At 61.6% G+C, this 54,171-nt stretch carries 64 protein-coding genes and 1 tRNA gene (1 of these 65 running past the window's edge); 22 read left to right on the top strand and 43 right to left on the bottom strand.

Features of this window, described 5'->3' with window-relative positions:
- Positions 1-483, bottom strand: the 5' end (the start) of a protein-coding gene (locus tag OEZ49_RS10055) for a PLP-dependent cysteine synthase family protein (protein WP_263388176.1). It extends 582 nt beyond the left edge of the window; only the first 483 of its 1,065 coding nucleotides appear in the window; the start codon lies at positions 481-483; its stop codon lies beyond the left edge, outside the window.
- Positions 484-766: 283 nt separating this feature from the next.
- Positions 767-1,579, bottom strand: a complete 813-nt coding sequence (gene cysE / locus OEZ49_RS10050; protein WP_164132596.1) for a serine O-acetyltransferase — start codon at positions 1,577-1,579, stop codon at positions 767-769.
- Positions 1,580-1,663: 84 nt separating this feature from the next.
- Here cysE and OEZ49_RS10045 point away from each other — a divergent pair, with 84 nt between their 5' ends.
- Positions 1,664-2,002 carry a TraR/DksA family transcriptional regulator gene (locus OEZ49_RS10045; protein WP_263388175.1) on the top strand — a complete coding sequence of 113 codons (339 nt, stop codon included), beginning with the start codon at positions 1,664-1,666 and terminating at the stop codon, positions 2,000-2,002.
- Here OEZ49_RS10045 and OEZ49_RS10040 read toward each other — a convergent pair.
- From OEZ49_RS10040 to OEZ49_RS09955, 18 genes are all read right to left on the bottom strand, one after another.
- Entirely contained in the window at positions 1,983-2,279 is a 297-nt protein-coding gene (locus tag OEZ49_RS10040) for a DUF7742 family protein (RefSeq protein WP_263388174.1), read from the bottom strand. The genes OEZ49_RS10045 and OEZ49_RS10040 overlap by 20 nt on opposite strands.
- Before the next feature lie 3 nt (positions 2,280-2,282).
- Positions 2,283-6,209 (bottom strand): baseplate multidomain protein megatron, encoded by a 3,927-nt coding sequence (locus tag OEZ49_RS10035; protein WP_263388173.1) that lies wholly within the window; start codon positions 6,207-6,209, stop codon positions 2,283-2,285.
- A complete protein-coding gene (locus tag OEZ49_RS10030; RefSeq protein ID WP_263388172.1) occupies positions 6,209-6,655 on the bottom strand; it encodes a C40 family peptidase in 447 nt (148 codons plus the stop codon). The genes OEZ49_RS10035 and OEZ49_RS10030 overlap by 1 nt, the downstream gene beginning before the upstream one ends.
- Entirely contained in the window at positions 6,652-7,539 is an 888-nt protein-coding gene (locus OEZ49_RS10025; protein ID WP_263388171.1) for a DUF2163 domain-containing protein, read from the bottom strand. Before OEZ49_RS10025 ends, OEZ49_RS10030 begins: the two co-directional genes overlap by 4 nt.
- Positions 7,539-8,171 (bottom strand): DUF2460 domain-containing protein, encoded by a 633-nt coding sequence (locus tag OEZ49_RS10020; RefSeq protein ID WP_263388170.1) that lies wholly within the window; start codon positions 8,169-8,171, stop codon positions 7,539-7,541. The genes OEZ49_RS10025 and OEZ49_RS10020 overlap by 1 nt, the downstream gene beginning before the upstream one ends.
- 15 nt (positions 8,172-8,186) lie before the next feature.
- Positions 8,187-8,849: a phage tail tape measure protein gene (locus OEZ49_RS10015; protein ID WP_164132603.1), complete on the bottom strand. Its 663-nt coding sequence runs from the start codon at positions 8,847-8,849 to the stop codon at positions 8,187-8,189.
- Positions 8,836-9,045 carry a rcc01693 family protein gene (locus OEZ49_RS10010; protein ID WP_164132604.1) on the bottom strand — a complete coding sequence of 70 codons (210 nt, stop codon included), beginning with the start codon at positions 9,043-9,045 and terminating at the stop codon, positions 8,836-8,838. Before OEZ49_RS10010 ends, OEZ49_RS10015 begins: the two co-directional genes overlap by 14 nt.
- A complete protein-coding gene (locus tag OEZ49_RS10005) occupies positions 9,042-9,362 on the bottom strand; it encodes a gene transfer agent family protein (RefSeq protein WP_263388169.1) in 321 nt (106 codons plus the stop codon). Before OEZ49_RS10005 ends, OEZ49_RS10010 begins: the two co-directional genes overlap by 4 nt.
- A gap of 2 nt (positions 9,363-9,364) precedes the next feature.
- Complete coding sequence (locus OEZ49_RS10000) at positions 9,365-9,778, bottom strand: phage major tail protein, TP901-1 family (RefSeq protein ID WP_263388168.1); 414 nt, start codon at positions 9,776-9,778, stop codon at positions 9,365-9,367.
- A gap of 24 nt (positions 9,779-9,802) precedes the next feature.
- Complete coding sequence (locus tag OEZ49_RS09995) at positions 9,803-10,216, bottom strand: DUF3168 domain-containing protein (RefSeq protein WP_263388167.1); 414 nt, start codon at positions 10,214-10,216, stop codon at positions 9,803-9,805.
- On the bottom strand, positions 10,213-10,551 hold the full coding sequence (locus tag OEZ49_RS09990) for a phage head closure protein (RefSeq protein ID WP_263388166.1): 339 nt from the start codon (positions 10,549-10,551) through the stop codon (positions 10,213-10,215). The genes OEZ49_RS09995 and OEZ49_RS09990 overlap by 4 nt, the downstream gene beginning before the upstream one ends.
- On the bottom strand, positions 10,548-11,147 hold the full coding sequence (locus tag OEZ49_RS09985) for a head-tail connector protein (protein ID WP_263388165.1): 600 nt from the start codon (positions 11,145-11,147) through the stop codon (positions 10,548-10,550). The genes OEZ49_RS09990 and OEZ49_RS09985 overlap by 4 nt, the downstream gene beginning before the upstream one ends.
- Positions 11,148-11,313: 166 nt before the next feature.
- Positions 11,314-12,492, bottom strand: a complete 1,179-nt coding sequence (locus tag OEZ49_RS09980; protein WP_263388164.1) for a phage major capsid protein — start codon at positions 12,490-12,492, stop codon at positions 11,314-11,316.
- A gap of 33 nt (positions 12,493-12,525) precedes the next feature.
- On the bottom strand, positions 12,526-13,083 hold the full coding sequence (locus OEZ49_RS09975; protein ID WP_263388163.1) for an HK97 family phage prohead protease: 558 nt from the start codon (positions 13,081-13,083) through the stop codon (positions 12,526-12,528).
- Between the two features lie 28 nt (positions 13,084-13,111).
- Positions 13,112-13,336, bottom strand: a complete 225-nt coding sequence (locus tag OEZ49_RS09970) for a GTA head formation protein, RCAP_rcc01685 family (protein WP_263388162.1) — start codon at positions 13,334-13,336, stop codon at positions 13,112-13,114.
- Entirely contained in the window at positions 13,329-14,501 is a 1,173-nt protein-coding gene (locus tag OEZ49_RS09965; protein WP_263388161.1) for a phage portal protein, read from the bottom strand. The genes OEZ49_RS09970 and OEZ49_RS09965 overlap by 8 nt, the downstream gene beginning before the upstream one ends.
- A gap of 130 nt (positions 14,502-14,631) precedes the next feature.
- Positions 14,632-16,002 (bottom strand): DNA-packaging protein, encoded by a 1,371-nt coding sequence (locus OEZ49_RS09960; RefSeq protein ID WP_450103985.1) that lies wholly within the window; start codon positions 16,000-16,002, stop codon positions 14,632-14,634.
- Positions 15,911-16,255, bottom strand: coding sequence for a hypothetical protein (locus tag OEZ49_RS09955; RefSeq protein ID WP_263388159.1), 345 nt, complete (start codon positions 16,253-16,255; stop codon positions 15,911-15,913). Before OEZ49_RS09955 ends, OEZ49_RS09960 begins: the two co-directional genes overlap by 92 nt.
- A 264-nt stretch (positions 16,256-16,519) precedes the next feature.
- On the opposite strand from OEZ49_RS09955, the gene OEZ49_RS09950 reads away from it, so the two are divergent.
- Complete coding sequence (locus OEZ49_RS09950) at positions 16,520-16,906, top strand: metallopeptidase family protein (RefSeq protein ID WP_263388158.1); 387 nt, start codon at positions 16,520-16,522, stop codon at positions 16,904-16,906.
- Positions 16,907-17,011: 105 nt separating this feature from the next.
- On the opposite strand, the gene mltG is transcribed toward OEZ49_RS09950, so the two are convergent.
- The 8 genes from mltG to fabD form a co-directional block, all read right to left on the bottom strand.
- A complete protein-coding gene (gene mltG / locus OEZ49_RS09945) occupies positions 17,012-18,166 on the bottom strand; it encodes an endolytic transglycosylase MltG (RefSeq protein WP_263388157.1) in 1,155 nt (384 codons plus the stop codon).
- Complete coding sequence (gene fabF, locus OEZ49_RS09940; RefSeq protein ID WP_263388156.1) at positions 18,166-19,431, bottom strand: beta-ketoacyl-ACP synthase II; 1,266 nt, start codon at positions 19,429-19,431, stop codon at positions 18,166-18,168. The genes mltG and fabF overlap by 1 nt, the downstream gene beginning before the upstream one ends.
- 85 nt (positions 19,432-19,516) lie before the next feature.
- Positions 19,517-20,464 (bottom strand): arginase family protein, encoded by a 948-nt coding sequence (locus tag OEZ49_RS09935; RefSeq protein ID WP_263388154.1) that lies wholly within the window; start codon positions 20,462-20,464, stop codon positions 19,517-19,519.
- 59 nt (positions 20,465-20,523) lie between these two features.
- Positions 20,524-21,267, bottom strand: a complete 744-nt coding sequence (locus OEZ49_RS09930) for a 1-(5-phosphoribosyl)-5-[(5-phosphoribosylamino)methylideneamino]imidazole-4-carboxamide isomerase (protein ID WP_263388153.1) — start codon at positions 21,265-21,267, stop codon at positions 20,524-20,526.
- A 107-nt stretch (positions 21,268-21,374) separates the two neighbouring features.
- A complete protein-coding gene (locus OEZ49_RS09925; protein ID WP_263388152.1) occupies positions 21,375-21,914 on the bottom strand; it encodes a GNAT family N-acetyltransferase in 540 nt (179 codons plus the stop codon).
- Positions 21,915-22,054: 140 nt separating this feature from the next.
- On the bottom strand, positions 22,055-22,288 hold the full coding sequence (locus OEZ49_RS09920; protein WP_028091986.1) for an acyl carrier protein: 234 nt from the start codon (positions 22,286-22,288) through the stop codon (positions 22,055-22,057).
- Positions 22,289-22,500: 212 nt separating this feature from the next.
- Entirely contained in the window at positions 22,501-23,238 is a 738-nt protein-coding gene (gene fabG, locus OEZ49_RS09915; protein WP_263388151.1) for a 3-oxoacyl-[acyl-carrier-protein] reductase, read from the bottom strand.
- A gap of 57 nt (positions 23,239-23,295) precedes the next feature.
- Positions 23,296-24,234 carry an ACP S-malonyltransferase gene (fabD, locus tag OEZ49_RS09910; RefSeq protein WP_263388150.1) on the bottom strand — a complete coding sequence of 313 codons (939 nt, stop codon included), beginning with the start codon at positions 24,232-24,234 and terminating at the stop codon, positions 23,296-23,298.
- A 158-nt stretch (positions 24,235-24,392) separates the two neighbouring features.
- Here fabD and OEZ49_RS09905 point away from each other — a divergent pair, with 158 nt between their 5' ends.
- Complete coding sequence (locus OEZ49_RS09905; protein WP_263388149.1) at positions 24,393-25,616, top strand: cytochrome b/b6 domain-containing protein; 1,224 nt, start codon at positions 24,393-24,395, stop codon at positions 25,614-25,616.
- 69 nt (positions 25,617-25,685) lie between these two features.
- Here OEZ49_RS09905 and OEZ49_RS09900 read toward each other — a convergent pair whose 3' ends face one another.
- On the bottom strand, positions 25,686-26,273 hold the full coding sequence (locus OEZ49_RS09900) for a YceI family protein (protein ID WP_263388148.1): 588 nt from the start codon (positions 26,271-26,273) through the stop codon (positions 25,686-25,688).
- A 135-nt stretch (positions 26,274-26,408) separates the two neighbouring features.
- The gene (locus tag OEZ49_RS09895; protein WP_263388147.1) at positions 26,409-26,855 is read right to left on the bottom strand and encodes a hypothetical protein; all 447 of its coding nucleotides are present in this window, start codon (positions 26,853-26,855) and stop codon (positions 26,409-26,411) included.
- Positions 26,856-27,213: 358 nt separating this feature from the next.
- Between OEZ49_RS09895 and rpsF the strand changes: the two genes are divergently transcribed.
- The 7 genes from rpsF (at position 27,214) to OEZ49_RS09860 (ending at position 31,598) form a co-directional block, all read left to right on the top strand.
- Positions 27,214-27,570, top strand: a complete 357-nt coding sequence (gene rpsF / locus OEZ49_RS09890) for a 30S ribosomal protein S6 (protein ID WP_093029285.1) — start codon at positions 27,214-27,216, stop codon at positions 27,568-27,570.
- 23 nt (positions 27,571-27,593) lie between these two features.
- Positions 27,594-27,821, top strand: a complete 228-nt coding sequence (gene rpsR, locus OEZ49_RS09885; protein WP_008328567.1) for a 30S ribosomal protein S18 — start codon at positions 27,594-27,596, stop codon at positions 27,819-27,821.
- 12 nt (positions 27,822-27,833) lie between these two features.
- Positions 27,834-28,430 carry a 50S ribosomal protein L9 gene (rplI, locus tag OEZ49_RS09880; RefSeq protein WP_263388146.1) on the top strand — a complete coding sequence of 199 codons (597 nt, stop codon included), beginning with the start codon at positions 27,834-27,836 and terminating at the stop codon, positions 28,428-28,430.
- Between the two features lie 190 nt (positions 28,431-28,620).
- Positions 28,621-29,094: a lytic transglycosylase domain-containing protein gene (locus OEZ49_RS09875; protein ID WP_263388145.1), complete on the top strand. Its 474-nt coding sequence runs from the start codon at positions 28,621-28,623 to the stop codon at positions 29,092-29,094.
- Between the two features lie 384 nt (positions 29,095-29,478).
- Positions 29,479-29,883: a helix-turn-helix domain-containing protein gene (locus OEZ49_RS09870; RefSeq protein WP_263388144.1), complete on the top strand. Its 405-nt coding sequence runs from the start codon at positions 29,479-29,481 to the stop codon at positions 29,881-29,883.
- 39 nt (positions 29,884-29,922) lie between these two features.
- Complete coding sequence (locus tag OEZ49_RS09865) at positions 29,923-30,624, top strand: LuxR family transcriptional regulator (RefSeq protein ID WP_263388143.1); 702 nt, start codon at positions 29,923-29,925, stop codon at positions 30,622-30,624.
- 107 nt (positions 30,625-30,731) lie between these two features.
- The gene (locus OEZ49_RS09860; protein ID WP_263388142.1) at positions 30,732-31,598 is read left to right on the top strand and encodes an acyl-homoserine-lactone synthase; all 867 of its coding nucleotides are present in this window, start codon (positions 30,732-30,734) and stop codon (positions 31,596-31,598) included.
- An 84-nt stretch (positions 31,599-31,682) separates the two neighbouring features.
- On the opposite strand, the gene tig is transcribed toward OEZ49_RS09860, so the two are convergent.
- The 4 genes from tig to OEZ49_RS09840 all read right to left on the bottom strand — a co-directional run bounded on the left by tig (position 31,683) and on the right by OEZ49_RS09840 (position 36,163).
- Positions 31,683-33,014, bottom strand: a complete 1,332-nt coding sequence (tig, locus tag OEZ49_RS09855) for a trigger factor (protein WP_263388180.1) — start codon at positions 33,012-33,014, stop codon at positions 31,683-31,685.
- Between the two features lie 188 nt (positions 33,015-33,202).
- Positions 33,203-34,324: a porin gene (locus OEZ49_RS09850; RefSeq protein WP_263388141.1), complete on the bottom strand. Its 1,122-nt coding sequence runs from the start codon at positions 34,322-34,324 to the stop codon at positions 33,203-33,205.
- Between the two features lie 320 nt (positions 34,325-34,644).
- Positions 34,645-35,739, bottom strand: a complete 1,095-nt coding sequence (locus OEZ49_RS09845) for a porin (RefSeq protein ID WP_263388140.1) — start codon at positions 35,737-35,739, stop codon at positions 34,645-34,647.
- Positions 35,740-36,079: 340 nt separating this feature from the next.
- Positions 36,080-36,163 (bottom strand) — tRNA-Leu (locus OEZ49_RS09840).
- 208 nt (positions 36,164-36,371) lie between these two features.
- Between OEZ49_RS09840 and OEZ49_RS09835 the strand changes: the two genes are divergently transcribed.
- Positions 36,372-36,881 carry a Hint domain-containing protein gene (locus OEZ49_RS09835; RefSeq protein ID WP_263388139.1) on the top strand — a complete coding sequence of 170 codons (510 nt, stop codon included), beginning with the start codon at positions 36,372-36,374 and terminating at the stop codon, positions 36,879-36,881.
- On the opposite strand, the gene OEZ49_RS23170 is transcribed toward OEZ49_RS09835, so the two are convergent.
- Together OEZ49_RS23170 and OEZ49_RS23165 are read right to left on the bottom strand one after the other, a co-directional pair.
- A complete protein-coding gene (locus OEZ49_RS23170) occupies positions 36,878-37,753 on the bottom strand; it encodes an NAD(P)H-hydrate dehydratase (RefSeq protein ID WP_450103984.1) in 876 nt (291 codons plus the stop codon). The two genes, OEZ49_RS09835 and OEZ49_RS23170, sit on opposite strands and share 4 nt — an antisense overlap.
- A 130-nt stretch (positions 37,754-37,883) precedes the next feature.
- Entirely contained in the window at positions 37,884-38,651 is a 768-nt protein-coding gene (locus tag OEZ49_RS23165; RefSeq protein ID WP_450103983.1) for an NAD(P)H-hydrate epimerase, read from the bottom strand.
- A gap of 169 nt (positions 38,652-38,820) precedes the next feature.
- Here OEZ49_RS23165 and OEZ49_RS09820 point away from each other — a divergent pair, with 169 nt between their 5' ends.
- Positions 38,821-39,159, top strand: a complete 339-nt coding sequence (locus tag OEZ49_RS09820; RefSeq protein ID WP_263388138.1) for a P-II family nitrogen regulator — start codon at positions 38,821-38,823, stop codon at positions 39,157-39,159.
- Between the two features lie 32 nt (positions 39,160-39,191).
- Entirely contained in the window at positions 39,192-40,598 is a 1,407-nt protein-coding gene (glnA, locus tag OEZ49_RS09815) for a type I glutamate--ammonia ligase (protein ID WP_263388137.1), read from the top strand.
- 113 nt (positions 40,599-40,711) lie between these two features.
- On the opposite strand, the gene OEZ49_RS09810 is transcribed toward glnA, so the two are convergent.
- Entirely contained in the window at positions 40,712-41,950 is a 1,239-nt protein-coding gene (locus tag OEZ49_RS09810) for an adenylate/guanylate cyclase domain-containing protein (protein ID WP_263388136.1), read from the bottom strand.
- A gap of 104 nt (positions 41,951-42,054) precedes the next feature.
- Positions 42,055-42,318 carry a DUF4242 domain-containing protein gene (locus OEZ49_RS09805; RefSeq protein WP_263388135.1) on the bottom strand — a complete coding sequence of 88 codons (264 nt, stop codon included), beginning with the start codon at positions 42,316-42,318 and terminating at the stop codon, positions 42,055-42,057.
- A gap of 203 nt (positions 42,319-42,521) precedes the next feature.
- Here OEZ49_RS09805 and OEZ49_RS09800 point away from each other — a divergent pair, with 203 nt between their 5' ends.
- The 4 genes from OEZ49_RS09800 (at position 42,522) to OEZ49_RS09785 (ending at position 46,038) form a co-directional block, all read left to right on the top strand.
- Positions 42,522-43,100 carry a hypothetical protein gene (locus OEZ49_RS09800; protein WP_263388134.1) on the top strand — a complete coding sequence of 193 codons (579 nt, stop codon included), beginning with the start codon at positions 42,522-42,524 and terminating at the stop codon, positions 43,098-43,100.
- A gap of 162 nt (positions 43,101-43,262) precedes the next feature.
- A complete protein-coding gene (locus OEZ49_RS09795) occupies positions 43,263-44,099 on the top strand; it encodes an amino acid ABC transporter substrate-binding protein (RefSeq protein ID WP_263388133.1) in 837 nt (278 codons plus the stop codon).
- 29 nt (positions 44,100-44,128) lie between these two features.
- Positions 44,129-44,920, top strand: coding sequence for a lytic transglycosylase domain-containing protein (locus OEZ49_RS09790; RefSeq protein ID WP_397545658.1), 792 nt, complete (start codon positions 44,129-44,131; stop codon positions 44,918-44,920).
- 206 nt (positions 44,921-45,126) lie between these two features.
- Positions 45,127-46,038, top strand: a complete 912-nt coding sequence (locus tag OEZ49_RS09785; RefSeq protein ID WP_263388131.1) for a hypothetical protein — start codon at positions 45,127-45,129, stop codon at positions 46,036-46,038.
- A 53-nt stretch (positions 46,039-46,091) separates the two neighbouring features.
- Here the strand turns inward: OEZ49_RS09785 and OEZ49_RS09780 are convergent, their stop codons facing one another.
- Entirely contained in the window at positions 46,092-46,715 is a 624-nt protein-coding gene (locus OEZ49_RS09780) for a heme-dependent oxidative N-demethylase family protein (protein WP_317853166.1), read from the bottom strand.
- 247 nt (positions 46,716-46,962) lie between these two features.
- Between OEZ49_RS09780 and dddP the strand changes: the two genes are divergently transcribed.
- Together dddP and OEZ49_RS09770 are read left to right on the top strand one after the other, a co-directional pair.
- On the top strand, positions 46,963-48,306 hold the full coding sequence (dddP, locus tag OEZ49_RS09775; protein WP_263388130.1) for a dimethylsulfonioproprionate lyase DddP: 1,344 nt from the start codon (positions 46,963-46,965) through the stop codon (positions 48,304-48,306).
- A 185-nt stretch (positions 48,307-48,491) separates the two neighbouring features.
- Positions 48,492-49,712 (top strand): bifunctional alpha/beta hydrolase/OsmC family protein, encoded by a 1,221-nt coding sequence (locus OEZ49_RS09770; RefSeq protein WP_263388129.1) that lies wholly within the window; start codon positions 48,492-48,494, stop codon positions 49,710-49,712.
- Positions 49,713-49,718: 6 nt separating this feature from the next.
- Here the strand turns inward: OEZ49_RS09770 and OEZ49_RS09765 are convergent, their stop codons facing one another.
- The 4 genes from OEZ49_RS09765 to OEZ49_RS09750 all read right to left on the bottom strand — a co-directional run bounded on the left by OEZ49_RS09765 (position 49,719) and on the right by OEZ49_RS09750 (position 51,780).
- A complete protein-coding gene (locus OEZ49_RS09765) occupies positions 49,719-50,009 on the bottom strand; it encodes a hypothetical protein (protein ID WP_263388128.1) in 291 nt (96 codons plus the stop codon).
- Positions 50,010-50,021: 12 nt separating this feature from the next.
- Positions 50,022-50,579: a hypothetical protein gene (locus tag OEZ49_RS09760; protein WP_263388127.1), complete on the bottom strand. Its 558-nt coding sequence runs from the start codon at positions 50,577-50,579 to the stop codon at positions 50,022-50,024.
- A 114-nt stretch (positions 50,580-50,693) separates the two neighbouring features.
- A complete protein-coding gene (locus OEZ49_RS09755; protein WP_164132655.1) occupies positions 50,694-51,281 on the bottom strand; it encodes a biotin transporter BioY in 588 nt (195 codons plus the stop codon).
- A gap of 76 nt (positions 51,282-51,357) precedes the next feature.
- Complete coding sequence (locus OEZ49_RS09750) at positions 51,358-51,780, bottom strand: DUF6314 family protein (protein ID WP_263388126.1); 423 nt, start codon at positions 51,778-51,780, stop codon at positions 51,358-51,360.
- A gap of 141 nt (positions 51,781-51,921) precedes the next feature.
- Between OEZ49_RS09750 and purB the strand changes: the two genes are divergently transcribed.
- The 3 genes from purB to OEZ49_RS09735 all read left to right on the top strand — a co-directional run bounded on the left by purB (position 51,922) and on the right by OEZ49_RS09735 (position 54,153).
- Positions 51,922-53,226, top strand: a complete 1,305-nt coding sequence (gene purB / locus OEZ49_RS09745) for an adenylosuccinate lyase (protein WP_263388125.1) — start codon at positions 51,922-51,924, stop codon at positions 53,224-53,226.
- Positions 53,227-53,340: 114 nt separating this feature from the next.
- Positions 53,341-53,505, top strand: a complete 165-nt coding sequence (locus tag OEZ49_RS09740; RefSeq protein ID WP_164132658.1) for an adenylosuccinate lyase — start codon at positions 53,341-53,343, stop codon at positions 53,503-53,505.
- Between the two features lie 93 nt (positions 53,506-53,598).
- Entirely contained in the window at positions 53,599-54,153 is a 555-nt protein-coding gene (locus OEZ49_RS09735; RefSeq protein ID WP_263388124.1) for a tetratricopeptide repeat protein, read from the top strand.
- Positions 54,154-54,171: the final 18 nt, after the last annotated feature.

The following is a 54,171-nucleotide window of genomic DNA, read 5'->3' as shown; positions in this document are numbered from 1 at the left end:
CGCGTGGATATCGGCGTTGTCCTTGGTCTCGAACTGATGCGCCAGGAACCAGCCGTTTGCCTCGGCCAGTTCCTTGGCTTTCACCACCATGCCCACCGCCTTGTCCTCCTTGCGGGTCAGCACCACCTTGGCGCCCAGCATCCGCATCAGACGCCGCCGTTCGACCGAGAAGCCGTCATGCATGGTGATGACCAGCGGATAGCCCTTGGCGGCACAAACCATGGCCAGCCCGATGCCGGTATTGCCGCTGGTCGCCTCGACCACTGTCTGGCCCGGTTGCAACCGACCCTCGCGCTCTGCGGCCTCGATGATGTTCAGCGCCAGCCGGTCCTTGACCGAACCGGCCGGATTGAACGCCTCGAATTTCACGTACATCGTGACATGTTCGGGCGCGATCGTGTTCAACCGGATCACAGGCGTATTGCCCACCGTTTCCAGGATCGAGCCATAAAGCCGCCCGCGGCCCGTAGTGGTGAAAATCATCGTTTGCCCCCCTTAGTCAAACTGCAGAAAGTCTCGTTGTTGCACGGGATAATGCGCCCCGTAAGACGGGACCGCAAGGTGGCCCGTGTGCGAAAGGATCAGCCGCTGCCCGTTTCGGCGCAGAACTGGAACCTTGGGCTTCCGCAGCTCGCCATCTAGGATCAATAGTCACCGGCAAGCCTCTATGAAAAAACATTTTCCTCTAATTGAGTAGAAACAAGAAAGGGGTGCTTTGCACCCCTTTCTTGTTTACACCGAAAATGAATGCAGCGGTACAGGCGCCTCAGTCCGACCCGTTCGGAAACCGCTGATCCATGTTGACCGAGGGCTGGTCGCAACCCGCCTCGCCCACGATCTTGGCCGGAATGCCCGCGACTGTCTTGCAGGGGGGAACCTCGCTCAGCACCACGGAACCGGCGGCGATGCGGCTGCAATGGCCGACCTTGATGTTGCCCAGTACCTTGGCCCCTGCCCCGATCAGCACACCATCGCCGATCTTGGGGTGGCGGTCCTCTTCTTCCTTGCCCGTCCCACCCAGCGTCACCGAATGCAGCATCGAGACATTGTCGCCCACCACGGCGGTCTCGCCGATCACAATCGAATGGGCGTGGTCGATCATGATGCCCTTGCCGATCCGGGCCGCCGGGTGAATGTCGACGCCAAAGATTTCGGACACCCGCATCTGAAAGAAATAGGCCAGGTCATAGCGTTTGCGCGTCCACAACCAATGCGCCACGCGATAGGCCTGCATCGCCTGATACCCTTTGAAATACAGGATCGGCTGTAACAACCGGTGGCAAGCCGGGTCGCGCTCGTAAACCGCCATCAGGTCGGCGCGCGCGGCCTCGATCAGTTCGGGCGCGCTGTCATAAGCATCATCGACGATCTCGCGCAGCACCACCATCGACATCTCGTTTGAGCAGAGCTTGGCCGCGATGCGATAGGACAGCGCCTTTTCCAGGTTCCTGTGGTGCAGAATACAGGCATGGACCAGCCCGCCCATCAACGGTTCCTTGTCCACGGCCTCCAGTGCTTCGGCTGTGATCCGGTCCCAGACCGGGTCGACGGGGGCGAGTTTGGTGCGTGTTTCCATCATGGCCTGTCATCCTTTGCTGCGCCTAATCTAGCGAGATAGGATGGATTTGGCCAACCGCAATGCGTGATCGAAGGAACAACAAAAATGAATAGCCAGGATCTGTCTGTCTTTCGCAAGCTCATTGCCCAGCGCATCGCCGAGCTGGACGAGGGCTCGGATGCAGGCCGAGACGCCCGGTCCGTGGTGGAACTGGACCAGCAGACCGTGGGCAGGCTCAGCCGGATGGACGCTTTGCAGAACCAAGCGATGGCCAAGGCCCAGCAAAGCCGCCGCGATATCGAAAAACGCCGCCTGCACCTGGCCTTGCGGCGGATGGACGAGGGCGAATACGGCTATTGCGACACCTGTGGCGAGGATCTGCCACAAGGACGGTTGCGCATCGACCCTGCGGCCACATTATGCGTCAGTTGCTCTCGCGGCTAAGCGCCCGGGCAATCAGCACCCGCAGTACCGTTTCAAAACACAGGCAGTAATCCGGGTCGTCAAATCCCGGCTCGTCGGCCAGAAGGCGTTTACGCGCGGCCGACATCAGCGACCCGTTGCCAAACAGCGGGTGCATCCGTCCGGTTCTCTGAACATGTCGGTCGGCAACCTCCGCTTCGGCGATCATGCGCCAGCACAGCACCTCGCGGCCAAGGGCGGGCGCGTTCAGCAGAACGCGCGCCGCCGCGCAGACATCGCCATGCAGGACCGGCCGCATGGATTACGTCACCGTGATGGTCCGAAAAGCGCCGGGCCCGAACCGCGCCGAGATCTGCGCCACCGAAACGTCAAAGGGCCGCACCGCGCCATCGGCACCCTGCTGCGCTGCGGGATAGGTCCACTCCGGCAGGGTGATCGTTTGATCCCGTAAAACGGTGCCGTCCTTGCTGACACGCACGAGGTAGGATTCGCTTTCCTCGCCCAACGGGACCTCTGGCATCGTCCAATCGTCGCCGTCGATCCGCGTGCGGCGGATCCAGCGCGCCGTCAGATTGCCTCCCGTCTCACTCACCCGCAGATGCGCCGGGGCGTAAGGCCGCAGACCGATCCCGTCAAAGGCTTCGACCAGATGCGTGTAAGACGGATCGTCATATCCCCGCCTCGCCGGTCCGATCCGGTAATGGCGCGCGACCCGGCGTTGCGAACTGCTCAACCCGACCTGCACTACCCGAGGGTCGATCAGCACGAACATGGAACCCGCAGGCCAGACATCGGGCATCACCCCATCGGTCCCCGCCTGCCCCCGCAGCCGGTTCCGCAGCAGATAGGTATCCGGCGCGATCAGTTCGACATCGCGGAACTGGAACAGCTCCCAATTACCCGAGGACCCGTCGCCGATCGCCGCCAGATTCTTGCCACTCAGGATCGCCTCAAGCGGGCGCGTTTCCAGGGCTCCGGCGACCAGCTTTACCTGCACCGCCGCTCCCCGGTCCCATAACCCAACAGCCGCCCGTTGCATCGGCGATTCCGTCATCCCGATCACTGCGCGCGCGGCCAGGATCTCGTCCAGTTCATAGCCTTCGTCGGAATCCGAGGAATAGAGCGCCACGGTGCCCGGCCAGGGTTGCGCCGTCACCGCGATATGGGGCGCGTGCGGCACCTCGTCCCCGCTCAACAGCGGCAGGTCCAGAAACACCGGCAGGACCGGCACCGGTGGCACAAACTCCTGCGATACAGGCCGGTCTTCGGCCATATCCGACGGCAGATACACATTCGGCTCGATCCGAACCGCCTCGACCAGCTGCAACTCGGCCTGTTCGATCCGATCCAGCCGGAACAGACTGCCGGTTTCACCATCGGCGGCGGGCAGGCTCACGATATCTCCCGCGCCCAGCGCCATGCGCGATGGCGGCAAAGCGAAACGAACCACCTCCCGCGCCACCCGCGCCTCTGCCAGCCAGCGTTCCACCGTCTGCCGCCCCTCGGCCCGGGTCATCGCCAGCGGCATCTCGCTCGACGAGACCGCATGCGTCGCCGCATCGGGCAGCACCGCCTCTTCCGAGACCACATCGTGGTTGGCATCCGCCTGCACGAACCGGAGCCGCACCCGGCCGCTCATCTCGACCTCGGCATCGCGCCGATAGGCGCGGTCCCCCTCGATCTCGTCATGTACGGCCAGCAGTTCGGGGTCCAATACCACCGGCTCCAGCCCGTCGCGCAGACGGAACACCAGGGTCCCGTCCCGCTCGATGGCATCGAACCCGTAACGCAGCATCAGCGGTTGCAGCGCCGCCCGCGCGTCACTCACCTGATCCACCACATAGCCGCGCACGATCCCCCACAACCGGCTGACGTCGATCTCGGCCAGCCCTGCTCGACCACAGATCTCGCGTACCACTGCTGCCAGCGTCCGGTTGCCGCTGCGCCCGTTCAGCCAATGACCCCGGGCATAGTTCGTCCCGTCGGACCACAGGTCACGATTGTTCGGAAAGGCCGGAAACGGTCGCGCATCCCAGGCCCAGACATAGGCATTGTCCAGATCGATCATCGGGCCGCCATATTCCTCGGACACCGGATTGGCCGCCGGATCGCCCCAATACCCCAGAACTGCCCTCAGATACTGGATCTGGATCAGATCATCGCGCGCGCCGTTCGAATGCTTCGGCAGGCTCGATTCCGAGGATTTTGGATCGACGAACTTGTTGGGTTGATTGGTCCCCTTGTCCACCGCCGCGCAGCCCAGTTCGGTGAACCAGACTGGTTTCGACTGCGGCACCCAATCGGTGGGCACCGCCTGCCGGACACCGCCGATCCGCTCGTGATGACTGTTCAACCACCAGTTGCGAATATCCTTGTAACGCCAGACCCAGGGCTCGCCATGCGCCTGGTCGGTGATAGGCGTGCGGATCTGCGCCGCTTCCGCCTCGGGCGAGTGATAGTACCAATGGTACCCTTCCCCGCCTTCGACATTGCTGCGCAGATAACTCTGCTCGTAGATCGCCGCAGCCCCAGCCGACGCGTCGGCATGACCCGGCGCATCGCGCCAGTCGGACAAAGGCATGTAATTGTCGATCCCGACAAAGTCGATATTGGCATCCGCCCACAACGGGTCCAGGTGGAAATACCGGTCGCCGCTGCCGTCCTGCGGCTGATATCCGAAATACTCGCTCCAGTCGGCTGCATAGCCAATCTTGGTCTCTGTCCCCAAAATGGACCGTACCTCGGCCGCCAGCGCCCGCAGCGCTGTAACCGCCGGAAAACCAGCCGCACCGCGGATCTGTGTCAGCCCGCGCATCTCGGACCCGATACAAAAGGACGCAACCCCGCCCGCCGCCGCACAGAGCGCGGCATAATGCAGAATGAACCGCCGCATTCCCCAGTCCCCCTCCGAGCCGGTATAGGTAACAACCCCTTCGCCAACGGTGAAATCGGCAGCACTCGCCACGCCGAAAAACGCCGCCACCTCCGCATCGGCCCCGGCACTCTGGTCCGGCGAGCCGGGCTGACCCGGCGCCACGCTCAACGTGATCCGCCCGCGCCACGGCAGGTGCGCCTGCCCCTCACCCCCGATCCAGGGGTCGGGTAAGGCATTGCTCTCCAGCTGATCCATCAGGATGAACGGGTAAAACATCACCCGTTGACCGCTGTCATTCATGTGCCGGATCGCTTCGACTACCGCCGCATCCGCCGGTGTGCCGCCATAAATCGGCCTGTCCGCCTCCCGCGCGATCTCCTCCGCAGTTGCGCGTGTCATGCCAGATACCCGCCAGGGCATATTGGCCCCGTCGATCTCCTTACGCTCGACCTTGGGCTTAATCTCGCAGGAACCGCAGCGAAGATCGTCCCCAAACCACGACACCACCAGCGACGTTGCCCCGGTTCCCGGCAACTCGTCCCACAAGGCCTCCATCGAAGTGACAAAGTCGGTCTGTCCCGAGGGCGAATTCGTGTTGGCCGCCCAATAGCTGCCCGGCCCGTTGGAGTAATTCACCTGGGTCGTGGCCAGCGAATACTCGCCAGTCCCGGGGATAAGCGCGACCCCCCGCACCAGTTGCGCCAGGCTCTGGTCGTGATCGGCGCTACCCGGCTGTTCCCCGCGCACCACCTCAAAGGAAAACTGCGGTACCCGGTTGCCGAACCGGTCCAGCGCCAGGTTTTCGAACACCACATAGGCGGTGCCGCGATAGGCGGGCACCATATCCGCCCCCTCGATCACCTCCAGCAGCGGATCGGGCAGCTGGTCCTCGGTGCCGCGATAGACGCGCATGTCCAGCTCGGCGGGCGCGATCTCCTCGCCATCCGCCCAGATCCGCCGCACGCCCGCGATCTCGCCCTCGCACAGCGCCACCGCCAGCGAGACCGAGTAACTGTAGGTCGTCGTCTTGGGCTGCGAACGCCCCCCCTTGCCGCCACCGCTGACCGAGGTGGTCTCGACAAAATCCGAAGCCCAGATCACCTGACCGCCCACCCGCATCCGGCCATGAACCTGGGCAACCGGGTTGCCCTCGCCTGAATTGGTCAAGCGGAAGCGGTCCACCTTGCCGGTCTCCACCGCCGATGCCCCGGATCCCAGCAGACGCTGGTCGATCACCCGCCCCAGCGTGGCCCCCACGGCCCGCCCCAGAACAACCGAGGACAGGCCCGCGACGGTCCCGCCAATCGAGCCGCCGATGGCCGCGCCCGCAGCCGAAAGAAGTATCGTCGCCATCAGCACACCTCCAAGGGAAATTCGAACCGGGCCACCACGCGCCGCATCCATGGCGCGCTGAGCGGGCTTTCCACCACACCATGCCCGCTATAGGCGTGGATGAACCGGGGACAGGTCCCCGTCGCCGAGACGATGCCCAAATGCTTCGCTACGCTGCCCGCCCGCATCCGGAACAACAGCACCTCACCCAGCGCCATGTCAGCTCCCGCAACCTCGCGCAGATGCCGCCGCGCCGCCGCCCACAGGCGCTCTTCGCCCTGCGGCTCGGACCAGTCCATGGAGTAGGCCGGCACCGCCTCGGGCTCTCCCCCGTTCAGCTCGCGCCAGACGCCCCGGATCAGGCCCAGGCAATCGCTGCCCGCGCCTCGGACCGAACATTGATGACGGTAAGGCGTGCCCAACCAGTGCCGGGCCACGCCCACGATCCTGCCCCCATGAGTACTCATCGCAGGCTCCCGCCAGTATTGGCGCTGGTCCGTTTCGGCGTCGCGATCACCCAATCCTCGCGCGGGAGATCGGGGAATCCTTGGAAATTCAACAGATTGTTGAACTTCAGCCGACAGGTCTCCATCCTCTTGTCACAGCCTGCGCCCAAGCGCACCGCGTCGCCCGCCCGGATGCCGCCCCGCATCGGCTCCCACAGCTCGATCTCGCGCCGCCCGTCGACGAACCGGTCGCTCTTGATCAGCGCCCACAGACCCTTTGCCGACCCGTCCAGAACGTCGACCCGCCCCCGCTGAAACCAGCCCGGCTCGAACCCGTCGAGCGAGGGCCAGCAAAACAGGCGCGCCCCTTCCATCTCGCCCACCACCAGATCGGTGGTGTAACCCGGCGTGGCCAGATCGAACCGACACCGGACATCGCCCAGCACTGCGGTACAGGGCTTCTGATAGACCCGCCCCAGAGGTTGGTTCAGCACATCCGTCAACCCGCGCAACTCGGCATGGAACGCCCCGCCGCCCCGGCGCAGCTCGCCGATCGAGCCGCGAAACTGCAACCAGCGCTGCTCGGGCTCCGCCCAGTTCACCAGCCAGGACAGTACCTCGGCACCGTCGAACCGGCCCGCCTCGATATCCTCCTCGCACACCGCCGCATCGCTGAGCGCGCCCAGCGCCTCGGAATTATCCACCGACAGGCCGGTACTCTGCTCCAGTGCCGCCGCCGACAGCCCGCTGTCGGCCTTGAAACTGACGCCCTCGAAACTCAGCGCACGATCATGATCGGTAAACCCGAATGTCTCGCCATCCTTGCGCCGAATGGCCCAGCACCGGCACAGAGTGGTCACCCCGCGCGCCAGATGGGCCTGCAAGGCCTCGCTTACCCCGCCCATCAGACCCGCACCTCGACCACAGGCACATTGGGCACGTCGCCCGCCCGGAAGCTGGCGACACTGGTCTGGATCCGGTCGGTGTCGAACCGCACCGGCACATCAAACTCGAACCCGGCGCGGATCACCGACCCTTCGGTCGGCGGCGTCACGAAACTCACCAGCCCGGTGGCCGGGTCGACCGTGTAATCGACGCCCTCCTTCATCTCGTCCTGGTCGATGCCCACCCGCACGCTGCCCAGCACCGGCTTGGCAATCGGTCGCGCATAGCTGAACTGTCCCGAGCGATAGGTCTTGATCAGCGGAAACCGGGACTCGACCCCGTCACCGCTGGCGATCACCTGATCGTCGAACTTGACCTCCACCGAGGCCAGGCTCGACTTGTAATCGGACCAGTCCTTCCAGCGGAACCCGTACATCTGCCCCTGCCGCGCCTCGAAAAACGCAATCAGCGTCTCGACATCGTCCAGGGATCGCATGCCCACGCCCGCGTCATAGCGGCGGCGCGAATGCGCCCAGGGCGTGTTGCGCTCCTCATACCCGTTGACCAGCGTCACGATATCGGTTCGCCGCTCTGGCCCGCCGACCGAGCCAAAGCTCAGGTTGGCGGGAAATCTGACCTCGTGGAAATTCATCCTGCGCTCCCTTCCTCAGCGATTGCGGTTGCCACGCCCCAGGGCTCGGCCCATCTGGGCCGCGATCTGGCCCTGGCTGCGGCGAAACCCCTGCACATCGGGGGTGGTGATATTCATCACCACGTTCACCGCCCGGCCGCCGCCACTGTTGCGCACGCCCAGCTTGCCATCGGCGCCGCGCGCCAGCGGCATGATCGCCTCCGGCCCCGCCTCGCCCATCAATCCCATACCGCCGCGCATGGGAAAGGCCACCGGCCCGCTGACCACGCCACCGCTGGCAAAGGGCATCACCCGCCCCTGGCTGAACGAGCCACCCTGGGCAAAGGGCAACAGCCCCTGAACCAGCGACCCGACCCCATCCGCGATCAGCCCGCCGAAATGATCGGTCACCGGTTTGATCGCCGCGGAATAGGTGGTCTGGATCATCGACCGCGCGATGGTGTCCAGCGCGTCCGACAGCTTCATACCGTCCAGCACCACACCGTCGAACGCCCGCCTGAGCCCCTTGGACAGCCCCCGCTCCAGCGTCTGCACATCCTGTCCGGTCTGGCCCAGCGATGTCCGCACCCGGCGCAGCTCGGCATCGAACCCCGCCGCCATCACGGCGGCATCGCCCAGCGTATCCCCCAGGCTCTCGCCGGTGGCCTGCAATTCGGAAAACCCGTCAGTCTCCGCCATGATCCTCTCCTTCACTCTTGTCCGGCCAGGCCGCCAGTAAGGCGTCCAGCCCGGCCCGGTTCATCGGCGCGGCGCCCGCACCCTGCCCCAGCATCAGCCGCAACTCGGCCGGGGTCAGCCGCCAGAACGCCTCGGGCGTCAGCCGCAGCCCCAGCATCCCAGCCCGCATCAGCGCGGGCCAGTCGAACCCGCTCATGACTCGCCCGGCAACATGAAGGCACGCGCCAGCAGCTCTGCCGCCGCCCGCGCCGCCGCCATCGGGCCGCCCGCGATCTCGGCGCGCAGCAGGCTCGCCCGCGTCACCTCGGCCCCGCCACCGCGCAACCCCGCGACCACCAGCGCCAGCACGTCGCGGCTGGAAAACGCCCCGCCCTCGAACCGCTGCACCAGTTCCACCAGCGAGCCGCTCTCCAGCTCGGCCTCCAGCTCGGCCAACGCACCCAGCGTCAGCTTCAGCACCCGCCGCTGCCCGTCGATGACCAGGGCCACCTCTCCCGTCCACGGATTGGCCATGATCAGATCGCGGTAAAGCTCAGGGCACCGGCGCTGGCCAGGCTCACCTCATAGGTCGCCTCGCCATTGTGGCTGCCCGCATAGTCGATGCCGGTCACCTGGAACGGACCTTTGACAATGCCGAAATCGGGGATGATCACCTGGAAATCGGGCGTCTCGCCGTCAAAGAACAGCTGCCGCGCCCGCTCGTCGGTGCCAGCATCCTTGAACACGCCCGAGCCCGAGATCGAGGCCGACTTGACCCCCGCGCCCGACAGCTGCTCGCGCCAGCCACCCTGGCTCTCCAGGCTGGTGACATCCACGCTCTCAGCGTTAAAGCTCACGCGGGTCGCACGCAGCCCCGCGATGGTTTCGAACTGGCCCGTGCCGTTCATATCCACTTTGACCAGCAGGTCCTTGCCGTTCTGGGCACCCATGATGTTACTCCACGTTCAGGTTGATCAATTGTCTTCGACGCGGGCGCGAAACCGCAGGTCGATCTGCCGAACCGCGCCCCCCGTTCCGGTCCGCCGGGCCGAGGCCCGCTCGAACCACAGCCCCACCAGCCGCCCGCGCGCCAACGCCAGCGCCGCATTCTCCAGCGCATCGCTCACCGCCGCCGCCACAGCCTTGGTCCCGGCGAAACCGGCGGCCTCGGACATCACCGAGACAGTGAACCGGTGCTCGGCCCCGCCGCTCTCGCGGTCCGAGGCGTCGCGCGCCTCCTCCGGGCCCAGCAGCACATAGGTCGGCGGCACCGTCCCTGCCGGCAGGGCATCGTAGATATCCGTCCCCACCAGAGCCGCCACTCCGGGATCGGCCAGCAGGTGCTGATACACCGCCGCCTGCAACGCCGCCGCCATGCCGTAACTCATGCCGCCACCTCCTCATCCGCAAAACAGGTCAGAAACCGACCCGCCGGGTCGTGTTCAGCCACCGCGCGGATGACAAAGACCCGCGCGCCATCGGTCAGCCGCTGCTCGGGCGCAGGCCGCATGCTCGATCCCTGGGGCGCCGCGCGCACCGTGATCCGGTAGGCCACGCGCGAGCGGGACGCCCCCGCCTCGAACCGCTCGGCGCCGCTGCGCGCATTCACCTCGGCCCAGAGCGTGCCCAGCACATTCCAGCTCTCGGAGAACCCACCCGCGCCATCGGCCACCCGCGCGGGCGCCTCCAGCACCAGGCGCCGGTTCAGATGCGGCGCCTTCATTGCACCACTCCCGAGCCAAACCGCACCGTCCGATAGCGCTGGATCAGGCTGGTCACCCCAAACGGCATGCAGCCGTCGCCCAGTGCGGTCTCATGCCGGTATTCATAGTAATGCGCCGCCAGCAGCAGCACCGCCTGTCCCAGGTCTGCAGGCAACCCGCCCCAGTCGGGCGCCATGCCCGCCAGCAGAACGATCTCTGCCGCGCTCCCCGTGGGCACCGTCGGCAACAGCGCGCCCGCCGGGCGCAGCCGGGGCCGCTGGCTGTCACGCTCCAGCCGATAGGCCGCGCCAGCCAGCACCGTCTCGCCGCCGCCCGCATCGCGCAGCGTCACCGAGACCACCGACTGCACCGGTGCCACCGGCAGAACCTCGCCCGTCTGGTCGGGCCAGCCATATACCGTCCACGAAAACTGGCGGGAAATCAGAACCTTGCCCGTCCGCGCCTCGATCGCTGCAATCGCCGCCCGCAAGAACCCGTTCAGCACCCCGTCCTGAACGTCATCCTCGGCAAACCCGGTGCCCAACCGCAAATGCGCCTTGAACTCGGCCACCGGCAGCGCGGCGTCGGGAACGGCTGTCTCTTCGATCAACATCATCAATTCACTCCGCAAGCTCGGGCCCCTCCGGGCCTTTCGTCTCTGGTCATGCGGGCCCGCGCCGCCTCGCGTTGCTCGGACGGAGGGGGAGCAGCTAGACAACGCCAGGAAAACCGGCGCGCGCCCGCATCCGGGGCCGGTTACCCGGCCCCGGACCCGGCTACGCTCAGGCGACGCCGAATTTCAGCAGCTTGATCGCGGCAAAGTCGCTCACATCGCCGCCCACGCGCTTGGTCGCGTAGAACAGCACATGCGGCTTGGCGCTGAACGGGTCACGAAGCACCCGCAGGTCGGGGCGCTCGGCCACGGTATAGCCCGCGCTGAAATCGCCAAACGCGATGGAGTAGCTGTCGGTCGCCGGATCCGGCATGTCCTCGGCAATCACCACCGGATAGCCCATCAGCCGCGCGGGCTCTCCCGCCGCCAGACCGTCCGACCACAGGAAACGGCCATCGGCATCCTTCAGCTTGCGGATCACACCGGCGGTCTTCGAGTTCATCACGAACGCCCCGTTGGCCCGGTACTGCGCCCCCAGCGCATAGACCAGGTCGACCACATCGTCGGCATCGACCCCCCCGGCCACGCCCGAGGCGACATAGCCCAGATTGCCCCAGGCCCAGCTGTCATTCTCGACCGCCGGATGATTCAGGAAACCGCGCGGCTTGTTCACCCCGTCGCCATTGATGAAACTGTCGGCCTCGGCGCGCGCGAACTTGTCGGCGATCCGGTTCGCCAGCCAGCCCTCGATGTCAAAGGCGCTGTCGTCCAGCAGGCGCTGGCTCGCCTTGGGCAGCGCGCTCAGCTCGTGCAGCGGGATCGAGATCCGGTCGATCGACGGCGTCCCGGTCTCGGTGGCCGCCGCGGTCTCATCCGCCCAACCCGCGCCGATATCGGTATGGTCGATCAGCACGTCGAACGAATTCGCCTGCACATTGACCACCGAGGCAATCGACCGGATCGAGGCGGTCGAATGCAGCACCGCCTTGATGCGCTCGGCGGTCTGCGGGTCGACCAGGAAACCGCCATCGCTGTTGATCGCGGTCGACATCGCCTTACCTTCCAGAACCAGCCCGCGCAGCGCGTCATCGTCGCCCGAACGCAGGTAGGCGTCAAACGCCTTCTGATGCGGCGCGCCCTCGTCATGAGAGGTGGCCAGATGCGGACGCGCCGCGAGTTGAGATTTACGATCCAGCATGGTCAGTCGCTCTTCCGTCTGTTGCAGTTTGGTTTCAAGTTCGGTCTGAAACCCCTTGAATTCACTCACGAAGCCAGCCATCGCCCGCTTCACCTCCTGAACCAGGGGCACACCCTCTCCGGCCAAGGCCGGGACATCGGTCTTGCTCATCGGCACGTCCTTTCTGGGTGGGTTGCGGCGCGCTTACCTTCGCGCCAGTTCCTGCCGGGCGCTGTCGAACAGCTCGGCAATGCTGCGCCAGGTCTGCGCATCCTCGGGGGATGTCCCCTTGGCCGCGACCCGGGCACTGGGCAGCATGGGAAAGGTCACCAGCGACACTTCCCACAGCTCCAGTTCGGTCAAGAGCCGCTGGCCCTTGTCATTTTTTATGGCTCTCCGGGTGCGATAGCCGATCGACAGCCCGTCCAGCGCCCCGGCCCGGATTAGTGCCGCTGCCTCGCGCCCCTTCTGGGTGCTTTCCAGCAACCGGCCCTTGACCCAGAGCCCACGCGCGTCCTCGCGCACCTCGTCCCAGACCCCTATGGGTTGCGACGGGTCGTGCTGCCACAGCATCTTGACCCGCTGGCCACCGGCCTCCAACGCCTTCAGCGAGGCGGCATAGGCCCCCGCCTGCACATTGTCACCGCCCTGATCGGTTTGCCCGAACAGGCTGGCATAGCCCTCAATCACCGCATCCTCGCTGACCGTCAGCCCCTCGCCAAAACGGGCGAACTTGTGCTCCAGCCCCGTATTCATATCCATGAACTACTCCTTGTAATCCTCTGAAATCTCAGGGTGTCACTACCAGAAACGATTGGAACACCTGGGCCAGGATGGCACCCGCGACACCGTAAACCGTCAGCCACAGCCGCCGCTCCAGCCGCTCCAGCACCTCGTCCAGTTGGTCCAGCCGGCGGCACAGATGCTCGTGTTGCAGAGCCGAGACCCGCTCATGCGCCTCCAGCCGCAGCCCCGGCGCGCAGTCAAACGGCGCATAGCCCGGCCCCTCAGCCATCGGCACCCTCCGCCAGCGGCGGCAGACCCAGGATCGCCCGCTTCTCCGCCGGTGACAGGAAATCCGCCGCCGTTACCCGCGCCCATTGCGCATCGCGCTCGGCGGCCAGCGCCGGTACCTGATCCAAGTCTGGTTTCAGCGCCAGCGCCTCGCCCGCGAACCCCGACAGCCACTCCGACAGACTTGCCGCCACCCGCGTCACCAGCGGCAGCACGGTCAGGCGATAGAACGCCCGGTTTGCCTCCTGGTAGTTCGAATAGGTCGCGTCGCCCTGGATGCCCAACAGCATCGGCGGCACGCCAAAGGCCAGCGCGATCTCGCGGGCGGCGGCTTCCTTGGTCTTCTGAAACTCCATGTCCGAGGGCGAGAAGCCCATCGGCTTCCAGTCGAGCCCACCCTCCAGCACCATCGGCCGGCCGGCATTGCGCGCACCCTGGAAATTCGCCTCGATCTCGTCGGACAGGCGTCGAAACTGGTCCTCGGCCATCACGCCCTGACCGTCCGACCCCTTCCATACCAGCGCGCCCGAGGGCCGCGCAGCATTGTCCAAGAGCGATTTCGACCAGCGCGAGGCCGCGTTATGCACATCCACCGCCATCGCCGCCGCCTGCATCGGCGAAAACCCGTAATGGTCGTCCTGTGGATGAAACGCCTTGATATGGCAGATGGAATCTGCATCGAACCGATGCGTTTTGGCCCCCACGGTATAGGTATAGGCCACCGGCCAGCCATCCGTGCCCGGCACCACGCTCATCCGGTCCGAGCGCAGCACATGCAACTCCAGCGGCAGCCCGCCTTCGCCTGCGACCGCCTCGACATAGGCATTGCCGGTCAGCAAGAGCTGTCCAAACAGCGCCTCCATCAGCTCGGCCCGGCCCTGCGCCGCGTTCGGACGGCGTACCAGCGACAGCATCGGATGGATCTCGTAGCGCTGGCAATGATCCTGCAACACCAGCGGCAGCGCCGCCGCCGCCTCGGCGATCAGCTTGACCGAGCGGAACCCCACCGGATTGCCCGCAAACCCCGTCCGCGTCAGCGAGGCGGTGTCGCGCGGGCTCCAGGCAACGCGTCCGGCATTGTGCCAGGCCACCACCGGCCCGGCGGCGCTCGCCTTGACCTCGGGCGCCTCCGCTCCGGCTCCGCGACGCAGGAAATCAAAGATCATGACATTTGCTCCTATCTCTGTGCCCCGGCGCCGGATGCGCTCTCGTGGCTTCGTTGATCAGAGTTATCGGCGAAGATTGTTCAGGACCCGAAAACAGAGCGTTCGCAGCTAGTGCAACGGCCCGCGCGACTCACAGCACCCGCACCCGCGGGCGCCTGTAGGCCGCCGCAGGCGCGATCATCAGTTCATGCAGCGCCCAGACCAGCGCGTCCACCCGGTCGGGCGATCCCGGCCCCTCGTATCCGCGCGCAGTCATCTGGCCCATCTGCTCCTCCAGATGCACCAGACCCGCCACATGCCGCACCCGCCCCTGTTCATATAGCGCCGCCACCGGCTCGGCCCGCGCCACCTTGCCGCGTGCCGCATGCACTGCCTTGAACGGCACCAGCGGGTCCACCTGGCGCAGCACCTCCTCGACCAGCTGACCACCCTGGTTGACCTCTGCCACCAGCCGCTCGGCCCCGAATTCGTCCATCGCCGCAATCGCTGCCCGCGCCCAGGCGGTCGGGCCTGCGCCCTGCACGGTCCGGTCCGCCAACACCCAGGCGCGCCAGTCTTGAGGCGGCCCCTGCATCTGCGCACCCACCACCACGATGCCACAGGCATCCGCACTCGCCCCGCCGCTGACCGACGGGTCCAGCGCCACCACCACGCGGTCGAGCGCCGGTGCGGCGCCGCCCCGGGCCTTCTCCAGCAGCGTACCGGTCCACAACGCCCCCTCGGCATCGGCCAGCAGAACCCCGTCCAGCTCCTGCCGCCCCAGCCGGGTTCCGGCATAACGCGCCCGCACCTCCTCCAGGAAGGACTCGGCCAGATTGGCCCGGTTCGCCTCGGTCGGCGCATGGGTCTGCACCGTGCTGGGTGCCGCCATCAGGTCCTTCAGCACCTTCACATTGCGCGGTGTCGTGGTCACGCAGACCTGCGGCCGCTCTCCCAGCCGCAGCGCGAATTGCAGCATGTCCCAGGCCGCGCCGCCCTTTTTCCACTTGGCCAGCTCATCCACCCAGGCCGCCTCGAACTGCGGCCCGCGCAGCGCCTCGGGGTCCTGCGCCGAAAACACCTGCGCCTCGGCGCCATTGGGCCAGATCAGCTTGCGCTCACTGGCCTTCCACTGCGGCCGCCGATCCGGCGGCGAGCACTGCAATATGCCGCTGTCGCCAAACACCATCACGTCGCGCACCTGGTCATAGGTCTCGCCCACCAGCGCCACCCGCCGCGCGCGCCCCTCGTCCATGGGCCGCGATCCCTCGACCTGCGACCGCACCCATTCGGCGCCTGCGCGTGTCTTGCCCGCGCCGCGCCCGCCCAGAATCACCCAGGCGCGCCAATCGCCCTCGGGCGGCAGCTGATGCTCCATCGCCCAGAACTCGAATAAAAAAGGGAGGGCGCACAGCCCTCCCTCCCCGATCTCACTCAGAAACCGCTCCCTTTCGGCAGCACTTTCGCAGGCGAGCAAGACGGCACCCGATCTCAGATCGGGCGCGCTCGAGGTCGAGCGCATATCCCCCTTGGGCAATGCCCGCTTCCCTTCGTACCTGTTCGGCAAAACTGGCCTCCACTTTCTGACACTCGCGGATCAGGCTCGCGGCCTGACCCACCTGCTTGCCGAAACCGGCAAGATCGCCTTCCTCCCCGGTTCGGATCCGTTTTTGCAGGTCTTCCGCCGCATTGCGCAGATCGCGAATGGAGTTCTCCAGGGACTGAAGCAGTTCAGCCGTCCGGGAAATCCGCTCCTCCGGGGTAATCAAAGTCATGTTTGCTCGTGACCTCATGCGAGAGTGATCTCCGCACGAGAAAGACGAAAAAACGGCCGCCGGGTCACCCCGGGGCCGTTTGCCCACCTCTTCTAGCATGTCACAACCTATACGAGAGACCGCACGCAGAGTCAAGCAATACACGCAACAACGCAACACCTAACGCACTGTAATACCTAACAAAACCTTATCATTCAGCAGGTGCGCCGCTGCGCGGCGCTTTTCCCGCTTTTCATTATGCGCCGCCTTGATCATATCTGAGTCATGCACACGGACCTCCGCCATTTCGAAACCATTGCCCGACGCACTGTCGACACGATGCCCCACGCCTTTCACGCCGCCGCGCAGCACGTTCTGCTGCGCATCGCCGACTGGCCAGACCCCGACATGCTCGCCGATCTCGGCATCGACGACCCGCTGGACCTGACCGGTCTTTATGACGGCATTCCGATGACCGAAAAATCCATCGACGATTTTCCGGCCCCGCCCGACACAGTGTGGCTGTTCCGCGAACCGATTCTGGCCGAGTGGCGCGACCGCGCCGATATCGACCTCGACGATCTGATCGCGCATGTGGTCGTGCACGAATTCGCGCATCACTTTGGCTGGTCGGATGAGGACATCGCCACGATCGACGAATGGTGGACCTGACGGGCACCGGGATCGGTGGCACACTGGCGTACAAAACGGTCAATCCGCCCTTGAACCCCGGTACAAAACGGTCAAAACCCCGCCGTGTCGGCGGGGTTCCTGTTCTTAGTTGCCTTGCTGCTGCGCCTCGATCTCGCGCCACTTGGCCACGTTTCGGTTATGCTCTTCAAGCGTTTCCGCAAACGCATGCCCACCGGTCCCATCCGCCACGAAGAACACGAAATTTGTCTTCTCCGGGTTTGCTGCCGCCTCCAGGCTGGCAAGGCCCGGATTGGCAATCGGGGTCGGAGGGAGTCCATCAATCACGTAAGTATTCCAAGGCGTTACCTTGCGAAGCTCGCTCTGCCGCAGACCACGGCCCAGCACGCCTTGCCCCTTGGTGACGCCGTAGATCACTGTCGGATCGGTTTGCAGCCGCATGCCACGCTCCAGACGGTTGACAAAGACGCTGGCCACCTGGCCGCGCTCTTGGGGCACCCCGGTTTCCTTCTCGATGATCGAGGCAAGGATCAGCAACTCCTCACGGGTCTCGATCGGCAAGTCCTCCTGCCGTGCCTCCCAGGTCGCATTAATTCTAAGGGTCTGTTTTTCCTGCATTTCTGCAAGAACCTCATCGCGGTTCTCGCCCTGTTGAACCTCATAGCTGTCCGGTGCCAGCATGCCTTCGGCGGGTAGTTGCGAAACCTCGCCCGACAGCACGTCCCAGGCTTTCAGCCCCTCAACCACCTGCCAGCTGGTCACCCCTTCGGCCAGCGCCAAGCGGTACCGTGTATCCCGCTGGTCGCGTTTCTCGGCATAGACCTCCGGTGTTTCGCCTGCGGACGGATCGAACTCCACCAGTTCTACAAACTGCTCGGTGGTCGGGTCAAGTTCGCGAACTTCCACCTGCAACTTGTTGACACCAATACGATAAACGATCTCGGTCCCGCAGGTGCTGGCGCCACCGCGGGTGATCTGATCGATGATCCCCTCCATCGAGGCGCCTTCCTTGACCAGATAGCTGCCCGCCTTCAGTTGCGGGGCCTTTTCCGAGTAGCGCGCCCCGATCCGGAACAGCGCCCCGCTGCTCACGGCACCGGCGGCCTCAAGGTCGCGACTGACGCGGGTCATGTTGGACCCGCTTTTCACCTGCAGGCATATCGCGTTTTCAAGCGGGCCTTCCGCAACATATTGCGATTTTCCCCAAAGGATCACGCCGGCCATCAGGAACAGGCCAACCGCCAGAACGGTCAGCATGTTCGAGGCGAGAGCACGCCACATCAGTCGGCCTTTCCGAAGATCACGCTCGCATTGGTGCCGCCAAAACCGAAGGAGTTCGACAGCGCCACGTCGATCTTGCGCTCGCGCTTAGCGTTGGGCGCCAGATCGACCGGGGTTTCAACCGCGGGATTATCCAGGTTGATCGTGGGCGGCGCCACCTGATCCCGGATCGCCAAGATCGAAAAGATCGCCTCGATCGCACCGGCAGCGCCCAACAGGTGCCCGGTGGCCGACTTGGTCGAAGACATGGTGACATTGGCCGCATGGTTGCCCAACAGCCGCTCCACCGCGCCCAGTTCGATGGTGTCGGCCATGGTCGAAGTGCCATGCGCATTGATGTAATCCAGATCCGACGGCTCCAACCCTGCACTGCGCAGCGCGGCGCGCATCGAGCGTTCCGCCCCGTCGCCAGTCTCGGACGGCGCGGTGATGTGATAGGCGTCGCCCGACATACCATAGCCCAGCACCTCGGCATAGATCTTGGCGCCACGCGCCTTGGCGTGCTCATATTCTTCCAGAACCACGATGCCCGCGCCCTCGCCCATCACGAACCCGTCGCGGTCGGCGTCATAGGGGCGGCTGGCCGCCTTGGGGTTGTCGGCATATTTGGTCGACAGCGCCTTGCAGGCGTTAAACCCCGCAATACCGATCTCGCAGATACAGGCCTCGCCACCACCGGCGATCATCACATCCGCGTCACCGGCCCGGATGATCCGGCTGGCGTCACCGATTGCATGCGCCCCGGTCGAACAGGCGGTCACCACCGAATGGTTTGGTCCCTTGAACCCGTGACGGATCGACACCTGGCCCGAGGCCAGGTTGATCAGCGCACCGGGAATAAAGAAGGGCGACACTCGGCGGGGCCCCTTTTCCTTGATCAGGTTGGCGGTTTCGGCGATCGAGCCCAGCCCACCGATGCCCGAGCCGATCAGAACGCCGGTGCGCAACCGGTCCTCTTCATCCTCGGGCAGCCAGTTGGCGTCCTTGCACGCCAACTCGGCCGCCGCGATGGAATAGAGAATGAAATCCTCGATCTTGCGTTGCTCTTTCGGCGGCATCCAGTCGTCGGGGTTGAAAGTGCCATGGCTCCCATCGCCACGCGGCACCTCGCAGGCATAGGTCGTGGTGACGCCCGACGCCACCGCATCGAACCGCGTAATCGGACCCGCGCCCGATTGCCCGTCCAGGAGGCGGGACCATGTTTCCTCGACCCCGCTGGCCAATGGAGTAATCAGTCCCAGTCCGGTTACAACGACTCTGCGCATGAATTGCCTCTTGCCTTCTTGGTGTTCGAGAACCGCTCTTACCCTGCTCGGCCCCATCTGGGCAAGAGCAAGGGTGCTTTGCCGCTCAGCCAGAGGCGGCCACTTGCCGCCCGATCAAGCCGAGAACCGTTGTCAAGAGCTGGGCGGCCAGTACAGCCCCCACGCCATCCCGGTCATTGGACGGCATGAATTCCACCAGGTCGAACCCCGCGATACGGGCCCTTTTCGAGACGCCTCGGATCAGCCGCAAGGCCTGGGCATAGGTCAGCCCACCCGCCGTAGGTGCGATCACGGCCGGCATGATCGACGGGTCGAGCGCATCGCAATCGAAGCAGATCACCACCTGCGCGTCCTCGGGGATCAGAGCCAAGGCACGTTCGATGCCGTCAGTGTCAAGTTCGTGCGCCGGGATCAGATGCGCGCCCCAGGCCTGCGCCGCCTTCAGCGCATCCATCCGGGCCGAGCCCACGCCGCGCGCGCCAACCTGGATGATCCGCTCCACATGCGGCATCTCGCTGGCCCGGCGCATCGTGGAACTCAGGCCCCAGCGCTCGCCCTCGACCTCGTCGCGCCAGTCGATATGCGCGTCGATTTGCAGGATGGTGATGGGACTGTGATCCGCATAGGCAGCCAGAAGCGGAATGGGCAGCGAGTCGTCGCCGCCCAACAGGACCGGCACCGCCCCAGTTGACAGAACCGCGCGGGTCGTCGCCTCGATCAGGGCGCGGTTGTGTGCCGGGTCGGACGGCTCCACGGACAGATCACCGGCATCAATGGCCCGAACGCCAGCCAGCAGGACCGGCCCGCCAAGGTCGAAATTCACTTTGGCGGTGTCCCCGGCATAAGCCGCGCTACCCGCCCGCATGGCCGCAGGTCCCTCTGCGCAATAGGGCCCAACGGATTTGTAGGGCGTTGCGCAGTCTGCGCCAAAGATCACGATATCTGCCCCTGGCGCCCCGGGTTCTGCGCGCGGCAACCCAAGAAAACTGCCCGGAGCGCCGCCACCGCCAAACATGTCCTTCAGCCCGACCATCACACCCTCCGCTGTTGAGTCCAGCGCAGGGTTCCGCATAGCGGAGTGACAGGCAAGCCTTATTGGAAGGGCGCGACCGGTTCGTGCGCGTCGCTGGCGATCCTCAGCGCCTCGTCCAGTTCCACCGTCTTGCGGAACAGCGCCCGGCCAACCAGCGCCCCGGCGATATTGGGCACATAAGCCAGGCGGGATATGTCGTCGACCGTCCGCACCACACCACTGGCGATGACCGGCGTGCGCGAATGCTCGGCGACGCGGGCGATCATGCCCAGCCGTGCCTCGACCTCTCCAACGTCGCTGTCGATGTCGGTGACCACGATGGCGGCAAAGGGAGTCCCGGCATAGGCGTCAATGAAGGCCTCGGGGGTATAGGCGCTCTGGCTGCGCCAGCCGTCGGTCATGACATATCCCTGCCAGACGTCCACTGTCAGAACTATCTGGTCCGGGTGACGCTTGGCGAGATCCTTGACCATCGCGGGCTCGCGCGCAGCAAGGGTGCCGATAACGATACGCCCCGCTCCCTTGTCGATCCAGTGCTCGATCCGTTCGCGCGACCGCATCCCACCCGCGAGCTGTACCGGGATCTCGGCCTTGCGGATGATCTCTTCTACCAGCGCGTCATTGCCAGGTTGACCCGCGGCCGCGTCCAGATCGGTCAGGTGCATCCACTCGGCACCGGCCTTGGCCCAGCGCTCGACCGTCGCGATGGGGTCGACATGCCAGAGCATGGGGGTTTCCAGGCGCCCCCGGTCGAGGCTGACGCAACGACCTTTTTGCAGTTCCATCGTCGGGTAGATGATCATGGCCGCTCCTCCGCTAAAAGCCAACGAGATGCAGCTTATCACAGCGCTTCGCCAACCTTGCTGACCTGAATTCGGTGAAATGCGAGTGTTTCGCGACACACTTGGTTTCAGTTGTGGGCAGGTGGTCCATCCCGGCGGAGCAAAACAACCGGATCACCGCCGAACTCGGATCGGCGCATCTCGCGATAACCCAAGGCTCCTGCCAACCGCAATGAGCGTTCATTCTCTGGCGAGACCATGGCCACCAGCCGACCGGGGATGATCCGGTCGAACCAATCATGCGCCGCCTGAACGGCTTCGCGCCCCAGCCCCTGGCCCTGCATCTCGGGCGACAGAATCCACCCCGCCTCGGGATAAGGATCGAAATCCTCGCCCAGATCGCGGCTGGTATAGAAAAAGCCTGCCTGCCCGATCAGTTCGCGCGTCTTTTGCAGGATCACGCCCCATTGACCGAAACCTGTCATCTGCCAGTGACCGGCGTTACGCAAGAACGCATCCCACGCCTCGCCCCGGGTTTTCGGCCTGCCACCGATGAATTGAACGACGTCAGGATCGGCCCACATCCGGGCATAGCGATCGAAATCCTCGGGCCGCATGCCCGCCAGCCGCAAACGCGCGGTATTCAGAATTGGAATAGATCGGATCATTTGCGCCCGTTTTTTTGCCTGCCCCGGGTCAAGGGTGCAAAGGCACGGGGATTCGGGCAACCGCTTTCCGGTCACGAAATCGAAAAAGGCGCCTTCCTGCCGGAAGGCGCCTGGGAAACCTGTCGGTCTCGAACCGAAGATCAGGACGCTTCGGTGATGAACTTGACTGCGTCGCCGAAGGTCTGGATGGTTTCGGCCGCGTCGTCCGGGATCTCGATGCCGAACTCTTCTTCGAAGGCCATGACCAGCTCGACGGTGTCGAGGCTGTCCGCGCCCAGGTCGTCGATGAACGAGGCGTTCTCGGTCACTTTGTCTTCTTCGACACCCAGGTGCTCCACAACGATCTTCTTAACGCGATCTGCGACGTCGCTCATGTCAGTTCCTCATTCCTACGGGGCCCACTGGCCCATTTTTGCCCTTGCCCGCTCGGGGTGGCTTGGTTTTGCCCTGTCCGGGCGGTTCAGGTTCCGGGGAGTTCCCGGGAAAGCAGAAGGCCGACCCCATCGCCCGGCCCTCTTCAGGATGCGCCGCCTATAACACAGACGCGCGCGTTGGCAAACGCTTTCGCATTTTGCCGCCGCGCCGATCACAACATGGCCATACCGCCGTTTACATGCAAGGTGGCACCGGTCACATAGGCGGCCTCCTGGCTGGCGAGATACAGGACCGCGGCCGCGATTTCCTCGGGCGAACCCATGCGCCCGGCGGGAACCTGCGCCAACAGGCCGGATTTCTGGTCATCCGTCAGCTTGTCGGTCATCGCCGTGGTGATAAAACCCGGCGCCACCGCGTTGACGGTGATTCCCCGGCTGGCGACCTCATAGGCCAGCGATTTGGACATTCCGATGACTCCGGCCTTGGAGGCGGCATAATTGCCCTGTCCGGGGTTTCCGATGGCGCCCACCACAGACGAGATGTTCACGATCCGGCCCCAGCGCGCCTTCATCATGCCGCGCAGCACACCCTTGCACAGTTTCATCGTGGCGGTCAGGTTCACGTCGATCACACTTTGCCATTCGTCATCCGACATGCGCATGAACAGGTTGTCACGGGTGATGCCGGCATTGTTGACCAGAATGTCGACCGAGCCCAGCACTTCGGCGGCCTGTTTCGGCAGCGCCTCGACGGCCGCCATGTCGCTCAGGTTGCAGGTCAACACATGGGCGCGTTCACCCAGCTCGTCGGCCAGCGCCTGAAGCGGCTCGACCCGGGTTCCCGACAGCGCCACCGAGGCACCGGCAGCATGCAGCGCGCGGGCGATGGCGCCGCCGATACCGCCCGAGGCGCCGGTGATCAGGGCATTCTTTCCGGTCAGATCAAACATAGACACATTCCTCTTATCCCCGACCATCCAGGTCGGGTCCTGCACGTTTAGGTGGGTTCAGGCGTCGCCAGCAAGGATTTTTTGCACATCTTCAGGTGTGCCCGCCGGTTTGCAGGCGATCTCGCGATTGATCTTGCGTACCATACCCGACAGCGCCTTGCCCGCGCCGATCTCCCAGATCTCGGTCACGCCCTGGGCCGCCATGTATTCGACGCTTTCGCGCCAGCGGACCGAGCCGGTGACCTGTTCGACCAGCAGTTGCCGGATCAGGTCCGGATCGCTCACCGCCTCGGCGCGCACATTAGCCACCAGGGGCACCGCTGGGGCCTTGATCTCGACCCCGGCCAGGGCCTCGGCCATGGCATCGGCGGCGGGCTGCATCAGCGCACAGTGGAACGGGGCGCTGACCGGCAGCATTACGGCACGCTTGGCGCCTTTGGCCTTGGCAATCTCGGCGGCACGTTCCACCGCCGCCTTGGCGCCCGAAACGACCACCTGGGTCGGATCGTTGTCATTGGCGGCCTGACAGACTTCGCCCTGTGCCGCCTCGGCGGCCACCTCGCGCACCGCTGCAAGGTCGAGACCCAGGATCGCGGCCATGGCACCCTGCCCAACCGGCACCGCGCTTTGCATTGCCAGCCCACGGGTGCGCAAGAGCCGCGCGGTATCGCCGACACTCAGCGCCCCGGCGGCGGCCAGCGCCGAATACTCGCCCAGCGAGTGACCTGCGACAAAGGCGGCCTGGGTGATCGCCACACCCTCGGCCTCGAGCGCGCGCATCGCCGCCATCGAGGTCGCCATCAGGGCCGGTTGTGCATTCTGCGTCAGCGTCAGGGTTTCGATGTCGCCTTCCCAGATCAGCGCGCTCAGCTTCTCGCCCAGCGCCGCGTCCACCTCGTCGAACACGGCTTGTGCCGCCGGATAGGCTTCGGCCAGTGCCTTACCCATGCCGATGGTCTGGGCACCCTGCCCGGGAAACACGAATGCGGTCGTCATCTCTGTCCCTTCGCTCACTGAAACGTTAACGCTGGGTGTAGCCGCCCCGCTCGCCCCGCACAAGCTCTGCATCCTGACACGAGGGTTGTGCGATCACGCATATTGTTCAGACCAAGCCACCAATTAGGTTCGGACTATCCCTGAAATTCGGTAATGAGATGCAACTTTCAAACACAGACCGAAGCTATGGCGGTGTGACCAAGACCTTTCATTGGCTCACGGCCCTTTTGATTCTCACCGTCATCCTGGTTGGATGGATCGCCAACGATCTGGCCCATGCGGTGACCGACCCCTCGATTCCCAGCACCGAGGCAGGCATCGCGCGCGCGACCTGGCTGTTCTCGCTGCATAAGACGCTGGGGGTAACGGTTTTCTTTGTAGCGTTGGCGCGTATTGCCTGGGCGCTTACCCAAGCCAAACCCGGGCTGCTCAACGCCGACAAACGGGCCGAGGCGATGGCCGCCGAAACCGTACACTGGCTGCTTTACGGATCACTGGTATTGGTGCCCCTCAGCGGCTGGATCCATCACGCCGCGACCGAGGGGTTTGCTCCGATCTGGTGGCCCTTCGGCCAATCCCTGCCACTGGTCCCTAAAGACGCGGCACTGGCCGCTGTGACCGCCGGGCTGCACCAGGTGCTGCAATGGGTTCTGGTGGTTTCGCTTGCGTTGCATGTCGCGGGCGCCCTGAAACACCATGTCATCGACCGCGACGAGACCCTGCGGCGGATGCTGCCCGGGCGCAACGCGGCACCCCAGCCGCCTGCACATCCTCAATCCACGTCGCCGCTTGTCGCAGCGCTCGTCATCTGGGCTGCGGCGCTGGGTTGCGGCGCCTGGCTGGGCATGTTCGACCGGGGCGAGAGCAGCGGATACGCACAAGGCGTGCCGTTGGAGAGCGTCGCATCCGACTGGACCGTGACCGAAGGAACGCTGGAGATTACCGTAACCCAGCTTGGAAATCCTGTGACCGGAAGTTTCGCGGATTGGACCGCCGCCATCCGGTTCGAAGAGCGTGAAACGCCCGGCGCGGCCGGTGATGTGGCCGTTACCATTGCAATCGGGTCGCTGACGCTGGGTTCGGTGACTGCGCAGGCGATGGGCCCGGATTTCTTCGACGCCTCGGTTTTTCCCACCGCCGAGTTCTTGGCCGATCTCTACCGGACCGAGGTCGGGTACGACGCCCGAGGGACGCTCACCCTGCGTGGGACGACGGTTGATGTGACCCTGCCCTTCGATCTCGATATGGACGGCAACACCGCCAAAGTAAGCGGCACGGTCACGCTCAATCGGCTGGATTTCGGGATCGGCGGCAATTTGCCAGACGAAAGTTCACTCAAGTTTCCGGTCACGGTGGCGGTGAGCCTGACGGCCGCCCGGTAAGTCGAGCAGCGTCACCAACGTCAAAAGGGCCCGGCAGAGCGGGCCCTTTTCTTTCCTGCTAAGCGACGCTTACGAGTCGTTTGCGTCTGCCTTCATCGCCTCGACCGAGATACGAACCTCGACCTCGTCTCCGACATAGGGGGCGAACATGCCCAGGTTGAATTCGGACCGGACGATCGTGGTGGTCGCATCAAACCCCGCCCAGGGCTTGCCGGCCATCGGATGATCGCCCATCTGGTTCAGCTTTGCGTCCAGAACCACCGGTTTGGTCACACCGTTCATGGAGAGGTCACCGGTGATCTTGGCCGTGTTGTCGCCGGTCACCTCGATGCCCGTCGATACAAAGGTGATCAGATCCCCTTCCTTGGCGCCGAAGAAATCAGCGGAGAAGAAGTGAGCCTCGCGCTGCTCCCACCCGGTGAACATCGAAAGGACCGGCATCGAGACTGCGACGGTCGAGGCGGCGGGATCTTCCTGGTCAAACATGATCTCGCCTTCGAAACCCGAGAACATGCCCGTGGTGGTCGAAAAGCCCAGATGGTTATAGGCAAAGACCACCTGGCTGTGGCTGGCGTCCAGCAGATACTTCTGCGGCGCGGCAAGAACCGAAGTGGCGGTACCCGCGATCAGCGCGGCGGCGAGAAGATAGGATTTCATACGGTGCTCCATGTCAGCGATTGTGGGTCAAGGCCGAACGCATTATTCGGCTTGGCCTTTGACATGGGGCAGGCGGGGAAATCGGGCAACTCGCCATTCGCTCACAGGACATGTGAGCGAATGAACATCAGGCAATCAGGCGGAAATATTGACCAGCCCACTCAGTTGCATGCGAAGCGCATGGCGAATGTCAGTCGAGTCGATCGGAAGCCGCATCAGGATCGTTCCATCGACATCGCTGACATCAAGATAATGCTCGTTGAAACGGACGCTGCCCAGGCTGTCATAGCTGCGCCGTAGGATCGTCTGTGGCCGCCCCCGGTTGTTCTTTTGCAGAACGCGCAGTTCCCGACGGATCGGGTCGAAGTAGGCGTCCGGCTGGTTGTCCTGATGATGCATCATCAAGAGAGCCAGACCACTGAAGAAAAAGAACAACGAAACGCCAAGCTTCATCAGCGCCGTTTCCGCGCTGGTGTCCGACCCGGGCAACAGCCACATGGCAGCCGCACCGATAACAAGCGCCGTACCGATCACCCTGAAGAATACCGTTCTGATCGGCCAGTTCGGCGCGAACGTAATCATCAGGGGTACCGACTCCTCGAAAGAGGGCAACGGCATCCGGTTACGGAACGTCTGTTGAGCCACTTGCATCTCGTTTCGCCCTCCCGGAGCAAAAAACAGCCGAGCTCTGTCTCGGCATGGTTAAACTTCGATTCACATTGCGACCGGAATGGGGCGAGCCCGGGGTAATTGAGCGGCAACACAAGGCACGCAACCCAAAGATGCGGTGGCGTCGGGGGTCTTGCCCCTGACGCACAACCGTGTATATGGGGCCATCCTTTCGCAAGAAGACATGAACCGCGCAGTCTCTCGTGGCAGGGCCGCGAAAGGACAAAAGGCCCTGCCTATGAAATGCGCCTTGATAGAAACTGGAGATGACATGGCTCTCTACGAGCATGTAATGATCGCGCGTCAGGACCTGTCCAACGCGCAGGCCGAAGGCCTCATCGAACACTTTGGCGCAGTACTGGCCGACAACGGCGGCAAGCTGGTCGACAGCGAGTACTGGGGCGTCAAGACGATGGCCTACAAGATCAACAAGAACCGCAAGGGCCACTATGCCTTCCTGCGCTCGGATGCCCCCTCGGCCGCCGTGCAGGAAATGGAACGCCTGATGCGCCTGCATGAAGACGTGATGCGCGTCCTGACCATCAAGGTTGATGCGCACGAGGAAGGCCCCTCGGTCCAGATGCAGAAGCGCGACGAGCGTGAACCGCGCCGCGAGCGCCGCGCGTAACCTCGGGAAAAGGAGACTAAATCATGGCTGCAAAACCGTTTTTCCGCCGCCGCAAAGTCTGCCCCTTCTCGGGTGATAATGCGCCGAAGATCGACTACAAGGACACCAAGCTGCTCCAGCGCTACATTTCCGAGCGTGGCAAGATCGTGCCCTCGCGTATCACCGCCGTTTCGGCAAAGAAGCAGCGTGAACTGGCCCGCGCCATCAAGCGTGCCCGCTTCCTCGCCCTGCTGCCCTATGCCGTGAAGTAAGGAGATAGGCACATGCAAGTTATCCTTCTGGAACGTGTTGCCAAGCTGGGCCAGATGGGCGAAGTCGTTGACGTTCGCCCTGGCTATGCCCGCAACTTCCTGCTGCCGCAGGGCAAGGCGCTGACCGCGTCGGCTGCCAATGTCGCCGCGTTCGAAGCCCAGAAAGCGCAGCTTGAAGCGCGCAACCTGGAAACCAAGCAAGAAGCCGAAGCCCTGGCAGAAAAGCTCGACGGTCAGCAGTTCATCGTGATTCGCTCGGCATCGGATGCCGGCGCGCTTTATGGCTCTGTCACGCCCCGTGACGCGGCCGATGCCGCCACCGAAGCTGGCTTCTCGCTGGACAAGAAACAGGTTGCCCTGATCGCCCCGATCAAGGAACTGGGCCTGCACACCGTCGCCGTTCGCCTGCACCCTGAAGTCGAGGTCAGCATCGAACTCAACGTCGCCCGCTCGCCTGAAGAGGCAGAGTTGCAGGCAACCGGCAAATCGATCCAGGAACTCGCCGCCGAAGAAGAAGCGGCAGCGGAGTTTGAGATCGCCGAGTTGTTCGACGACATCGGTAGCGCTGCGTCGGACGACGACGCGGCTGGTTCCGACAGTAACGTCTGAACCTAGGGTCAGATGATGGTCAAGGCCGCCCAATTGGGCGGCCTTGTTCGTTTTTGGGACCACCCAAACGATACTTGTACCGGCAATTGGCCGGATTCCGCCCACAGGGACCCCACCCCATTTTCTTTCCCTTCGCAAAAACAAGCATCCCGGCTATTCCAGCATTTGATCAACTGCTGAAGAGCAACCGATGACCCCTACCCGACGCGCCCTGTTGTTCTGCGGACTTGCCTGGACTGTGACCGCCTGTTCCGCCAGAACTTCGAAAGAAGAGACATTCGACCCGCCACTCTATCCGAACGAAACTCCGGAACTGCGTGCTTCGATCAACAGGTGGGCGGACCATTACGAAATCCCCCGTGACCTGGTTCACAAGTTGGCCATACGCGAAAGCACGCACCGACCTTGGGCAGTGAACAGGCCATACTATGGCCTGCTTCAGATCCTTCCTGCCACGGCGCGAACCATGGGCTATCGCGGGTCTCCCGATGGGCTTCTGGATGCCGATACAAACTTGCAATATGCGGGGAAGTATCTGCGTGGTGCCTGGCTTCTCGCCAATGGTAGCCAATCCAGGGCGATCAGCCTCTATGCCTCCGGGTACTACTATGAGGCGAAACAGAGGGGCATGCTGGTTGAAACCGGTCTACGACCCGCCTCTTGACGTAACGTCAGTCTAATATGGTTTTCCTAATATCGCACGTAAACGATTTGGAGTAACTACCGTAGCAGATCGCACTCTACCGCGGCATTGCTAGCAGGCAAAAGTTAAGACTTCCAAGAACTTCCCTATTGCCGAACATGCCCAAAACTACACGCCGACGCAAAGCTTCCATCTCTCAAACCCTTGATACCAAAAAATTAGTACACCCTGCAGCGTTCCATTTTCGGCAGTTCTCCTGCGCAACCTGAACAGGAAACTCGTTGTCAGAACGCCAACAATTTGGCAATCTTTGACATGTCTAGCTTGTGGCTCCTCTCTGGCGACACGTTGGTAAGCGGGCGAGAGATGACGCACATTGAAAATGTGAAGATTACAGGTGAATGAATGAATACTGTCGATACCGTTGTTGGCCAGCGAATTCGAGCCCGCCGAATGGCTCTCGGTATGAGCCAGGCCGATCTCGGTCGGGCCATTGGTGTTCGGTTTCAGCAGGTTCAGAAGTACGAGTCCGGAGCTAATCGTGTCAGCGCTTCTCGCCTGTGGGCGATCGCCGAGGTTCTGGAAGTACATGTCAGTCACTTTTTCGAAGGTATAGAGGCATCGGAAACCGGTAACAGCGCGGGTGAACAGCAGCCGGTTGACAAGCTCGTTTTCCTCAAGGATCGCGATGCCGTTGAAATGGTTGAGATCTATAGCGGCTTGCCTCTACAGCAAAAGCGTGCTGTTCTTGCATTTGTTAGAACGATGGCGGTGAACACACGCGTACCGGATGAGAATGTATCCGGATAGAGGAGCGTATCGACCGTTCGACACCGACAGGTAACGCGAATGGATATCGTCGATCTCAGCACTCTACCCAAGACGGAAGCCGTTTATTCGGAGTTCCTCCTAAAGTTGCGCGAAAAGTTCGAAATGGACCATGCTGCCTATGCTGGCATTAATCCGGCAGCGGGTGCGATACATGGATACGTAACCTACGGCGACGACTGGAAACAACATTACCAGCAGCAAGGTTTTCACATGATCGACCCGACGCTGCACATGAGCCAACGAAGCATCGCGCCGGTGGATTGGAGTCGGCTGGAACGCGGCAAGGATTTCAAGCGCGTGTTTCGGGACGCCCATGATTTCGGCCTGAGCGAACAGGGGCTTACGATACCTGTGCGCGGCCCATACGGCGACGTCGGTTTACTAAGTGTGACGCGGGACTGTTCGCCGGAACAATGGCGCAAATTGGTCAACCATGTGATCAGCGATCTCCAATCCATAGCCGTACACATTCACGATACCGTTATGGGTTCTGATCTGCTGGGGCGTATACTGTACCACCCTGCCCTCTCAACAAGAGAAGTGGAAATCATGCAATGGGTGGCTGTTGGGAAATCCCAGCAGGATATAGGTGATATCCTTTCTATTTCCCATCGGACAGTCGAGGTTCACCTTCGCTCATCACGCGAAAAGCTCTGTGCCCTGACAACGGCTCAAGCTGTTGGGCGGGCCATAGGATTGGGCCTAATTTACCCAGGTTGATCCCCTCTGCCATCTTTCTGACAAACTCTACGGGAATCCCCCAATAGTCCAAGAGCGCGACTTGGGTAACCATTGGTGTACCAAAATCCACTCGTAGGGGAAAAAAGATGATCATCGTGATCGACGCTTTGAATAAGCATCTGTTCAGTGGGGTTCTGGATGAAATGTTTCGTTTGCGTGCCCGGGTATTCGGAGATCGTCTCGGTTGGAAGGTTAACATCCAGGATGGAAAAGAGATCGACGAATTCGATCACCTCGATCCCGCGTATGTTGTCGGGCTGGATTCGGACGGCCACGTGGTCGCCGCCGTCAGAGCCCTTCAGACGACCGGTCCGCATATGCTTGCGGACGTGTTCTCGGACATTCTATGTGGCGAACCGCCAATCCGTAGTGCAACGATGTGGGAATCGACGCGATTTTGCGTCGATACTCAGCGTCTCAACCGCAGCAAGGATCGAAACTCAGTTTCTTATGCGACATGCGAACTGATGATCGGCTCGCTTGAATACGCCCGCAGGTCCGGGATCAAGGATATCGTTACTGTCATTGATCCAGTCATGGACAGAGTTCTGAAGCGTTCGGACAACGCGCCCTATGACTATGTCGGTCAGACGGTTCCAATGGGCAAGGTGCCGGCGCTGGCCGCGTTGCTGGACACCAGCGAAGAGCGGGTTGAAAGGGTGCGCAAGTTCGCGGGTATTTGCCACGATGTCTTTCTGAGCGACGATGAGGCCCTGGCGCTCTTTAACAGCAAACGTGTCATTCCATTCCCGGAACAAGGAAGGTCGGCTCGATCTGGAAAAGGGAAACTGACCGCGCTGGAAGCGTATTTCGTGGAGCAAATTCGCGCGGCTGACAACGACAAGGAACTGAATGCTGTCTATGCCCTGATTGACGCTCTTCCTCGAGAAATCAGCGCGGAAAGGAAAACGGTACTGAAAAACTTCCTAAGCATGCTAGCGCGCGAAATCTGACAGGTATCACTCAAAAGTCTTGTCAAAGAAAAGAGCCGCCCCATGGGGCGGCTCTGTCATTGCGATTCAACTATCGCACGCGACTTACTCGGTATCGAGCTCTTCAAGTGCCTTTTGCAGGTCGTCCTTGCTGATTTCCTTTTCGGTCACCTTGGCTTGAGCCACGACGTGATCGACAACCTTGTCTTCGAAGATCGGTGCGCGCAGTTGCTGCTGCATGGCGGCGTTCTTCTGGATAAACTCAAAGAACTGGCGCTCTTGCCCAGGATATTGACGGGCTTGTGCCAGAATCGCCTGGGTCATTTCTGCATCGGTGACTTCAACCTCGGCCTTCTGGCCCAGATCGGCCAGCAGCAGGCCCAGGCGCACGCGGCGTTCGGCCAGTTTGTTGTGCTCGTCCGTGGTCTCGATCTCACCATGGTTGTGATCGTGCACTTCCGGGTTCTCTTCGTGCCACAGCTGGTGCGCAATCTGCTTGGCTTCTGCCTCTACCAGGCTCGGCGGCAGGTCGAAAGAAACCTTGACGTCCAGCACATCAAGCAGCGCGCGCTTTAGCACGGCTCGGGCAGCGCCGGTGTACTCGGCTTCCAGCCGCTCGGCGATCTGCCCCTTGAGGGCCGCAAGATCCTCGGCTCCGAATTTCTTGGCCAGCTCGTCGTCGATCTCGGCGGCAACAGGCTCTTTCACGTCTTTGATCGTGCAGGTGAATACGGCCTCTTTGCCTGCCAGGTGGGCCGCGCCATATTCAGCAGGGAAGGTGACTTTAACGTCTTTTTCTTCGCCAGCCTTCACGCCGACCAGTTGATCTTCGAAACCAGGAATAAAGCTGTTGGAGCCCAGAACCAGCGGATAGTCTTCGGCCGAACCACCATCAAACGCTTCGCCGTCGACCTTGCCCAGGAAGTCAATCACAACCTGATCGCCGTCCTTGGCCTTGGAGCCTTTCTTGCGCGATTTGAAATCCTGCGCGGTTTCGGCCAGGTTACCGAGTGCTTCTTCAATCGCGGCATCGTCAGCTTTCACCACCAGCTTCTCCAGGCTGATGTCGCTCAGGTCTACTTCGGGGATAGCCGGCAGCGCCTCGTAGGACATTGAGACCTCGACATCGTCGCCCTCTTTCCAGTCCTCGTTGGTCATCTTGACCTCGGGCTGGAGCGCCGGACGGTCACCGCTGGCTTCGAAGTGCTTGTTCATCGCGCCGTCGATGGTTTCCTGCATTGCCTCGCCCAGCAGACGCTGGCCGAACTGCTTTTTCAGCAGCGCCATCGGCACCTTGCCCTTGCGAAAGCCCTTCATCTCGATTTCGGGCTGCGCCTCGACCAGCTTTTCGTTGACCTTCGCGTCCAGCTCAGCCGCTGTAACCACGATGTTGTAGCCGCGTTTCAGACCTTCGTTCAGAGTCTCGGTAACCTGCATATGGTAGTCCCCATAGGATTCGGAGCGCACGCATCGGGCGTGCGCCATGCACAATTTGAGGCGTTCTATTTGCCCTGCCCGGCCGGTGCAAGGGGTTATGCCCAATCGGCACCCATTTGCAGCCTTAAAAACATACGCGTCCCGGCAAAACCGGGACGCGCGTGGTTGCGATCAGGGTTGCCGCAACATCAGAAGCGCCAGCGCGCACCCAGAACCAGGGTGCTCAGATCCTGATAGCTGTTTGCCGCATCGCTGTACTCATAGTTCTGATAGGTGAAGTAGACGTCGGTATTGTACGCCTCGACACGCTGCGCAACGCCAACGCCCCACCCTTTGGTTTCCGAACCTGCGACATTGAAGTCCGAGCCGTCATAGTAATGCACGCCGACGCCGGTCTGCCCGAACGAGAACCAGTCGGCATCATAAGCGACCTTAAAATAGAGATAGTCGGGGTCGCTTGCGCCTGCGGCGTCGTTGTCCCGCGTACCGCCGGCAAAGGTAAAGCTGAGCCCGTTCTGAAGCAGAACCGAGGTCGAGCCCACCACATCCGAACGATCAATGCCGTTATTGTCGCGCACCTGATAGGCCAGACCGGCATCCAACTGGATGCCGCCACCAAACTCGCCCGAATAGCGCACCGCAGCATCGTAGTAATCCGAGGTGTCAGCCGTGTTCAGAATGTTCTCGCCATAGGCGGCCGAGAAGGTGAACCCGGCAATCTCGGGGCTGTCATAGCGGATGCGGCCTCGGCGCGACCCATCGAAGGTATCGAGTGTATCGCCCACCGCCGGGCCGGACAAAACGCCGGTATTGTCGCGGAACAGAAAGGCCGCATTGGCGTCGGCAGTGTACGAATAAAGTGCCAATCCGACATAGGACAGGTCGGATTCGGCGATGCCATCGGCAGCCATGCTGCCCTGCCCCAGCGAGACCCGGCCCCAGTCGCCTTCGAGCGAGAAGTCGATATGGCGCAGATCGTCCCGGGTCCAGCCGCTGAAATTGTCGCCCAGCTGGTTGGTCTCGGTCGAGTTGGGCAGGCCCAGCCCGGCCTCGAACCGGAAGCGGAATGTGTTGTCGCCGAACGGTTGCGCCAGGCGCAGGCCCACACGGCTGCGCGACAGGTCATTGTCGCGGATATTCGTCTCGGTTTCCTGGCCATCGTCCACCGAAATGATGGCCGGGTTGAACTGGCCATAAAGTTCGACGGATCCGCCGGACTGGTTTTCGTAGAGAAGCTGCGCCGAGGCAGCCGATGAAAACGCCACGGCGGCGATCACCATAGCGGAGGTCGTTCTAAGAGTTCTGATCATATTTCTGTACCGTCTTGGATTGGCGTGGGTTCCGCCGCACTGATGTGGGCACCCGAAGAGCGGCTTCCATATGATTGAGACGGCGGTTCGAAGCCTCGTTGCAACCCGGCAACGGCCTTGGTCAAGCGAATCAGGAATTCAATTGAAATTCAAATACTTAATATGGTAACAGAAAGGCGATCCGGCTGTGAGTTTGAAAAAGACGCTCAACCTCTGTCGCCTGTTGCAGACCGGATGTGCGTCTGCGCACCCAGCTTACGCAAAGTTTACTCCGCATGGGACGATACGGGCCCCATGCGGAAAGAGTCGTGGGTTGCGGATCAGAACTTCCAGCGTGCGCCGAAGAGAAACGCATCCACATCCTTGTAAGATGTCCCCGGGTCGGACAGTTCGTGATTTCTGTAGCCCAGGTAGACCTGAGTGTTGATGCTGTCGATGTTTTGGTTCACGCCGACGCCCAGGGTCTTGGATTCACGGCCCGCCAAGCCAAAGTCACTGCCATTGTAATAATCAATGGCAAACGATGTGGCGCCGATCGACAGGAACTGGCTCTCATAACCTGCAAGGACATAGGTGTAATTGCCGTCGTTCTCGCGGCTCCCGCCGGCGACCGCAAAATTCAACCCCGAACGGAACTTCACGGCCACTGCCCCAAAGGTATCATCGCGATCGACACCACCGCGATCCCGGCGCGAAAAACCGATGCCGCCCTTGACCTGGGTTCCGTCGAATTCGCCCGCATATCGCAGCGCAATGTCATAATATTTGTCACTGTTGCCAGGTGTGAGCACATCGGTACCGGCTGCCAGCGCAACGCTGAACCCGTTGAAGCTGGGCGTGTCATAGCGCACGCGCCCCTGCCGACCGCCATCCAGGCTGGGGTTGACCGAACTGATGGTCACGCCGGACAAGGCACCGGCTGCGGTCCGAAACTGGAACGAACCGGCAAAATCGCCGACACCATTGTAGGTGGTCATTCCGTTTCCGCTGAAAGATAGATCGGCGATGCCATCCGATGCCATCGATCCTTGTCCGACATAAAGAGTGCCCCAGCTGTCGCCGGAATATGAGAAGTCGACCTTTCGGAGATCGGTGCGGTCCCAATCCACGCCTTTGGGCGTGTTCGTCTGGCTGACGCCCCCAGACGAGCGAAAGCCGAGCGCGGTTTCGAAGTTGAACTTGAACGTGCCCTGATACATGGGCTGCACGACCCACAAGCCGACACGCGTGTTGGAATGTGCGTTATCGACAAAGGTATCCTTGCTCTGAACGCCGTCATCAACCGACTGCCAAGCGGGCGAGACCTGCCCATAGATCTTGACGTAGCCGCCAGAGGCATTGTCCCACTTCAGTTCCGCCGCAGCCGGGCCCGCCACCATGGCAGCCGCGAGTGCAACGCCTTTCGCAATCTTCATCTGTTTCGTCATGTCCTGTCACCATTCAAAGGGTTGGCGTATTGCCCTCTTTCAATTGGTAAAAGTGCCCCTCACTTCCAGAGACCACCTGAACTTGCATGTTGAGACTGACATTTTCGCAACACGGAATCGTGAAAGATCAAGATGAAAAATTTTATTTTCAAGGCGTTGTTCGCTGACATTGGGGCGGCGAGTTCGCGCGCAAAACGAAAAGCCACGATGCAGCCCTGCATACTCTGCATGGCACAGCCTCGCCTTGTGCAGTGGCCTCGCGCGCCATTCCCTAGCCGTTCTACAATCGCCAGGCGCAATCACACAGGCATTATTGAGGTACAATAAATGGTGCGGGTGAAGGGACTTGAACCCCCACGCCAAAGGCGCCAGAACCTAAATCTGGTGCGTCTACCAATTCCGCCACACCCGCATCATGGCGCGCCGCAGCGGCGCCATGACGCGCTGAATAGCAAAGCTTGCAACTGAGCGCGAGAGGTAATCTGCGGGTTGGATCACGATGCGCAAAGGCACGTTTGACCGGATTATTCTAAAACCGGGAGCAAATTGCCGCGACACGTACATGATTTTGCCGTACTCTGATCTGCAAAAAAACAAAGAGCAGACCAAGGGGACCAATCATGAGAGCAAAAGCAACCCCGCTTGCTGCGGGCAAAGCGTCATGTTCCGGCCCAGAAATGTTACCGGTTACCGGGGCCGGGTTTCTGATCGGCAGCATACTGCTGACCCAAGACGGTAAGATGCCGGTGGAGTTCCTGACGCCCGGTGACCGAATCATCACACGCGACCGCGGTTTTGTTGCTGTGCGACAAATTACCCACGCACACCAGGCCGTGCGCGCCATCCGTTTTGCCACCGGGTCGCTAGGCGACACCCGGCCCGATTGCGACCTGATCCTGCCAGCTGGCCAGCTGGTGTTAATCCGCGACTGGCGGGCGCGGGCCCTTTTTGGCGTGGCTCAGGCGATGGTGCGGGCCGATACGCTGGTTGATGGAGAACACATCTGCGATCTGGGTCCACGCGATATGCAGCTGTTCCAGATGCATTTCAACGAGGCCCATGTACTCTACATTGGTGGACTTGAGGCGGCAGGCCAGTGTCTGCTTGCCTCGGGCCGACTGGCCGCCTAAAGCCCCAGTTTCCGGAACACCACCGGCAATTGTTCCGGCAGATCCTCGGCGATAAGGCAGGGGCCGAATTCCAGCGCACATTCCACATGAAGCCAGGCGGCGGTCTCAGCCGCCTGCATGGGCGCGAACCCACGCGCAAGAAGCCCGGTGAGTAAGCCCGCCAGCACGTCGCCGGATCCGGCGGTCGCCAGCCAGGGGGTGGCACGCTCGTAATGGGCCGAATTCACCGAACAACGCCCATCGGGCGCCGCGATCACCGTATCGGCGCCCTTGAACAGAACGACGCAGCCTGCGCGCTTGGCGGCCTCGCGGGCGGCATCGACCTTGGAATAGGCCGGGCCACTCTTCGGCTCCTCGCGGAGCCTCTTCGCGATATCCGGAAACAGCCGCGTAAATTCGCCGCCATGCGGGGTCAGAACGCAAGCCTCATGCAGTTGGGCAAACAGTTCGGCCGGATCCTCGGCAAAGGCAGTCAGCGCATCGGCATCCAGTACCGTTGCGCGCCTCACGGCCAGCGCCACCGGTACCAGATCACGCGCCCGGTCGCCCCCCATGCCGGGCCCCAGGCAAAGTGCATTTAGACGGGTATCCTCCAGCAGCGTCGCAAACCCATCGGCGCCCTCAATCCGTGCCAGCATCAACGCGGTGATCTGACAGGCAACCTCTTGCTGCGCGCTGGGCGGCACCCCTAGCGTCACCAGCCCTGCGCCGATCCTGAGCGCGCCGCGCGCCGCCAACCGCGCCGCGCCGGTCTTGCCCGAGCCACCGGAGAGGATCAGGGCATGGCCGTGCCCGTATTTATGTTTATCCTCGGCCTTCCAAAGTCCAAAGATACTCGGTTCAGTAAGCTGCGCGAAGGGCATCGTCCTCATGGTCTTTGTCCAAGTGTCTTGGATTGAGCTTGAAACAGGAAAGGTGCATCGCATGCTCGAACCTCCTCAAGACGATGCTGACGCGACCTTGGGTTCGAGCCCTGTAGCTGAATAGAGATCGCAATCGCTTTCACAAACCAATGTCCTTCACGACGACCTTACCGCACAAGTATGGTCCGTCTTCCAAGAAGTGACCAAGCTTTGCGCGATGGAAAGTCACGCACAAATCGGCACGTGCAGCAGCGGCCTCCAGTTTTTCAGGAAGCCCAATGAATTCTTTGCCAGACAAAATCTTGCCACTGTCACTGCACACGCCACTCGGAAGATCAACAGATACAACAAACGGTACCGACTTTGGCCGCGTCTCAAATGAAAATCCGTGTCCCTGACCAACGCAATCATCCAAATCCAGAAGGCACAAACCGATGCCATCAATTGGCCGCGTCAAGCCGGTGCCGAACAACGCATCGACTATGAGACATGGTTTTAGCATTGAGGGTTCCAAGTTTGGTGAGAGCGGACACACCTCCCCAATCTCCCTCCACCGCTCGTAATTCACCCGCGCATCCGGAGGCAGTTTCTCGGGGTCGCCATAAAGAAACACCTCCACCGTCCAACCGCGCTCGTGCAACAGCCGCGCCACGACAAACCCGTCGCCACCATTGTTACCCGGACCGCAAAGGACCACCGCACGCCTCACCCCTTCCTCTTGCCGCAAATATCCCGGGTGTGCGGGGGCTGGCGCCCGCTCTTCCGCCATTTCCGGCCATTCCTCGAAAATCGCCTCGACCACCCCGCGCCCGGCGCGCTCCATCAACTCCAGCCCGGTCACCTCGCCCGAGGCGATTGCCGCTTGTTCTATTACCCGCATCTGTGCTGCGGTGAGCAGTTCAGCCATGTTCCGATCACTCGCGATTCAATTCTGATGCTTTTTTGTGCGCCATGATGAAATTTTCACCTCATGCCCATTATTGCCGCATCTGTACCGGCTGATTTCCGCAATCGCATTGTGACCCCAGCTTAGACGTGATCTGAGGCGGGCTGACAAGCTTGCAAGGAGCACCGCGATGAAGAAGATCGAAGCGATCATCAAACCGTTCAAGCTGGACGAGGTGAAAGAGGCGCTGCAAGACGTAGGCGTCCAGGGCCTCAGCGTGGTCGAGGTCAAGGGCTTTGGCCGTCAGAAAGGCCATACAGAGCTCTATCGCGGTGCCGAATATGTGGTCGACTTCCTGCCCAAGGTGAAACTCGAAGTTGTGCTGGATGACGATCAGGTAGACGCAGCCATTGAGGCCATCGTGAGCGCCGCCAAGACCGACAAGATCGGCGACGGCAAGATTTTCGTTTCGACCATCGAACAAGCCATCCGCATCCGTACCGGCGAGACCGGTTCGGACGCGCTTTGACCCGAACACACTCTAGCAGAGGACAACAGAGTATGAGCAAGGACGCAGTTCTTCAGCTGATCAAGGACGAGGGTGCCGAATATGTCGACATCCGCTTCACCGACCCGCGCGGCAAGCTGCAACACGTGACCATCGTGTCCGATCTGGTCGACGAGGACTTCCTGGAAGAAGGCTTCATGTTCGACGGTTCGTCGATCGCCGGCTGGAAGTCGATCGAAGCCTCGGACATGAAACTGATGCCCGACACCGAAAGTGCCTATGTCGATCCGTTCTACGCGGAAAAGACCATCTGCATTCATTGCTCGGTGGTCGAACCCGACACCGGCGAGGCCTATGACCGCGACCCACGCGGCACCGCCGTCAAGGCCGAGGCCTATCTGAAGGCATCAGGCATCGGCGATGTGGCCTATATGGGTCCTGAGGCGGAATTCTTTCTGTTCGACGACGTGCGGTTCTCGAACACCATCAACAAGGTCTCCTACGAGGTCGACGCGACCGACGCGTCATGGAATTCGGATGCCGAGTTCGAGACCGGCAACATGGGTCATCGTCCCGGCCTGAAGGGTGGCTATTTCCCGGTCAACCCGATCGACGAGGCCCAGGACCTGCGCGCCGAGATGCTTTCGACCATGAAACGTATGGGCATGAAGGTCGACAAGCACCACCACGAGGTGGCGTCATGCCAGCACGAGTTGGGTCTGATCTTTGGCACGCTTACCAAGCAAGCCGACGAGATCCAGAAATACAAATACGTGATCCACAACGTGGCGCACGCCTATGGTAAGTCGGCAACCTTCATGCCCAAGCCGATCTATGGCGACAACGGCTCGGGCATGCATGTGAACATGTCGATCTGGAAAGACGGCAAGCCGCTCTTTGCCGGTGACAAATACGCCGATCTGAGCCAGGAAGCGCTGTTTTTCATCGGCGGCATCCTGAAGCACGCGAAAACGCTCAATGCCTTCACCAACCCGGGCACCAACAGCTACAAGCGCCTGATCCCCGGTTTCGAGGCCCCCGTTCTGCGCGCCTATTCGGCCCGCAACCGCTCGGGCTGCGTGCGTATCCCATGGACCGAAAGCCCCAAGGCCAAGCGCGTCGAGGCCCGCTTCCCCGATCCCTCGGCAAACCCCTATCTGTGCTTTGCCGCGCTGCTGATGGCCGGTCTCGACGGCATCAAGAACAAGATCGACCCGGGCGAGGCGATGGACAAGAACCTCTATGACCTGCCCGCCGAGGAACTGGCCGGTATCCCGACTGTCTGCGGCTCGCTGCGTGAGGCGCTGGAATGCCTGGCGGCAGACCACGACTTCCTGTTGCAGGGCGACGTGTTCACCAAGAGCCAGATCGAAGGTTACATCGAGCTGAAGATGGAAGAGGTCCACAAGTACGAGCACACCCCGCACCCGGTGGAATTCGGCATGTACTACAGCTGCTGATCTCAGCCTGTAGCTCAGATCGGGGGCGTCCTTCGGGGCGCCCTCTTTCTTTGATTGGTTCATAGTCCAGCGAACTCAGGGCTGGAATCGGCAATTGCTCATTCGTTAAGCACTTAGAGCAACTGAGTTGCTTCCGGACTGTCTTCCAGCCTGAAAACCTCGATCGGTTCCCGTATTCCTTTCAGATGCAGGGTACCACGTGAAAGCACCCGGAAATCATCTTCGACCGCGATAGCCGCTCTCGGGCTCAGAAGGATCTCTCCGTCTTCGGCCTCGTCGCAAAGTCTGGAACCGAGGTTTATCGCCGTCCCGGACGCGGTGTAATCAAACCGCCCTTCGGACCCGACCATTCCGACAGTGGCATACCCCAGTGATACGCCGACACCAAATCCCAGACGGTACCCCAGCCGCTTCCACTGCCGGCCAAGGTCCGCCATCCGTTCGCGCATCGCAACCGCCAGCTGCACTGCTTGGCCTGCCGGGTTATCGCAAGGTATCGGATCGTTGAACAAGACCATGATGCCATCCCCCATCCTGTGATCAACACCCGCCCCATGGGCATTGATCAGCCTGCCCATCTCCTCGTGATAGGTCTGTAGAACCTCGATGGTCTCTTCGGGTTCGGCGGTTTCGCAAAAGGCGGTAAATCCGCGAATGTCACAAAACAGCACCCCCAGCAGGGCGCGGTGGCTGGATAACATCCTGTCCGATCCGGAGGAAACAATGGTATTGGCCACTGCTGGTGGCAGGAACCGTTTGAGCCGCCCCATACGTTCGATCTCGGCCACTTGCGTTTCGACCCGATCTTGCAGCGATTGGTTGAGCGTCTCGACTTCTTCGGTCTTGTCCTTCAGCGCACAAAACTGCCGGACATTCTCGACGGCGATCATTGCTTGGTCGGCAAACAACTGGAACAACTCGATATCGGCGCCTGAAAAGGCCTCGGGAACGCGTCCGGCCAGGCTCAGAACGCCGTGACACCGATCACGGGCCAGCAAGGGGACGTGCAGCATACTTCTTGCCGCGCCGGTATCCTGACTTGTGGCGACATTCTCGGTATTGGGAATATGAACAACCGTTCTCGATACCGCCGCGCGCACCAGCGGGTTGGCAACATCTTCCAATCGGGGCGGTTTCTGGAAATGCAACGCAACCAGCCATTCGTCTTCGCCCTGATAAGCGGTCAGTTGCAGTTCCTGCCCGTCATCCGACAAAAGAAAAAGCCCTGCATGCAGGCTGTCACACAACCGGCGCGCATGGGCCAGGATCACATCGAATACCGGGAGGCTGTCTTCGCGAGAGCGGGTAATGACCTGAAGAATGTCACGCGATGCCGCCTCACGTTCCCGCATGGCTCGAAACGTTGGCAAATCGACTTTCGTTTCCGTGTCTGAATTCAACCTTGGGCCCTTGGTCAGGAGATCAAATGAGATTCTTCAAGGCCAATCGTCAAAGACTATGGCGTCAGATCCATCGCCGTGACGATACCGCTATATGGCAAGCCCGCCTGGTCGTTCAGCGCGCGCACGTCGTCGGCTGTCTCGGCCTCGAAAAGACACATGCAACGTCCGTCCTGCGGCGCAAAAGTCGACCGGATATATCGGATTTCGGTTCCCGCCGCGCGCATTTCCGCCGCCTTCGAAATCGCGGCCTTCTGCGCCCCTGCCAGGTCTTCCATAGCGATCCCCTTTAGATCGCGCTCTACCATAAATACCGGCATCCGCCCCCACTCCCCGGTTCGGTTGATGTCAAATCATACAACAAAGCCTTCGTCGGTAGAACGAGCAATTGCGCATCTTCTCGTTGCCACCGATCGCTGGGCGCAGAGTTACCGCCGCTCAGCGTCGCCGATACCTTGTGCTCAGGTCAGGCAAGTTCAGCAAACTGTGTTAGACTTAGGTTTCCGAACCAGGAGACAGCCCCATGATAACCAAGCTTGCAGTTGCGCAAGTTCTCCGTGTTTCGACTGTTGTGCTATTCAGTGCGTTCGCGGTCTTTGCGCCGGTCCGTTCGATTGCGCAATCCGCCGAGTGCCAGGTTCAAGAACTTGTTCGACAACAAGAAGCTGTTGCGGTTTTTCGCAGACTTCACCTTGAGATCGGAACTCTGATGCAAGCGCAATCCGAAGCCATTCTAGAAGTTGACCACGATGTCGTGATCAGCAGCCTTGATGACGGTGGTTTTTTTGGGCCAACCGGGTTTCTCGGCAAGCGTATGGACAAAGGTCAAAGCGAGATAAAATCAATCCTGATCGCGGGCCGCCGACTAAAAATGGATGACGAAGCTGTGGCCCGGATGGACGAGATCGAAGCGAGCGCAGATGAAATCATCGCAGTCGGGCACAAGATGGTGACTTTGCTCGGAGATGGGCAAACCAAGCAGGCGACCGCACTCTATGCGAGAAGCTCCGTGCCAGCCCAGGTTGCAGCGGTTGGAGCCGCCTATACCATGTCTTCCGGATTGGAGCGGAAAGCGAAGTTGATGTCACTCAAGTGCCGCTGATCCGCGCCACGCTGTTTCCCCGCCCGGAGCATTCTCCCAGCGGCGGGCGAGGCACCAAGTAAGTTACCTGCACTCTATGACCCGAATATAACCCATATTCCCCTTTGAGCTAACGCCCTGCCCGGCTAGTCTGGATGCATATTACTGGCAAAGGACTATTTCATGCGGCTTCTTGCGTTAACCTTGGCGATCACACTGGCTGCCGGTACTGTCGCGGCCCAGACCATCGAGCGTATTCGCGACACCGGGAAAATCACCATCGGGTTCCGCGTCGATGCGGCACCGCTCTCCTTTGCTGATGCCGAAGGACGACCAGCGGGTTATACACCTGTGTTGTGTGACAGGCTGGCGCAGAAATTGGCTGACCGAATGGATCTGGCCGAACTGAAGGCCAGCTTTGTGCCGGTCACTACCTCGGACCGGTTCGACCGGATCGCCAAGGGTGAAATCGACATTCTCTGCGGCGCGGCGACCGTGACACTGGAGCGGCAGAAGATCGTCGACTTCTCGATACCGGTTTATGTCGACGGAACATCCGTTATTACGCGCCGCGACGCTGGTGCTCACCTGTCTGACCTTGCAGGCAAGACTATTGGTTTTCGCGCGGATACCACCACGGAACAGGCGGTTTTGAACTCGTTCCAGGGCGCTGGGCTAGAGGCCCGTTTCGAACGCTTCGCCGATCACAAAGCCGGGTTCAAAGCACTGAACGACGGGACCCTCGACGCCTATTTCGCGGACCAGTCCATTTTGATTTTCAACTTTTTGACGGGAAAGATGGCCGAGCGATTCCAATTAATGGGCGAGATTCTGACGCTTGAGAAACAAGCACTCGCCCTGCCTCGCGGAGATAGCGACTTTCGGCTTCTGATTGATACGCTGCTGTCTGAAATGTATGCCGACGGCACCATAGACCGTGTCTTCCACGAAACACTACCCGGTGTTGAGCCGGGCGCCGCGCTCAAGGCGATGTTTCTGATCGCGCCCACCCTGCCCTGACGCATGGAAAAAATGACATGGTACCCGACATGCGCCCAATCCTTCTAGCCTTGTTTCTGGCCCAGCTTCCATCCATCGGCATCGCCCTGACTTGCGGCAACACCGCCTCGGGTTTTAATGCCTGGAAGGCCGATTTTGCCAAGCTCGCTCGCCAAAAGGGCATCGGCAAGGCAGGTCTTGGCGCTCTGGAACAGGCCAACTACGCGACGGCTACGATCCGTGCGGATCGTGGCCAGAAGAGCTTCAAATACTCTCTGGAAAAATTCATGCGGGTTCGTGGCGCAGATACGATCGTGGCGCAGGGCCGCAAGCGGAAGGCCCGCGACGCTGAATTCTATGCCGCTCTCGAACGGCAGTATGGTGTGCCTGCAGGCATCCTGATCGCGCTACACGGTATGGAAACTGCTTTTGGTAGTTTCATGGGCGACAGCCCTGTAGTGGCCGCAATCACCACCCTCGCCTATGATTGTCGCCGCTCGGATTTTTTCATCCCCCATGCACTAGCCGCACTGGAATTGGTCGACCGCAAGGCAATCACCGCCAATACCAAGGGCGCCAAGCACGGCGAGTTAGGGCATACCCAGTTCCTTCCCGGCAACGCCCTGGCATATGGCATTGACGCAACCGGAGATGGAAGAGTTGATTTTTACAACATGACCGACGCGTTGGCCTCGACCGCCAATTTCCTGCGTCAAAAGGGCTGGAAACCGGGTCGTGGTTATCAGCCGGGCGAGCCGAATTTCGAAGTAATCAAGCAATGGAATGCTGCTTCTGTCTACCAGCAAGCGATCGCAATCATGGCACGGAGAATCGACAGCTAAAAGTTGCATCCAGTCTACTGACCGACGCCTACATGACAGATTTTTGCCACATTTCGACAAATTTTTACTAAAAAGACAGGTTTCCTGTCGCGAACCAATCTCATACGAATAACTGAATTGCCCTCCTATCATGCGTTTTCGGCCCCATTTTCTCCACCATATCCCGCTATCTTGAGGCCAGATGAACACGTATGGAGGGACTCACTGTGGCACAGACAGGCAGGTATCACGGTGGACTTGTATTCTTGGGAAACGAAGAAGGCGTACTCGACCGCTTTAGCCGGATCGTGACAGCCACCCTAGAGGACTACGGGCACGCCGTCGAGCGTCAGACGCTACTGAGTGATTGTGAGGCCCGCATTATCTCGAGCCAGTTTCATGTCAAACTGTCACTCGAAACGGAGGCAGAAGAGTATCCACGTGTCCGTCGCCTTGACGAAGCAGCTGGTCTTAACCGTCGCACACAGTTGGCCAAGACACGGCCCCGGAATCGCCTTGTCATATCGATCACCCCAGTTTCAGAGTTCTCCGAGGATCGCGATGTAACCGAACTCATGCTCGTTGTGATGCTGTACCGTATGGTCGACCTCTATGCCAGCGAGTTGATCGAATGGCTGGATCCGAACGTGAAACTTACGGTCGAACAGTTTCTTGGCGCGTTTTCCAACATTTCTCCACGCCGGATACGCGGGCGTCAGCAAATCGTGTACAATCAAGGTGACCGGTTTGCCTCGATTGATGAAACAGCACCAGGCTTGGCGACGCGGTATGATACGATCATCGGACAAGCCGCCCACCACGGCGAAATTGGGCTCATTGAATTGACGGAACAGGAAGCCCTGGCTCTTGCCTTCCGCAGCGATCCACGACCCAACGAAGTGGATGGATTGTCTCCGGAGGAACAAGCTCAGAACGACATTCGCAGACTGGCGAGTTGGGGAATGACAGGCTGTCTTGCCTTTGTTTCAGCACCAATCGCAGCATCATTGGCTGCCGTAAACCTTATCCGTGGCGAGGATTTTCGTCTGAATACTCAGGTCCTGTCACTGACGGCCGCACTGGTCTTTATGCAAAGTTCCGGCGCAATGACAAACGTGCTGTCGTTCCTGCCGATCTGAGAACCGGTGGAATACATGTCTCAGGCCTTCGTCAGACCCGGCGAAGGCTTTTCTTAGTGCTCGGAGAATCTTGGCGCATCGGCCCGAGCGATAACGTAAGTGTGGATCGAAAACACCACCGCCTGTGTTACTGGCAACCGCACGATGCTTTGCTTTTCACTGCGCAAGAAACCCGCGTCCTGCGGCACCGGAACGCGCCGACGGTTGTGATTGCTGCGCGGTTGGTGCAACTCGGCATCGGCATACCAAAGAGCATTGAACCGCCAAAGCGGGCGCCCGACCTGCACGCCGTCAAACAGGCGCTGAACACGGCGCGCCACATCCGCATCATAGCTGGCGACTGGTTCATGTATCGAGACCAGAGGCCGGCCAAACTTCTCTTCCAAGCTCCAGCTTCCAGGAAAACAACGTACAGCGGCGGTCAAAACATGTTCGTCACCCTGTTTTTTTTGCAAAATGCAGAAGTCTTCCTGAACCAGGCGCCCCAAAGTCCGCATGGGCTCACTTCGGTCGATTCCGACCGTCACGCCGTCGGGCCGTTCAACCCTGGCTTCAGCTTCGGGATAGGCCGCTGCCAGAACCGTATCCAGCATTTCCTCGGCAGCCGGACGAGCCTCTTCGGACATTGCCACGACGGTCTCTGGTTTCGTCGCGATCAAAGAGTCGCGACGCGCCATTTGGCCGTCGAATGCCTCGTCCCTTTTAAAACCATTCGGTCATATTCAACGACTGGATTCCCGGCAACGGTCTGGGCGCCAACACATCATAGGGCAGCGTTTTTTGCAGAATCTCTTTCATTTTGCTCCCATATCACCCGAACAAACATCGTGGCAGGTCGAAAACGACATGGTTTGACGTCGCGAGAGTGTGCGACTCGGCCTTGTTTCCGGGTGACCCTTGGGGAAACTCACGGGAGGCCATGTCTTGAACCACTATTATCGCGACACCCGCAAAATCGACCCGACTCGGGGCGCTACGCTGGGCGACGGATCGCCCAATGACAATGACAGGATCGAGATCGGGCCGACCCAGCTTGCCTTTTCCGAATGGGCTGCAGCCGGGCTGGAACTACCCAACTTGACCCGGATGCGCGAGTACCGCTGGAAACGCCTGACCCAGGCCATCGTCGACCGGGGTTATGGCGGCCTATTGATGTTCGATCCGCTCAATATCCGCTATGCCACCGACTCGACCAACATGCAGCTTTGGAACACCCATAACCCGTTCCGCGCGGTGCTACTCTGCGCCGACGGCTACATGGTGATCTGGGACTACAAGAACTCGCCCTTCCTGAGCACGTTCAATCCACTGGTACGTGAGCAACGTTCAGGCGCGGACCTCTTCTACTTCGACCGGGGCGACAAGGTGGATATCGCCGCCGATGCCCTGTCAAACGAAGTACGCGTTCTGATCGAGGAACACGGCGGCAACAACAAGCGTCTTGCCGTGGACAAAGTGATGCTGCACGGCCTGCGCGCGCTCGAGGCGCAAGGGTTCGAGATAATGGAGGGCGAGGAGGTCACCGAAAAAACCCGCGCCATCAAGGGGGTCGACGAGATCTTGGCCATGCGCTGCGCCCATCATGCCTGCGACAGCGCCATCGCCGAGATGGAGCGCTTCGCCCGCGCCAACGTGGGCGATGGGAAAACGAGCGAGGACGACATCTGGGCGGTGCTGCATGCCGAGAACATCCGCCGCGGCGGCGAGTGGATCGAAACCCGGTTGTTGGCCTCGGGGCAGCGCACCAACCCCTGGTTTCAGGAATGCGGCCCGCGTATCACGCAGAAAAACGAAATCATCGCATTCGACACCGATCTGATCGGCTCTTACGGCATCTGCATCGACATTTCCCGCACCTGGTGGATAGGTGACCAGAAACCGCGTGCCGACATGATCGAGGCGATGAAACATGCGCATGAGTTCATCACCTACAACATGTCGCTGCTGAAACCCGGATTGATGATCCCCGACCTGATCGCGCAATGCATGAAGCACCCCACCAAGTACAATGCACAAAAATACGGCTGCCTGATGCACGGTGTGGGCCTGTGTGACGAATGGCCCTTGGTCGCGCATCCGGACAAGGCCGTGCCGGGCGCGTTCGACTATGCGCTGGAACCCGGGATGGTGCTGTGTGTCGAAGCCTGCTGTGGCGAGGTGGGCGGCGATTTCACCATCAAGCTGGAGGATCAGGTTCTGATCACCGAGGACGGGTTTGAAAACCTGACCAGCTATCCGTTCGATGCGGCGCTGATGGGCGCGGTTTGAAAAGGGGTTACGCCGTGCCTTTGGCACGGCAACTGGAGCGAAGGGCGCTGCCCCTCGCAATCCTCGAGGCATTTTCGGACAGAAGACGATGGCGGCGCGTCACCTCCGCGTGAGACGCTTGACATGGGGGTTGTGGCGGGGAGCCGTCCTGCCCACTCTGGAGGAAACCCATCAGGAGTACCCTCATGTCCACCGAACGGATCACTTTTGCCGGTCATGACGGCAGCCAGCTGGCGGCCCGGCTTGATCTGCCCCAAGGGCCGGTGCTGGCCACGGCGCTGTTTGCCCATTGTTTCACCTGTTCCAAGGACATTCCCGCCGCCCGCCGGATCGCGGCACGGCTGGCGGCGATGGGGATCGCCGTGCTGCGCTTCGACTTTACCGGTCTGGGTCATTCCGAGGGCGAGTTCGCCAACACGACCTTTACCTCGAATGTCGGGGATCTGGCCGCCGCCGCGCGCTATCTGGCCGGGCGCGACATGGCGCCGGCGCTCTTGATCGGGCATTCGCTGGGCGGGGCGGCGGTGCTGCGGGCCCGGGCGCAGATCGCCTCGGTGCGCGCGGTGGTGACCATCGGCGCCCCCGCCGATCCGGGCCATGTGGCGCATCACTTCGAGACCGCCCTGCCCCGGATCCAGGCCGAGGGCGCGGCCGAGGTCTGTCTGGGTGGGCGCCCGTTCCGCATCGGGCGGGACTTTGTCGAGGATATCGCCGCAAGCGCCCTGCAACCGGCCATCGCCGATCTGCGCGCCGCGCTTTTGGTGCTGCACGCGCCGCGCGACGAAACCGTGAGCATAGACAATGCCGCCCGGATCTTCATGGCCGCGAAACATCCCAAGAGCTTTGTCACGCTGGACGATGCCGATCACCTGATCAGCCGCGCGCAGGATGCCGAATATGCCGCCGATGTGATCGCCGCCTGGGTCGGTCGCTATGTGACCCTGTCGCCACCGGCGCCGCCGCCCGGCGCGCCCGAGGGCGTGGTGCGCGTCACCGAGGTGGACGCGAACGGCTTCCTTCAGGATGTGCAATCCGGCCCCGATCACCACACCCAGGCGGACGAACCGCTATCCTATGGCGGAGCCAATCGCGGCATGTCTCCTTATGGTTTTGTCTCGGCCGGGCTGGGGGCCTGTACCTCGATGACCATCCGCATGTACGCCCGGCGCAAGGAGTGGCCCCTGACCGGGGTCAGCGTCGATGTCTGCCATGACAAGGTGCACGCACAGGACGCCGATACCGGCGCCAGCGGCAAAATCGACGCGTTCACCCGAGTCATCACGCTTGAGGGTCCGTTAAGCGAGACCCAGCGGGCCAAACTGCTGGAGATCGCCGACAAATGCCCGGTACACCGCACGCTTGAAGGGACAGCGCAGATAGTCACGCGTCTGTCCTCCGGGATCTGACAAGCCTCAGTGCAGGCGGGCGGGCATCGGGCGGGCGACCGGCGGGCGGTGAATCGGCGGGCGCGCCACGGGCGGCCTCGCGATTGGTGGCACCGGTTTCACCGGGGGCCGCTCGATCGGGTGTTCTGGGCGCGGACGGTCCGGCCGGGGCGGACGGGGATAGCCATAGTAATAATCGTTCCACAACATCGAGTCATAATAGACCGAGCCGCTTCCGGTCGCGCTCGGATCACAGCCCGCAAGGCCAAACACGGCGGCGAAAAGACCGGCGGAAAAAGTGAGTCTTGCAACACGCATGGCGCCGTCCTTCTAGTTTGCCGCCCGGAACGAGGCGTAGATTGCGTTGATATCCTCGACCAGTTCAGGCCGGGCGCCCGCCTCGACCACAGCCAACGAAATTGCCACCCGTTTGCCGGGAAGATCGACCAGTACTGCGGTGAACTCGACCGCACGACCATTTCGTCGCCCGGTTCCGGCATAGCGCGCCGCTGGCAACCCGTCGACACGGATCCGGCTCTGTTCCCGCAACTCGGGGTCGCTGACCACCGATTTGCCGATGTTGCGCAGGTAGTCTTCGGCCTGAGCGAAGGTCGACACCCCGTTGGGCGACATGAAGCCGACCCAGACGCCGGGCTCTGCTTCGGGTTCAAAGCCGATCACCCGGTTGATCAGCCGCGCCTCCTCTGATCCCGGCGGTGTCAGCGCCCGCAGGCCACCGCTGCGAACCTGCCAGAAATCCGGTGCGCTGAGGTGAAACAGCGCCTTGCCGTCAGAGACATAGGTGAGCGGCATGTCGGCAAATGCGGGCAAGGGCACCAGACCTGCGACCAGCGCCAACACGCGCAAGGGGGCGAAACACTTTAGCATGGCAAACATCTTTCGCAATCTCAACGGTTGCCAGTGTTCCCGCCACATCCCGGAAAAGCAACGAAAAAGGCCCGGACGGGATGTCCGGGCCTTTGCGCAGGTCAAGGGGCGGGATCAGCCGCGGGCGTTGCCCACCAGCTTCCACAGGCCCGGAATCAGCACGGCGGCCAGCACCAGTTTCAGTGCATCGCCCACCAGGAACGGGGTCAGGCCCCACTGAAGGATCGGCTTGTCCCAGCCATAAAGCTGGCCCAGCCACAACAGGCCCGGAACGTAGATCAGCACGTTCGCCAGAACCAGCGCCAGCGCCATCTTGCCAAAGGAACGGTCCCAGCCGCGAGCTGCCAGCGCGCCCAGCAGCACGGTGGCCATCAGGTAACCCACCAGATATCCGCCAGTGCCGCCCATCATGTAGGTCAGACCGAATTTCTCGGCTGAAGACGTAGCGAAAACATCAAAGCCCAGCGCGCCCACCAGCAGATAGCCCAGCATGGTCACCAGACCCAGACGCGCGCCATAGGCGGTGCCCAGTGTCAGTACGGCAAAAGTGCCCATAGTGATCGGCACGGGCCACATTGGCACCTTAATCTTGGCAGCAATGGCAAGGGCCGCGATGCCCAGAACCACCAGGACAGCTTGTTTCGCCAGACGCGCCGATCCCTGGCGCGGGCCGATTGCGTCGGCTAGAACAGTCATGCTCATTCGGTTGTCTCCCAATTCAGACAGGTGTCGGCGCACAGCAATGCATTTTCACGCAGCGTACTGCAACACGTTTACGCTATCGCGGCGAGAAATCCGTCCTCATTTCATAGGACTTGCGCGGACCCGATACGCTCCACCGCACCGACCAGCGAGGCCAATTGGCAAAGTCGTAGGCCGCGTCATAACTGTCGGGCGCGCAGTCGTGATGATCTTCCGGCGCCGGTTGACCTAGCGTTAAGTTATGGAAAAACCTGCCATCTTCGAAATAGATCGCGATCCGGCCCGGTGCCGAGCGCCACAGATACCGGCGCGTGCCACGCATGGGAGCCTGCCCAGGAACATGCAGTCTCACCTCCTCGTCATAGACAAATCCGGCTTCGCTGCGACGCAGCGTCGCGACCCCCTCGGCATGCAGCACCTGCCCCGCCAGTCGGTCGTTGATGACACGGGTCAGAATCCACTCGCCCTCAAAGTCCTCGATCCAACCGGGTCCGCTCATGTGTTCCCCTCAGAGCCGTAAGGGACCGTCTTTGCTCGGGCAAACCGTCTCATATCGCACCTCCTGCCTTGTCCCACGATGCGGCTGGGTCTATGACCCGCCCCATCTGGTCCTGCCAATCACAAAAAGGTGTCGCTGCCAATGATCCCCCGCTACTCCCGCCCCGAGATGGTTGCAATCTGGTCGCCCGAGACCAAGTTCAAAATCTGGTACGAGATCGAGGCCCATGCCTGTGACGCCATGGCCGATCTGGGTGTGATCCCGCGCGAAAACGCCGAGGCCGTGTGGAAAGCCAAGGATGTGGAATTCGACGTCGCCCGCATCGACGAGATCGAGGCGGTCACCAAGCATGACGTCATCGCCTTTCTGACCCATCTGGCCGAACATGTCGGCAGCGAAGAGGCACGGTTCGTGCATCAGGGCATGACCAGCTCGGACGTTCTGGATACCTGCCTGAACGTGCAGCTGGTCCGCGCCGCCGACCTGTTGCTGGTGGGTGTGGACAAGGTACTCGCCGCACTGAAAAAACGCGCATATGAACACAAGGATACCGTCCGTGTGGGCCGCAGCCATGGCATCCATGCCGAACCCACCACCATGGGGCTGACATTCGCCCGTTTTTATGCCGAAATGGACCGCAGCAAGAACCGGCTGGAAAAGGCCCGCTGGGAAGTCGCCACCGGCGCCATCTCGGGCGCGGTAGGTACATTCGCCAATATTGACCCGGCGGTCGAAGAGCATGTCTGCGAGAAACTGGGCCTGCGACCCGAGCCGATCAGCACCCAGGTGATCCCGCGCGACCGCCACGCGATGTTCTTTGCCACGCTGGGCGTGATCGCAAGCTCGATCGAGAATATCGCCATCGAGATCCGCCACATGCAGCGCACCGAAGTGCTGGAGGGCGCCGAGTTCTTCTCGATGGGGCAAAAAGGCTCCTCGGCCATGCCGCACAAGAAGAACCCGGTGCTGACCGAGAACCTGACCGGGCTGGCGCGACTGGTGCGCATGGCGGTAATCCCGGCGATGGAGAACGTGGCGCTCTGGCATGAACGCGACATCTCGCATTCCTCGGTCGAGCGCGGCATCGGCCCGGACGCCACTGTGACGCTGGATTTCGCCCTGCATCGTCTCGCCGGCGTGGTCGACAAGATGCTGATCTTCCCCGAGAACATGCTCGACAACATGAACAAGTTCCCCGGGTTGGTGATGTCCCAGCGCGTCCTGCTCGCCCTCACCCAGGCCGGTGTCAGCCGCGAGGACGCCTATGTCATGGTCCAGCGCAACGCGCTGAAGGTCTGGGAAGAGCGGGTCGATTTCCGTGAACAGCTCTTGGCCGATGCCGATGTGGTTGCCGCGCTGGGCGAGGACTGCATCAACGAAAAATTCGACATGGGCTACCACACCAAACATGTCGACACGATCTTTGCCCGCGTTTTCGGTAAATGATCCGGACCGGATCGGTCAGTGCTGGCCGATCCGACACATCCGCGTGAGCCCCTCTTTGACCAAGCAGGAAGCTGCGCTACACTCCTCCTCAGTAAGCTAGGGGAGGAGACCCTTATGACCTTCAAGACTTTGACATGCGCGGTGGTTCTGGCGATGGCGCCCCTTTCGGCGCTGGCCATGGGCTGTTCCAGCCGCGGCCACGAGCAGACGCAATCCTGTGCCCCCGGCACCCAGTGGGATGCCGCCTCGCAAAGCTGCGTGCAGGTCGTCAACAGCTAAGCGGTGCCAAGCATCGCAATGCCAGGCGGGTGAGCGTCGCTGCACCCGACAAGTAACTGGTGTGCATTTTGTTTTCGTTTTGGAGTATCCCCCATGCGCCTCCTTCCCGCACTTGTCCTGAGTACAGCGCTTCCTCTGTCCGCCTTTGCTGCCGGAAGCGATGGCGGCGGCGGTTCGACATGGACCAACCCACCCAAGGAGACGCAGACGACCAAGTCCTGCAAGGGCGTGAAGGTCTGGGATGAAAAGACCGGCAAATGTGTCGCCCCCAAGAATTCGTCTCTGGACACTGACACGCTCTACGGCGCCGTTCGGGAACTCGCTTATGCCGGGCGCTACACCGATGCTCAGGGCGTGTTGGCAGCGATGCCCGACCAGTCCGATGGCCGCGTTCTGACCTACTGGGGCTTCACCTATCGTAAGATGGGAGATCTGGATCGCGCAGTTTTCTACTATCAAGCAGCTATCGAAGCCAATCCCGACAACATCCTCGCGCGCAGCTACATGGGTCAGGGTTTTGTCGAAGAGGGCAAAACTGATCTTGCCATCGCCCAATGGCGCGAGATCAACGCGCGCGGCGGTGAGGGAACCTGGGCCGAGGTCTCGCTGCGCGAGGCGATCCGCACCGGCCTGACATACCGTTATTGATCCTCACGGGTTTAGCGT

It is taken from the genome of Ruegeria marisflavi, from assembly GCF_025673445.1.
Classification (GTDB): domain Bacteria; phylum Pseudomonadota; class Alphaproteobacteria; order Rhodobacterales; family Rhodobacteraceae; genus Ruegeria_B; species Ruegeria_B marisflavi.
This window is presented reverse-complemented; position numbering and strand designations above follow the sequence as displayed.

Coding starts and splice junctions, on each gene's coding strand:
- cysE (WP_164132596.1), bottom strand. CDS start 1,579: ATGATGGAAACACGCACCAAACTCGCCCCCGTCGACCCGGTCTGGGAC.
- OEZ49_RS10045 (WP_263388175.1), top strand. CDS start 1,664: ATGAATAGCCAGGATCTGTCTGTCTTTCGCAAGCTCATTGCCCAGCGC.
- OEZ49_RS10040 (WP_263388174.1), bottom strand. CDS start 2,279: ATGCGGCCGGTCCTGCATGGCGATGTCTGCGCGGCGGCGCGCGTTCTG.
- OEZ49_RS10035 (WP_263388173.1), bottom strand. CDS start 6,209: ATGGCGACGATACTTCTTTCGGCTGCGGGCGCGGCCATCGGCGGCTCG.
- OEZ49_RS10030 (WP_263388172.1), bottom strand. CDS start 6,655: ATGAGTACTCATGGGGGCAGGATCGTGGGCGTGGCCCGGCACTGGTTG.
- OEZ49_RS10025 (WP_263388171.1), bottom strand. CDS start 7,539: ATGGGCGGGGTAAGCGAGGCCTTGCAGGCCCATCTGGCGCGCGGGGTG.
- OEZ49_RS10020 (WP_263388170.1), bottom strand. CDS start 8,171: ATGAATTTCCACGAGGTCAGATTTCCCGCCAACCTGAGCTTTGGCTCG.
- OEZ49_RS10015 (WP_164132603.1), bottom strand. CDS start 8,849: ATGGCGGAGACTGACGGGTTTTCCGAATTGCAGGCCACCGGCGAGAGC.
- OEZ49_RS10010 (WP_164132604.1), bottom strand. CDS start 9,045: ATGAGCGGGTTCGACTGGCCCGCGCTGATGCGGGCTGGGATGCTGGGG.
- OEZ49_RS10005 (WP_263388169.1), bottom strand. CDS start 9,362: ATGGCCAATCCGTGGACGGGAGAGGTGGCCCTGGTCATCGACGGGCAG.
- OEZ49_RS10000 (WP_263388168.1), bottom strand. CDS start 9,778: ATGGGTGCCCAGAACGGCAAGGACCTGCTGGTCAAAGTGGATATGAAC.
- OEZ49_RS09995 (WP_263388167.1), bottom strand. CDS start 10,216: ATGAGTTACGGCATGGCGGCGGCGTTGCAGGCGGCGGTGTATCAGCAC.
- OEZ49_RS09990 (WP_263388166.1), bottom strand. CDS start 10,551: ATGAAGGCGCCGCATCTGAACCGGCGCCTGGTGCTGGAGGCGCCCGCG.
- OEZ49_RS09985 (WP_263388165.1), bottom strand. CDS start 11,147: ATGATGTTGATCGAAGAGACAGCCGTTCCCGACGCCGCGCTGCCGGTG.
- OEZ49_RS09980 (WP_263388164.1), bottom strand. CDS start 12,492: ATGAGCAAGACCGATGTCCCGGCCTTGGCCGGAGAGGGTGTGCCCCTG.
- OEZ49_RS09975 (WP_263388163.1), bottom strand. CDS start 13,083: ATGGATATGAATACGGGGCTGGAGCACAAGTTCGCCCGTTTTGGCGAG.
- OEZ49_RS09970 (WP_263388162.1), bottom strand. CDS start 13,336: ATGGCTGAGGGGCCGGGCTATGCGCCGTTTGACTGCGCGCCGGGGCTG.
- OEZ49_RS09965 (WP_263388161.1), bottom strand. CDS start 14,501: ATGATCTTTGATTTCCTGCGTCGCGGAGCCGGAGCGGAGGCGCCCGAG.
- OEZ49_RS09960 (WP_450103985.1), bottom strand. CDS start 16,002: ATGCGCTCGACCTCGAGCGCGCCCGATCTGAGATCGGGTGCCGTCTTG.
- OEZ49_RS09955 (WP_263388159.1), bottom strand. CDS start 16,255: ATGACTTTGATTACCCCGGAGGAGCGGATTTCCCGGACGGCTGAACTG.
- OEZ49_RS09950 (WP_263388158.1), top strand. CDS start 16,520: ATGCACACGGACCTCCGCCATTTCGAAACCATTGCCCGACGCACTGTC.
- mltG (WP_263388157.1), bottom strand. CDS start 18,166: ATGTGGCGTGCTCTCGCCTCGAACATGCTGACCGTTCTGGCGGTTGGC.
- fabF (WP_263388156.1), bottom strand. CDS start 19,431: ATGCGCAGAGTCGTTGTAACCGGACTGGGACTGATTACTCCATTGGCC.
- OEZ49_RS09935 (WP_263388154.1), bottom strand. CDS start 20,464: ATGGTCGGGCTGAAGGACATGTTTGGCGGTGGCGGCGCTCCGGGCAGT.
- OEZ49_RS09930 (WP_263388153.1), bottom strand. CDS start 21,267: ATGATCATCTACCCGACGATGGAACTGCAAAAAGGTCGTTGCGTCAGC.
- OEZ49_RS09925 (WP_263388152.1), bottom strand. CDS start 21,914: ATGATCCGATCTATTCCAATTCTGAATACCGCGCGTTTGCGGCTGGCG.
- OEZ49_RS09920 (WP_028091986.1), bottom strand. CDS start 22,288: ATGAGCGACGTCGCAGATCGCGTTAAGAAGATCGTTGTGGAGCACCTG.
- fabG (WP_263388151.1), bottom strand. CDS start 23,238: ATGTTTGATCTGACCGGAAAGAATGCCCTGATCACCGGCGCCTCGGGC.
- fabD (WP_263388150.1), bottom strand. CDS start 24,234: ATGACGACCGCATTCGTGTTTCCCGGGCAGGGTGCCCAGACCATCGGC.
- OEZ49_RS09905 (WP_263388149.1), top strand. CDS start 24,393: ATGCAACTTTCAAACACAGACCGAAGCTATGGCGGTGTGACCAAGACC.
- OEZ49_RS09900 (WP_263388148.1), bottom strand. CDS start 26,273: ATGAAATCCTATCTTCTCGCCGCCGCGCTGATCGCGGGTACCGCCACT.
- OEZ49_RS09895 (WP_263388147.1), bottom strand. CDS start 26,855: ATGATTACGTTCGCGCCGAACTGGCCGATCAGAACGGTATTCTTCAGG.
- rpsF (WP_093029285.1), top strand. CDS start 27,214: ATGGCTCTCTACGAGCATGTAATGATCGCGCGTCAGGACCTGTCCAAC.
- rpsR (WP_008328567.1), top strand. CDS start 27,594: ATGGCTGCAAAACCGTTTTTCCGCCGCCGCAAAGTCTGCCCCTTCTCG.
- rplI (WP_263388146.1), top strand. CDS start 27,834: ATGCAAGTTATCCTTCTGGAACGTGTTGCCAAGCTGGGCCAGATGGGC.
- OEZ49_RS09875 (WP_263388145.1), top strand. CDS start 28,621: ATGACCCCTACCCGACGCGCCCTGTTGTTCTGCGGACTTGCCTGGACT.
- OEZ49_RS09870 (WP_263388144.1), top strand. CDS start 29,479: ATGAATACTGTCGATACCGTTGTTGGCCAGCGAATTCGAGCCCGCCGA.
- OEZ49_RS09865 (WP_263388143.1), top strand. CDS start 29,923: ATGGATATCGTCGATCTCAGCACTCTACCCAAGACGGAAGCCGTTTAT.
- OEZ49_RS09860 (WP_263388142.1), top strand. CDS start 30,732: ATGATCATCGTGATCGACGCTTTGAATAAGCATCTGTTCAGTGGGGTT.
- tig (WP_263388180.1), bottom strand. CDS start 33,014: ATGCAGGTTACCGAGACTCTGAACGAAGGTCTGAAACGCGGCTACAAC.
- OEZ49_RS09850 (WP_263388141.1), bottom strand. CDS start 34,324: ATGATCAGAACTCTTAGAACGACCTCCGCTATGGTGATCGCCGCCGTG.
- OEZ49_RS09845 (WP_263388140.1), bottom strand. CDS start 35,739: ATGAAGATTGCGAAAGGCGTTGCACTCGCGGCTGCCATGGTGGCGGGC.
- OEZ49_RS09835 (WP_263388139.1), top strand. CDS start 36,372: ATGAGAGCAAAAGCAACCCCGCTTGCTGCGGGCAAAGCGTCATGTTCC.
- OEZ49_RS23170 (WP_450103984.1), bottom strand. CDS start 37,753: ATGAGGACGATGCCCTTCGCGCAGCTTACTGAACCGAGTATCTTTGGA.
- OEZ49_RS23165 (WP_450103983.1), bottom strand. CDS start 38,651: ATGGCTGAACTGCTCACCGCAGCACAGATGCGGGTAATAGAACAAGCG.
- OEZ49_RS09820 (WP_263388138.1), top strand. CDS start 38,821: ATGAAGAAGATCGAAGCGATCATCAAACCGTTCAAGCTGGACGAGGTG.
- glnA (WP_263388137.1), top strand. CDS start 39,192: ATGAGCAAGGACGCAGTTCTTCAGCTGATCAAGGACGAGGGTGCCGAA.
- OEZ49_RS09810 (WP_263388136.1), bottom strand. CDS start 41,950: ATGCGGGAACGTGAGGCGGCATCGCGTGACATTCTTCAGGTCATTACC.
- OEZ49_RS09805 (WP_263388135.1), bottom strand. CDS start 42,318: ATGCCGGTATTTATGGTAGAGCGCGATCTAAAGGGGATCGCTATGGAA.
- OEZ49_RS09800 (WP_263388134.1), top strand. CDS start 42,522: ATGATAACCAAGCTTGCAGTTGCGCAAGTTCTCCGTGTTTCGACTGTT.
- OEZ49_RS09795 (WP_263388133.1), top strand. CDS start 43,263: ATGCGGCTTCTTGCGTTAACCTTGGCGATCACACTGGCTGCCGGTACT.
- OEZ49_RS09790 (WP_397545658.1), top strand. CDS start 44,129: ATGCGCCCAATCCTTCTAGCCTTGTTTCTGGCCCAGCTTCCATCCATC.
- OEZ49_RS09780 (WP_317853166.1), bottom strand. CDS start 46,715: ATGGCGCGTCGCGACTCTTTGATCGCGACGAAACCAGAGACCGTCGTG.
- OEZ49_RS09770 (WP_263388129.1), top strand. CDS start 48,492: ATGTCCACCGAACGGATCACTTTTGCCGGTCATGACGGCAGCCAGCTG.
- OEZ49_RS09765 (WP_263388128.1), bottom strand. CDS start 50,009: ATGCGTGTTGCAAGACTCACTTTTTCCGCCGGTCTTTTCGCCGCCGTG.
- OEZ49_RS09760 (WP_263388127.1), bottom strand. CDS start 50,579: ATGCTAAAGTGTTTCGCCCCCTTGCGCGTGTTGGCGCTGGTCGCAGGT.
- OEZ49_RS09755 (WP_164132655.1), bottom strand. CDS start 51,281: ATGAGCATGACTGTTCTAGCCGACGCAATCGGCCCGCGCCAGGGATCG.
- OEZ49_RS09750 (WP_263388126.1), bottom strand. CDS start 51,780: ATGAGCGGACCCGGTTGGATCGAGGACTTTGAGGGCGAGTGGATTCTG.
- purB (WP_263388125.1), top strand. CDS start 51,922: ATGATCCCCCGCTACTCCCGCCCCGAGATGGTTGCAATCTGGTCGCCC.
- OEZ49_RS09740 (WP_164132658.1), top strand. CDS start 53,341: ATGACCTTCAAGACTTTGACATGCGCGGTGGTTCTGGCGATGGCGCCC.
- OEZ49_RS09735 (WP_263388124.1), top strand. CDS start 53,599: ATGCGCCTCCTTCCCGCACTTGTCCTGAGTACAGCGCTTCCTCTGTCC.